This window comes from Limnohabitans sp. (assembly GCF_034680285.1).
GTDB lineage: Bacteria > Pseudomonadota > Gammaproteobacteria > Burkholderiales > Burkholderiaceae_C > Limnohabitans_A.
The window spans coordinates 109,651-161,687 of record NZ_JAXITC010000006.1 but is presented as its reverse complement, the minus strand read 5'-3'; the positions used below and the strand labels follow the sequence as shown (position 1 = coordinate 161,687).

Genomic DNA, 52,037 nt, shown 5'->3' with positions numbered 1-52,037 from the left:
GCACTTGAGCATGACCAGCGAGTCCTTGCCGCCCGAAAACAGCAGGGTGGGGCGCTCGAAAGCGGCGGCGACTTCGCGCAGGATGAAGATGGTTTCTTCTTCCAGCGCGTCCAGGTGGCTGTTGCTCAGGGTGTGCAACTCGGTTTGTGTCATGGCGGTCATTCGGTTCTCTCGTATCTCAATGTGGTCAAGGTGCCTGAAGTCAAGTCCGGGCACGCTTGGTGTGATGTGTGGGGCAAGGCGGGTGACGATTTGTGACGCGAAGCGGCTTATGAGGAGCCCGGCTTGCCCCACGCATCACAGTTCAGCAAGGGTCAAGACTTGACGTGCAAGCCACACTCCTTGGCCGCCTCGTCCTCCCACCACCAGCGCCCGGCGCGGAACTCCTCGCCCAGGCTGATGGCCCGTGTGCAGGGCGCGCAGCCAATGCTCGGGAAAAACTGGTCGTGCAGCGGGTTGTAGTCCACCTGGTTCGTGGCGATGTAGTGCCAGACATCGCCCCAGGTCCAGCTGGCCAGAGGGTTGAACTTGTACAGACCTTTGGTGGCCACTTCGCTCTCGTCAAGCAAAGGCACCTCGGCACGGGCCGCAGATTGCTCTTGGCGCAGACCGGTGATCCAGGCTTTTTGGCCTTTCAAGGCGCGGGCCAGTGGCTCCATCTTGCGCACGCCACAGCAGGCTTTGCGCAGTTCCATCGACTTGTACATCGCATCCTGGCCTTGGTCGCGCACGAACTGGATCACCGACTCTTGCACCGGGCGAAAAATATGGATGGGCGCACGCGAATGCGCTTGGGTGCGCTCCAGCAGGGCTAAAGTTTCGGTGTGCAGCGCGCCGGTTTCCAGAACGAACACCGGGATGTCCAATTGCAGGCTGTTGATGAGGTGGGTGATCACCACATCTTCTGCACCCAAGCTGGAGGCCTGGGTCACGGGGGCTAACTCGGCCGCAGCGCGGCGCAGCATCGCCTGGGTCTCGGTCAGTTTGGTGGCAAAGTCAGGGCTGGCTTTGGCATTTTGCTCGGTGGCTTTGACCGGGGCGCTGCGCGAAGAAATCAGGCTCGAAGTCATCAGGCGGCCTTGGCAAATTGCGGTTGCGTCTCCACGGCCGAGCCTTGGTAGAAACCGGCATAGCGGTCCAGCTGGCGCTGTGCTGCGCTGGCATCCACGCCCTCTTTGAGCACGGCCACGTCAAAGCCGGTGCGTTGCATTTGCACCAGCTGGTCGATCAGTACATCGCCCGTGGCGCGCAGCTCGCCCGCAAAGCGCAGGCGGCGGCGCAGCAAAAAGGCTTGGCTGTAAGCGCGGCCATCGGTGAAGGCCGGGAACTGCAGGTCGATGCGGGTGACGCCGTTCAGGTCGAGCGTGCGTGGGTCCACGTCGTTGGCCAGCTCCAAGACGCCGGTTTTGTTGGCAGCTTGGTGTTCTTGTGAGGTAATGATGTTCATGGTCGTTTTTTTCTGCTGTAGGAGCGGCGCCCTCGCCGCGATTGGCTGTTCATCGCCGCGAGGGCGCGGCTCCTACAAGGGACTTCAGGATGTGGCTTCCTCGACTGGATGGCGCGCGGCATTGGCAGCGGCCTTGAATGGGTCTTGACCCACACGACGCACCGTCTCGATGAAGGCTTCTTGTTTGCCGTCCGAGGTGGCAGCGCGCAACTCTTTGTAGGTGTTCAAAATCGCTTCGATCACATCCGGCACTTCGAACGAAGAGAAGGACGGACCGACCACTTTGCCGGGTGTGGCTGCGCCGGACAGGTCTTTGCCGTCCGAGCCGCCCAGCGTGACCTGGTACCACTCTTTGCCATCTTTATCGACCCCCAAAATGCCGATATGGCCCGAGTGGTGGTGACCGCAGGAGTTGATGCAGCCGCTGATGTGGAAGTCGATGTGACCCAGGTCTTCCAGCTCGTCCAGGTCTTGGTAGCGCTCGGTGATCGCGCTGGCCGTGGGGATGGAGCGGGCATTGGCCAGCGCGCAGTAGTCACCGCCGGGGCAGGCGATCATGTCGGTCAAAAGACCGATGTTGGGTTGGGCCACGCCCAGGGCCTGGGCTTCGCGCCACAGCGCGTGCAGCTGGTCCAAGCGCACCCAAGGCAGCAGCAGGTTTTGGGTGTGCGAGACACGGGCTTCGCCTGCGGAATACTTCTCCACCAAGGCCGCAGCGGCATCGAGCTGATCGGCTGTGGCGTCCCCCGGGGCGTAGCCCGGGCGTTTGAAGGACAGCGACACGGCGCGCAGCTGCGGGTTGCGGTGTGCTCGCACGTTGCGCGAGAGCCAGCGGGCAAAGGCAGGTGTCTTGGCCGCTTCGATGCTGAGCGCTGCTTCGGCTTGGGCCAGCCACTCGCTGGTGTTTTCGGGCAGGTTCAGCGCAGGGTCCACAAACCCTGCTTTCACGCGGTCGAGTTCGGCCTGCGGCAGGGTGTGCGGTGCGCCGTCGCGTTCCAAAATTTCGCGGAACTCGGTCTCGACTTCATCAAAGTAGCGCTGGCCTTCGGCCTTGACCAAAATTTTGATGCGGGCTTTGTACTTGTTGTCGCGGCGGCCCCAGCGGTTGTAGACACGCACCACGGCTTCGAGGTAATTCATGATGTCTTGCCATGGCAAGAACTCGCGGATGACCACGCCGTTGACGGGTGTGCGGCCCATGCCGCCACCCACCAAGACCTTGAAGCCGACTTCGCCTGCGGCGTTTTTGATCACTTGCAGGCCCACGTCGTGCCAGCCAATGGCGGCGCGGTCTTCGGTGGCACCCGTGATGGCGATCTTGAACTTGCGCGGCAAGTGCGCAAACTCAGGGTGCAGCGTGCTCCACTGGCGGATCAGCTCGGCATACGGCCGGGGATCCACCACTTCGTCGACGGCCACACCTGCCAGCTCGTCGGTGGTGGTGTTGCGGATGCAGTTGCCGCTGGTCTGGATGCCGTGCATGTTCACGGTGGCCAGCAGATCCATCACGTCGGCCGATTTGTCCAGTGGAATCCAGTTGAACTGCACGTTCTGGCGCGTGGTGAAGTGGCCGTAATTGGTCGTCAGCTTGGGGGCCAGGCCCGCAATTTTGTCTTGGGTGGCTTGGGCTTCGGCCAGCAAGGCGGCGTCGGGCGTGTCGTAGTCGCGGGCGATTTGGGCCAGTACTTTGATCTGGGCCGCGTTGATCTCGCCATAGGGTACGGCCACACGCAGCATGGGGGCGTAGCGCTGCACATACCAGCCGTTTTGCAGGCGCAAGGGGCGAAACTGGTCTTCGGTCAATTGACCCGTCTGCCAACGACCCAGCTGGTCGCGGAACTCTGCAGCGCGGGCGCGCACAAAGGCTTTGTCGAATTCGGTGTACTGGTACATAGAGGCAAGAAGAGAAAGATCAGATCAAAACGAGCTTGGTGCCTGCCCATGCCAGCAGCACGGACAGCAGTGAGCGGATCACGCGGTCAGGCGTGTGGTGTGTCAGGCGCGCGCCCAGCCAGATGCCGGGCAGCGAGCCCGCCAGCAGCTTGGCCAGCAGTGGCCAGTCCACCGAACCGAGCGACGCATGGCCCAAGCCCGCCACCAAAGTCAGCGGCACGGCATAAGCGATGTCCGCCGCCACGATGCGCGGCAGGGGCAAAAGCGGGTAAAGCAAAAGCAGTAGGGTCACGCCAATGGCCCCCGCGCCGACCGAGGTGAGCGTGACCAAAGTACCGATCAGCGCACCAAACAGCACCGGTAGGCTCCAGTGGCGAGGGGTGCTGGCGCGGGCTTCGTCGGCGGCGTCCAGGTGGCGGGGTAGTTGTTTGCCCCGCACGGCTTTGAAGAGCATGGCGGCAGCGGTGAGCAGCAGCGCCACGCCCAGCGTGGTCGTCATCAGCGACTGCACTTGGGAGGAGGCTGGACCCACCCAGTGCAAAAAGCCCAAAGTCACCAGACAAGCGGGAATGCTGCCCGCACTGAGCAAACCCACCACGCGCCAAGGCACGATGCGCTGGCGTGCAAAGCTGATGGTGCCGCCCAGCTTGGTGAAGGCCGCAAACAGCAGGTCGGTGCCCACCGCCATATAAGGCTTCACGCCAAAGAAAAAGATCAAGAGCGGCGTCATCAGCGAACCGCCGCCCACCCCCGTCAGGCCCACGATGGTGCCCACGAAGAAACCTGCAAAGACATAAGCCAAATCAACCATGGCGGCGACTTTAAGGTGGTCTTATGCCAAAACAAACGATTTTTTAGTTGGGTATATATTCCTATTGCTTATAAGTTGGATGTTTCAAGTCGAATTTCAATCAGTAGCTTGAGTTTGGCCTTTTCTGAGACAAGCTGAAAGTCGGCTGTTAAAGTCGCTTTTTTAGTATTTACCCTAGGACGCCCCGATGAAACGCCTGATTGCCACCGGCCTTTTGAGCGCAGCCGCTGCCAGCACCGTGCTGGCCCAGACCCCCATCAAGATCGGTGAGATCAACAGTTATTCCGCCATTCCTCAGTTCACCCAGCCCTACAAACAAGGCTGGCAACTGGCTGTCGAGGAAATCAATGCCCAGGGCGGCCTTCTTGGCCGCAAGGTCGAAGTCATCGCCCGCGACGATGCAGGCAAGCCCGATGAAGCGCTGCGCCACGCCATTGAATTGACGTTCAAAGAGAAAGTGGACGTTCTGGCGGGTGGCTTTTTGTCGAACATCGGTCTGGCGCTGGCCGACCACGCCCAGAAAAACAAGCGCCTTTTTGTGGCCAGCGAGCCTTTGACCGATGCCATCGTTTGGGAAAAAGGCAACCGCTACACCTTCCGCCTGCGACCCAGCACCTACATGCAAGCGGCCATGCTGGTCGAAGAAGCGGCCAAGCTGCCTGCCAAGCGCTGGGCCACGATCGCACCCAACTACGAATATGGCCAAAGCGCGGTTGCCAGCTTCAAAGAGTTGCTCAAGGGCAAGCGCCCCGATGTGGAGTTCGTGAGCGAGCAGTGGCCTGCACAGGGCAAGATCGACGCTGGCAGCACGCTGACTGCGACCATGGCCAGCAAGCCCGACGCCATCTTCAACGTCACCTTTGGCGCGGACCTGGCCAAGCTGGTGCGCGAAGGCAACCAGCGCAACGTCTTCCCCAAGACCCCTGTGGTGTCGCTGCTGTCGGGCGAGCCCGAGTACCTGGAAGTCCTGAAAGACGAAACGCCCAAGGGCTGGATCGTGACCGGCTACCCCTGGGACCAGCTCGACAACAAAGAGCACGCCAGCTTTGCCGCCAACTACTACAAGAAGTTCAACGAGAACCCCAAGGTGGGCTCGGTCGTGGGTTACGCCACCATGCAGTCGATCTTTGCCGGCATCAAAAAAGCCGGCAGTGTGGACAACGAAAAATTGGTCATCGCCATGCGTGGCCTCAAATTCAACACCCCTTTTGGCCCCGCCGAATACCGCGCCATTGACCAGCAGTCCACCATGGGGGCTTATGTGGGCAAGCTCGACCAAAGGGGCGGCAAGGGAACCATGGTGCAGTGGCGCTATGCCGATGGCAAGAGCTACTTGCCGACCGACGCTTATGTGAAAGCCCGTCGTCCAGCTGAAGCGATGAAATGAAACGAGAGGGTTGGCGTCACCTTCTCTCAGTGGCTGACCAAGCCCCAATGCTCGGCTGAGCTCGCTGTCCAGAACTCCGCAAAAGGACTGGGCAGCACTGGGGCAGCAGGGTCGGTGGCCAACAACTGACCGTGTGTGAGGCTGACCGTGCTGTCGGCCAAGGACTTGGCGTGACCGTGGGCATGCCGCACCATCAGGTGGTGCGGGGTGATGTCACCGGGTTGGTGGAGGCCCGCCGCACCCACCAAGTCGGCCAGCGCATGCAGCGTGTTGGCATGGAAGTAAAACACCCGTTCGGCCTTGTCGGTGACCACGATGGCGCGTTGTCGAACCGGGTCTTGCGTGGCCACGCCAGTGGGGCAATGGTCGGTGTGGCAGCTGCGCGACTGGATGCAGCCCAGCGCAAACATGAACCCCCGGCCCGAATTGCACCAGTCAGCGCCCAAGGCCAAAGAACGCGCGATGTCGAAAGCCGAGATCACCTTACCCGAGGCGCCAATCTTGATGCGGTCGCGCAAACCTGCGCCCACCAAGCTGTTGTGCACCAAGCGAAGCCCGTCGCGCAGCGGCATGCCCACATGGTCGGCAAACTCGATGGGTGCAGCCCCGGTGCCTCCTTCCGCGCCATCCACCACCACAAAGTCGGGTGTCAGGCCAGTGACCAGCATGGCTTTGACCATTGAAAACCATTCGGCCGGTTGGCCCACACACAGTTTGATGCCCACGGGTTTTCCGCTCGACAGTTCGCGCAATCGGGCAACAAAGTTCAGCAATTCGATGGGGCTTGAAAAAGCCGAGTGCCTCGCTGGGGAGACGCAGTCTTGGCCCATGGGCACGCCACGCGCATCGGCGATCTCTTGGCTTACCTTCGCCTTGGGCAGCACCCCGCCATGGCCGGGTTTGGCCCCTTGAGACAGTTTGACCTCGATCATCTTGACCTGGGGCGACAGCGCCTGCAACGCAAAACGCTCCGGGTCAAAGTGCCCGTCCGGCGTGCGGCAGCCAAAGTAGCCGGAAGCGATTTGCCAGATCAGGTCGCCGCCGTGCTCACGGTGGTGCACCGAGATGCTGCCTTCGCCTGTGTCATGGGCAAAGCCGCCCATGGCTGCACCCCGATTGAGCGCTTTGATGGCGTTGGGCGACAGAGCCCCAAAGCTCATGCCCGAGATGTTGAGTAAGGACAAGTCATAGGGCTGGGCACATTGCCCCTCGCCAACCCGAACCCGGAAAGTGGCAGGGTCGGGCTGAACGGGTTGCAAGGAATGTGCGATCCATTCGGTGCCCGTGGCATACATGTCCTTGATGCTGCCAAACCCCCGTTTGTCGTTTTGGACCTTGGAGCGGGCATAGACCATGGCCCGTTGGTTGCGCGAAAACGGCAGCTTTTCTTCGTCGTCTTCCAAAAAGTATTGCCGCAGTTCGGGGCGGATGTATTCCAGCGCGTAGCGCAGACGCCCCGTTAGCGGGTAGTTACGGCGAACGGCTTGTTTGGTTTGCTGGAAGTCGATCCAGCCCAAAACAAACAACAGACCCAATCCGGCGCTGGCCCATCCGGACAGCGGCCAGACCACCAAGGCCGCGGGTGCGGTGACCAGCCAAGGCAGATAGCGGGACAAGGATTGACGGGCCATGAATCAAGCACCTCACAAAACATCCAGCACCGAAGGGCGCTGAAACACACCCATCGTAGTTGGAAATGTTGAATTTGTTGAATTTAAGTGCGGACGTAGCGTTCGGCTGTCAAATGCTTGACCAACTCCGGCGGCAAGGGCAAGTCTTGGTTTTCGAGCCAAGTGGCGACCAGTTCACCGCAAAGCACGGCCAGACTGATGCCGCGGGCGCCCATGCCCGTGCTGATCCAAAGTCCAGGCAGCCTTTGGCTGTCGACGGGGCCGACCGCAGGCAAGCGGTTGGGCAGGGTGCAGCGCAGACCCGCCCAGCCGTGGATCCGATCGGGCTGAAACTGCCTCTTCATCGCTTCGCCCAGATCGGGCAGCAGCGTCGCCAAACGGACTTGGTTGGCGGCGTGGTCTTCGGTGCGCACGGGGGCTTGTTCGCAGTTGCGCTCGAACGTCGAGCCAATGTACCAAGCCATGGGCCCATCGGGCGAGGGCACCCCGCTGATGAAACTGCCGTGACCATTGACAGGAAAAGGGGGCAGCTTGTTGGGATTGGGGCTTGGGGACGCGGCCAAGGCGTCGGCCCGAAGATCTGATTCGAGCTCAGACATGATTCCCCAGCTCACTTGTCCCCGCAAGGGGTTCAGTGGCACCGCAAATCCAGGTTGGTTTTGCAGCAAGGCCAGGCTGTCAAAGGCACTGGCCACCACCAGCAAGGGCGCTTGGCCCAACACTTCCCCTTGCGCATTGAGCGCGGTCCAAGCTTCACCGTTCTTGGCGAGGGCGCTCACTTTCCGACCCCAGTGCACTTGCACGCCGGGCGTGTTGAGTTGCGCAGTCACCAGTTGCTGGGGCCTGATCCAGCCTGCCTGCCCATGCCACAGCGCCGGGGTGTCTGGCGGCAAACCCGCGGCAGCAATTTGAGCCGCACTCGCTGGGGTGCTTGTGTCACTCGGGGTGGCCGTGGGCAAGCGGCGCTTACCGCCGATGTTGTGCTCCAAAACCCCGCTCAAGGCCCAATCGGTCCCGCTTTGCAGAAGCGCTCCAGCCCGCTGCAGTGTCGCTTGCACACCTGCACGGGTGATGCGCGAGAGCACGTTGTCGTCTGGAGAAACATGAGGGGCGGCCAGCCCGGCGGGCAGTCCCGATGCGCCATAGCCCACCCCTTCGCCTTGGTCCAGAACGGTCACAGCCCAACCTCGTGTGGCCAGGCTGTGCGCCACGGCCGAACCCGATAAGCCCGCGCCGATGACCAGCGCTTGGCGAGGGCCAGCCCAGCCGCGGTCGAGGTCAGTGTGCAATGAAAGCGAAATCCAGGGGGAAATCAGTTGCTGGGGGGCACGTAGCCTTGGGCTGCGTCGGCGCCATCGCCAAAGAAGTGGTTTTCCATTTGGCGAGCCAGGTACTGGCGGGCGCGCAGGTCGGCCAAGTTCAGGCGGTTTTCATTGACCAACATGGTCTGGTGCTTGAGCCAATCTGCCCAAGCTTGCTTGCTCACGCCTTCCCAGATGCGTTTGCCCAAATCGCCCGGGTAGGGGGGGAAATCCAGACCTTCTGCTTCTTTACCGAGTTTGATGCATTGAACGGTGCGTGCCATGGTGTTGTCTTGCCTTGATGTATCTTAAGAAGCGCTGGTTATACGGATATAAAATTTCAGTATTTCCAGTTGTGAACGAATCACACGAAAATGTGGGCTGTCTTGAGGTCAGCAACGCGATTTCGTGGTCTTGTAGGCTGCAACTGTATCAAGCTTTCAGCATCCCCCATGGGCTTTGGGTCTCTTGATCCGGCCACAACACCCGTCAAAAACATGAGTGCTTTTCTCGAAGAACGTGTTCTCAGCGTCCACCACTGGACCGATCGCCTGTTCAGCTTCACCACCACCCGCGACCAAGCCCTGCGCTTTTCGAACGGGCACTTCACCATGATCGGCTTGCGTGGCGAGAACGGCAAACCGCTGCTGCGTGCCTATTCGATTGCCAGCGCCAACTACGAAGAGCACCTGGAATTTTTGAGCATCAAGGTGCCCGACGGCCCGCTGACTTCCAAGCTGCAACACATTCAGGTGGGAGACACCATCGTGGTGGGCCGCAAACCCACGGGCACTTTGCTGTGTGACTACCTGTTGCCCGGCAAACACCTGTACCTCATGGCCACGGGCACGGGGTTGGCCCCTTACATGAGCATCATCCGCGACCCCGAAACCTACGAGCGCTTTGAAAAAGTGATCCTGGTGCATGGCGTGCGCCAGGTCAACGAGTTGGCTTACCACGACTACATCACCCAAGAACTGCCCGCCAACGAGTTTCTGGGCGAGATGGTGACAAAGCAGTTGCTTTATTACCCCACCGTGACCCGCGAGCCTTACAAAAACCAAGGGCGCCTGACCGACTTGATCGAAAACGGCAAGCTCTTTGCTGACTTGGGCCTGCCCCCGCTCAATCCCGCGGACGACCGCATCATGATCTGTGGCAGCCCCGCCATGCTCAAAGACCTCAAGCGCATTTGTGAAGAGCACGGCCTGAAAGAGGGCAACACGAGCACACCAGGCGCTTTTGTCATTGAACGGGCCTTTGCCGAGTCCTGATTGGGCTGGGGCTTTGTGACAAGCCTCACCAAAGATCGTTGATCACGGGCGCAAAATGCGCCCGTTGTCTTTTGAAAACCGACCATGAACCTGACTTCCATCACCCCCCATCGCCTCTTGGCCTTGATTGCCGTGTCGGGCATTGGCATGCTGGCTTTTGGCCTGTATTTGCAGCACGTCGTGGGTCTGAACCCTTGCCCCATGTGCATCGTGCAGCGCTACGCATTGATCGGCGTGGTGTTGGTGGCGGCTGTAGGCTGGCGTTTGCGCGGCTGGGGCCTGGCGGCGTCGGGTGTATTGCTGGCGCTGGTGTCGGGTTTTGGCGGCTTTACCGCTGCGCGCCAAAGCTGGCTGCAGTGGTATCCCCCTGAGATCGTGACCTGCGGCCGTGACTTCTACGGCATGGTCGAGAACTTCCCCATCAACCGCGCCATCCCCATGATCTTCAAGGGCAGCGGCGACTGCACCAAGATCGACTGGACCTTTTTGGGCGGCTCCATCGCCAATTGGTCATTTGTGTGCTTTGTGGCGTTTGGCCTTTTGGGCCTGTGGGTGGCCCTGAAGTCGCGTCAGCCAGCGGCGTAATTGAGCGGCACCGCCGTGGTGTATTTCAGCTCCTCCATGGCAAAACTCGAACTCACATCCGACAGCGGCACCTGCTGAATCAGCTGTTTGTACACCTGGTCGTAGGCCGCAATATCGGGCACCACCACCCGCAGCAGGTAGTCCACATCACCGCTCATGCGGTAAACCTCGACGATTTCCGGGATGGCCTGCACCGTGGCCCGAAACTTCTCTAGCCAAGGCAGGTCGTGGTCACGCGTGCGCACCGCCACAAACACCGTTACCCCCAGATTCACCTTTTGCCGGTCCACCAAGGCCACCTGCTGAGAGATCACGCCCAGCTCCTTGAGCCGCTGAATCCGACGCCAGCAAGGCGTGGGCGTCAGGTGCACGGCTGCGGCCAGTTCGTTGATCGGCAAGTCGCTGCTCTTTTGGAGTAACTCCAGCAATTTTCGATCTATTGCATCTAATTTCTGTTTCATGACCTGATTGTAGAAAATTATTCCAAAAATAGGCCGTTTCCTACGCTATTTTGAAACTTCATGCTGACCATTTGGTGGCAAACTTTGATGCTCATTTTGTGCAAGGTTGACATGAAAAAAATCGGTTTGATCGGGGGCATGAGCTGGGAGTCCACGGCGCTTTACTACCAGCACATCAACCGCGAAGTGGCCAAGCGCCATGGCGGACTGCGCTCGGCGCGGGTGCACCTCATCAGCTTGGACTTTCAGGAAATTGCCGATCTGCAAAAGCAGGGCGATTGGCCCCGCATGACCGAGATATTGCAAACGGCAGCGCGCCAACTCGAAAGCAGCGGCGCCGAGGTCTTGCTCATTTGTACCAACACCATGCACCGCATCGCGCAGGAAGTGCAATCGGTGACGGCCTTGCCCTTGCTGCACATTGCCGACGTGACCGCCGACGCGATTTTGGCGGTAGGCCTGAACAAGGTGGGCCTGCTCGGCACCCGTTTCACCATGGAGCAGGCCTTCATGCGCGACCGCTTGGCGGCACGCGGCATCGAGTGCGTGGTGCCCGACGAGCCCGGTCGCGTCGAGGTGCATCGGGTCATTTTTGAAGAACTGTGCCGGGGCGTGGTGCGGGACGATTCACGCCAGAAACTCATCGCCTCGGTGCGTGAGCTGGCGGCCCAAGGCGTGCAGGGCGTGATTTTGGACTGTACCGAGTTGACCATGATCTTGCAGCCCGGCGACCTTGGCTTGCCCCTCTTTGACACCACCGAACTGCACGCCATGGCCGCCGTTGATTTCTCACTGTCCTGAGGTCCACCATGTGCCAGCTGATGGGCATGAGCTGCAACAACCGCGCAGCCACCACGTTTTCATTCACCGGGTTTTCTGCCCGGGGCGGGCGCACCTCGGACCACGTCGATGGCTGGGGCATTGCGTTTTACGACGGCCACGGTTGCCGGGTTTTTCAGGACGACCAACCGGCCAGCGAGTCTCCACTGGCGGAATACGTGCGCAGCCACCCGATCAAATCCCGCGTGGTGGTGGCGCATGTGCGCAAAGCCACCCAAGGCGATGTGCAAGCGGCCAACTGCCATCCTTTTCAGCGCGAATGGCTGGGGCGCACTTGGGTGTTTGCCCACAACGGGGACCTCGGCCGCTTTGAAGCGCCGATGACCTGCCAAGACATGCCCGTGGGCACCACCGACAGCGAGCGTGCGTTTTGCGCCCTCATGAGCCGCTTGCGTTTGCACTTCAAAGATTGGCAACACCCCCCGGAGTGGCCAGAGCTGGCCCCGGTGCTGGCCAGCATCGCGGGCGATCTGGCCCAACACGGCAACTTCAACATGTTGCTGAGCGACGGCCACGCGCTTTATGTGCACTGCTCGACCCACCTGCACCAGCTCACCCGGCACCACCCGTTCCCCAAGGCGCAGCTGGTGGACTGCGACATGAGCTTGGATTTGGGGCCGCTCAACGCCGAAGGCGACGTCATGAGTTTGCTGGCCACCGAACCGTTGACCGTTGATGAACCCTGGCAAGCCCTGCGCACAGGTGAGTTTCGGGTTTATGTGGACGGCCAAGAGGTCTGGCGCCATCTGAACCCGCAAACGCAAGCCTTTGCTGCGGCCGAGCGCTTGGCGCTCACGAGCAGCGTCAGAGCTTCTTGACCAACACCTGGCTCTTGCGGTCCCAGTTGTACTTGCGTTTGCGCGCTTCTGGCAGCCAGTCGGGGTCTTGTTGCACAAAGCCGCGCTTGATGAACCAGTGCATGGTGCGGGTGGTGAGCACGAAGATGCTTTTGAGGCCCATGGCGCGGGCGCGTTGCTCGATGCGCTTGAGCACCTTTTCGCCATCGCCTTGGCCTTGCGACTGGGGCGACACGGTGAGCGCCGCCATCTCGGCCGTTTTGGCTTCGGGGTAGGGGTAAAGCGCCGCGCAGGCAAAGATCACGCCGTCGTGGTCGATGATGGTGTAGTGGTCGATATCGCGTTCGATCTCGGTGCGGTCGCGCTTGACCAATGTGCCGTCTTTCTCAAAGGGCTCGATCAGCTGCAAGATGCCGCCCACATCGTCCGAGGTGGCTTCGCGCAGTTCTTCGAGTTTTTCATCGATCACCATGGTGCCGATGCCGTCGTGCACATACACCTCGAGCAGCAAAGCGCCGTCGACCGCAAAGGGCAGGATGTGCGAGCGTTCCACACCCTCTTCGCAAGCTTTCACGCAGTGCTGCAAATAAAAGCCAATGTCGGTCGGCTCGGTCGGCGTAGGGAGCGATGCCAGCAGTTGTTTGGCAGCGGCCAAGGGCAGCTCGGTGTCGATGGGGTTGTCCTCGCTGGCTGGGGCGTGCGGCTCGATGCGGATGCCCGGCACCTCGGTCACAAAAATTAATTTGTCAGCCTGCAACTCGGTGGCCACGCTGGTGGCCACTTCTTCCATGGCCAAATTAAAGGCTTCGCCAGTGGGCGAAAAACCAAAGGGCGAGAGCAGCACCATCGCACCCATGTCCAGCGTGCGAATGATGCCGTCCACGTCCACCTTGCGCACCAGCCCCGAGTGGATGAAATCCACGCCGTCCACAATGCCCACGGGCCGTGCGGTGATGAAGTTGCCCGAAATCACCCGCACCGTAGAGCCCGCCATCGGGGTGTTGGGCAGCCCCTGGCTGAAGGCGGCTTCGATCTCGTAACGCAGTTGGCCCGCCGCCTCTTGGGCGCAGTCCAAGGCCACGCTGTCGGTGATGCGGATGCCCTGTGAATACTTGGGCGTGTGGCCTTTGGCGGCCAGTTGCTCATTGACCTGCGGGCGAAAGCCGTGCACCAGCACGATCTTGACGCCCATGCTTTGGATCAGCGCCAAATCTTGCGCGAGGTGCTGCAGCTTGCCCGCCGCGATCGCCTCGCCCGCGATGCCGACCACAAAGGTCTTGCCCCGGTGCATGTGGATGTAAGGCGCCACCGACCGGAACCAGGGCACGAAGGTGAAGTTGAAAACTGTGGACATGGGCGGCGAAGGTGCGGTGAAAGGGCTGCGAAAGTGGCAGGGTGCGCGGGACTGGGATAATCCCCCGCTGTTCTTGCCTTGATTTTCACAGAAGTTTCCGCCTTGTCTGACACCCCCCTCCAAATCGAGTTCCCCGAAGGCCTGCCCGTCTCGGCCCGCCGTGACGAAATCATGGCCGCCATGGACCAGCACCAGGTCATCATCGTCTGCGGCGAAACAGGTTCGGGCAAAACCACGCAGCTGCCCAAAATCGCGCTGGCGCTGGGGCGCGGCAAGCTGAACGCCAAGCCGGGCGAACGCGCCCGCATGATCGGCCACACCCAGCCCCGGCGCATTGCCGCCAGCTCGGTGGCCAAGCGCATTGCCGAAGAACTCAAAACACCCCTGGGCGAGGTGGTGGGTTTCAAGGTGCGGTTTCAGGATCGATTGAGCAAAAACGCCTCGGTCAAGCTCATGACCGACGGCATCTTGTTGGCCGAAACCCAGACCGACCCGCTGCTGCAAGCCTACGACACCATCATCATCGACGAGGCGCACGAACGCAGCCTGAACATCGACTTCTTGCTGGGCTACCTGCGCCAGATCTTGCCGCGCAGGCCAGACCTCAAGATCGTGGTCACCTCGGCCACCATCGACGCCGACCGTTTTGCCAAACACTTTGCCTCACGCAACGGCCCGGCCCCGGTCATCATGGTGTCCGGCCGCACCTTTCCGGTGGAGCAGCGCTACCGCCCGTTTGAAGAGTCGCGTGACTACGGCCTCAACGAAGCCATGGCCGATGCGATGGATGAACTCTGGCAGGGCGGGGCAGGGGGCGACATCCTGATCTTTTTGCCCGGCGAGCGCGAAATCCGCGAAGCCGCCGACCACCTGCGCAAGCACCTGGCGCACCAGCCGCTCACACGCAACGCCGAAGTGCTGCCGCTGTTTGCCCGCCTGTCGCAGGCCGAGCAAGACCAGATTTTTGAGGCCTCGAATGGCCGCCGCATCGTGCTGGCCACCAACGTGGCCGAAACGTCCCTGACGGTGCCCGGTATCCGTTATGTCATCGACGCAGGCACGGCAAGGGTCAAGCGTTACAGCCTGCGCAGCAAGGTCGAGCAGCTGATGGTCGAGCCCATCAGCCAGGCGGCGGCCAACCAGCGTGCGGGCCGTTGCGGCCGCGTGGCCAACGGCATTTGCATCCGCCTGTACGACGACAAAGACTTTGCGGGCCGCCCGCGCTTCACCGACCCGGAAATTTTGCGCTCGTCCTTGGCGGGCGTGATCTTGCGCATGAAGTCGCTGCACCTGGGTGTGGTCGAAGACTTCCCGTTCATCGAAGCACCGTCCAAACGGGCCATCACCGATGGCTACCAACTGCTGGCCGAGTTGGGCGCAGTAGACGACGACAACGAACTCACCCCCATCGGCAAAGAGCTGGCCCGACTGCCGCTGGACCCGCGTGTAGGTCGCATGATTTTGGAGGCCCGTGGCCGCGAAGCGCTGGAAGAAGTGCTGGTCATCGCCAGCGCCATGAGCGTGCAGGACGTGCGCGACCGGCCCATGGACGCTCAGGCCCAAGCCGACCAGCAACACGCCAAGTTCGACGACGACAAAAGCGAGTTCACCGGCTACCTGAAGTTGTGGAAATGGATCCACGACGCCCGTGGCGGCTCCTCCAAATCAATTGGGGTCAGATCCCAATTAAACGCGCCTGCGCAAGAAGCGCCGCAGCACAAACTCAGCAACCGCCAATACGAGCAGCTGCTGCGTCAGAACTTCATCAACATCCGGCGCGTGCGCGAGTGGCGTGACACGCACACCCAGCTGCTCACGGTGGTGACCGAGCACAAGTGGCGCATCAACACGCAGCCTGCAAGCTACGAGCAGCTGCACCTGTCCATGCTGGCGGGTCTGCTGGGCAATGTGGGTTACAAGCTCGAAGACGAAGAAGCTTATCTGGGCGCACGCGGCATCAAGTTCCACAAACACCCTGGCGCGCACCTGAGCAAAAAGCCGGGCCGCTGGATCGTGGTGGCCGAACTGGTCGAAACCACGCGCCTGTTTGGCCGGGGCATTGCGGCCATCGAGCCGCAGTGGCTGGAGCAAGTCGGCGCGCACCTGCTGCGCAAACAAGTGCTCGACCCGCATTGGGAAAAGAAATCGGCCGAAGTGGTGGCGCTGGAGCGGGCCACGCTTTACGGCTTGGTGGTTTACAGCGGGCGGCGCACGGCCTACAGCCGGGTGGACCTGCACGGCGCACGCGAGATTTTCATCCGCGAAGCCCTGGTGGGCGACCAGTGGGAGACCAAGCTGCCGTTTTTGGCGGCCAACCACAAGATGATCGCCAAGGTCGAAGAGCTGGAGCACAAGTCGCGCCGCCAAGACGTGCTGGTGGACGACGAACTGATCTATGCCTTTTACGACCAGCAGATTCCGCCCGAGGTGTGCAGCGGCCGCCTGCTCGAAGATTGGTACCGCCACGAGAGCGCCAAGCAACCGCGCCTGTTGCTGCTGACCCGAGAAGAGCTGATGCGGCACGAAGCGGCAGGCATCACGACGCAGGCCTTCCCCAAACACATCCGCTTGGGCGGCACCGACTGCCAGGCCACCTATCTGCACGAGCCCGGCGACGCCCGCGACGGCGTGACGGTAACTGTGCCCTTGTTTGTGCTGAACCAAGTCAGCGAAGACCGGTGCGAATGGCTAGTGCCCGGCCTGCTCAAAGACAAAATCCAGGCCCTGCTCAAAAGCCTGCCGCAGCGCCCGCGCAGCCGCTTTGTGCCGCTGCCCGAATCGGCTACGCGCTTGGCTGCCGAGCTGTCTGCGCCCGAGCTGTTTGGTGCCGGGTCGCTGACTGATGTGCTGCTCAAAAAAGCCCGCGACGAAACCAGTTTGGACATCAAGCGGACCGACTTCAAACACGAGATGCTCAGCCCGCATTTGTTCATGAACCTGCTGGTGGTGGACGAGCACGGGCGCCAGCTGGGCATGGGCCGCAACTTGGGCGCACTCAAAGGCGAGCTGGGTGCCAAAGCGCGTGGCGCGTTTCAGGCGCTGGCGCAGCTCAAAGTGGCGGCAGCGCCAACGCCGATCCCCGATCAGGCATCGGCCCAAGCCCCAACGATCACAGTCAACGCCAGCCGCAACAACGCCGCCCCGGCCAAAGCCGCCGCAGCGCCCAAGCCCCTGGCCCCCCAGCGCTACACCGCCTGGACCTTTGGCGAGCTGCCCGAGCTGATGGAAATCAGCAAAGGCGGCCAGACCCTGATCGGCTTCCCCGCGCTGGTGGACATGCAAGACGCTGTGACCATCGAAGTGTTTGACGAGCCTGACGTGGCCGCCACCAAGAACCGCGCGGGCCTGCGCCGCCTGTTTGCGCTGCAGATCAAAGACGCGCTCAAATACCTTGAGAAAAACATCCCTGACCTGCAAAAAATGGCCGTGGCCTACATGCCGCTGGGCACGGCCGACGAGCTGAAAACCCAGATCATCGACGTGGCGCTGGACCGCGCCTTCTTGCTTGACCCGCTGCCCAATGACGAGCTCACCTTCAAGCGCCGCATCGAAGAAGGCCGGGGCCGCTTGACTCTGATTGCCAACGAAGTGGCCCGGCTGGCGGGCACCATCTTGCTGGAGTTTGGCGCGGCCACCCGCAAGATCAAAGACACCAAAAACGCCCCCGACGCCACTGCAGACTGCACCCAGCAACTCCAACGCCTGATGCCCAAAAACTTCATGGCCGCGACGCCGTGGCCGCAGTTGCAGCACTGCGCCCGTTACCTCAAGGCCGTCACACTGCGCCTGGACAAATACCGCGCCGACCCCGCCCGCGACGCCCAGCGCCTGACCGAGCTGAAACCGCAAGAGCAGCGCTACTGGCGCTTGGTGGCCGAACGCAAAGGCGCACAAGACGCCCGCATGCTGGAGTTCCGCTGGTTACTGGAGGAGCTGCGCGTGAGCTTTTTCGCGCAAGAGCTGCGCACTCCGCAGCCGGTCAGCATCAAGCGGCTGGAGAAGGCTTGGGGGCAGTTGAATCATTGAGGGTTCATTTCACCCCCGGGGCCTAACCACTTTGGCAGAAGGCACCCGAAAGTGCCTTCTGCCATGATTTAAACGGCGCCCTCAGGCGCCGTTGCTAAGTTCGCAATAACTTAATGCTTGCCGAACTTGCCTTTGGCCGCTGTCACGCACCTGGCTTTGGCATCGCCCGCGAGGGCGTCGCATTTTTCATGGGCGACCTTGTAATCGGCTTCTGTCTTTTCTGAGGCGGCGTCTTTTTTGGCATCGCCAATTTCTTGGCCCATCTTGGCATCGGCCAAGGCTTTCGTTTCGGTGGCTTTGGCTTCTTGAACGCACACGTCTTTGCCGTTGCCTGCCAGGTCGTCGCAGCGCTCTTTGGCCACTTCGTACGCGGCCTTGGCTTTCACCACGGCGACTTTGTTGCGATCAGCGGCTTTGCCTGTGTAGCTGAATTCCAGTTCGGCCAGGGCCACTTTTTCTTTGGCTTTGGCTTCTTCCTGGAAAATGTCTTTGGCGTTGCCTTTTTGGACTTTGCAGGCTGCTTTGTCTGTTTTGTAATCCGCGCTGATGCGGGTTTTGCTGGCCTTGAATTCGGCTTTGTTCATGGTTTTTGCAAAGGCCGCCGACAAGGGCAGCAGGCTGGCACACACGATGGCGGCAGCGAGGGTTTTGAGGTTTTGCATGTGGGGTTCTCTGTGTGAATAACGAGAACCCATTGACACACGAACTGCCCGTGGGCGTCAGTGCATCAACGCACCGATGCACTCAAGGCCGAGCGTGGGCCTGGGCCGTCAACACCCGCACTTGTGCGGTGAGCTCCCGCACTGCTTGGGTCAGGCTCAAAAATTCTTGCTCTTTCAAGATGTCGATTTTGTTGTGCAGGAGTTCGATTTCTAATTCTGCTTTCACATTGATTTCGTAATCGATTTGCGCATGCCTGCGGTCCAGCTCTGACTGCCGGTTCTGGCTCATCATGATGGCGGGTGCCGTGTAGGCCGCCTGAAACGACAGCAGCAAGTTGAGCAGGATGAAGGGGTAAGGGTCCCAGGCGTTGTCCCCCACCAGCACGTTGCCCGTGATCCAAATGGCGATGGCCGAGCTTTGCAAAACAATGAAGCGCCAAGACCCAATGGTCGCCGCCACGCTGTCTGCCAATCGCTGGCCCCGCGTCAGAGGCCGAGCAGCCATGTGCTCAGGGATGAGGGTCGGAGCGATGGCCATTTGCTGTCGATGGGCTCTGCGCAGCTGCCGCAGCAGCGCCAACTGTTGCATTTCTTCGACAGATGGCTTGGCGACGGGGTGGGGTGGGTGTTGCATGAGACCTCCAAGGCTTGCACTTCAGGGTAACAGGCGTGTCATCCTCGGCGGCAACCATGCGCTCTGAGGGCAGTGCGGTGCCGCACTGTGGACACGGGTTTTGTCTTTGTCCTTGTACGATGTGCAAAACCTCAAGGCATTTATGACGTTTCCACTTTCCGCATCTTTCAAGCGATTGGCTTGGTCAAATCTGCTGGCCCAATCGGCGGAGCAGCTGAGCTTGGCGGCTGTGCCGATCGTGGCCGTGCTCTTGCTCAAGGCCGGGCCGGGCGAGATCGGCTTGCTCGCGTCCATCCAGTCCTTGCCTTTCTTGTTGCTGGCCATGCCCTTGGGGCTGCTGGCTGACCGCACATCGCGCACGCGCCTCATGGCTTTGGCCGAAACGCTGCGGGCTTTGGCCTTGTTGCTGCTGTTGGGTTTGATCGTCGCGGGTCAGGTCTCGATTCCGGCTTTGGCAGTGCTGGGTTTCATGGCCGCGGTGGGTACCGTGGCGTTCAGTGTGGCTGCGCCTTCTTTGGTGCCTGCCTTGGTGCCGGTCGATGCCTTGGCCCAAGCCAATGGGCGGCTGGAGTTGGCTCGCAGTGCGGCGTTTGCCGCAGGCCCGGCCTTGGCAGGTGCCTTGATTGCATGGACGGGCGCTTCTGCAGCGTTTGTGCTGTCGGGCATGTTGTCTGTGATGGCGGTCTTGTGCTTGCGCGGCATCACCGAACCCACCCGGGCCGCCATGCCCGACAGGCACCCTTTGCTGGAATTGCAAGACGGGGCCAAGTGGGTGTGGCGCAGCGACTATTTACGCCCCATGATGTTTTGCTCCATCGTCTGGAATATTTCTTGGTTCATGCTCCAAGCCGCCTACGTGCCTTACGCCATCAACGATTTAGGCTTGGACGCAAGCGGCGTGGGCGTGACTTTGGCTTGTTATGGCGTGGGCATGATCGTGGGGGCTTTGCTGGCGCCCCGAGTGGTGGGGCTGCTGCCGTTTGGGCAGGCCACTTTGCTGGGGCCTTATTTCTCGGTGCTGGCGGCCCTGACGATGGCGTTGACGCTGTTTTGGCCCCACGGTTGGTTGGCAGCACTCTCGTATTTCTTATTTGGCGCGGGCCCCATCATCTGGACCATCACGTCGACCACTTTGCGACAAACGGTGACGCCTCGCGCCATGATCGGGCGTGTGACGTCCATCAACATTGTGGTGACCACAGGCGCGCGACCTTTGGGTGCAGCCTTGGGTGGCGTGGTGGGGGTGAGCTTTCCGGTCTCCGTCAGTTTTTGGTGTGTGGTGGCCGGATTTTTCCTGCAGGCAGCCCTCATCACCGCCTCAAAACTGCGCACCTTGAAGCGTTTGCCCGATCCTTTGCCCGACTGAGCACAGTTCTCCGAAGACCCATCGCGGCGAGGGCGCCGCTCCTACAGGGAGTTGATCTGCGCTTGCTTGGATTGAGTTTGATGTGGGAGCCCCGCCCTCGGGGCGATCGCCAGTGCTGTGCGCAAGCCCATCGCGGCGAGTGCGCCGCTCTCACAGTCACGCAGTCAGCGTGGCAGGGTCATCAGCGGGATGTCTTTGGCCGTAGCCAGTTTGTCAAGTTGGGCTCGGGTTTGGCTGGCCAAGAAAGCTTCAATGGCCTGGCGTGTGGCGGGCTTGAAGAGGTCTTTGACCGGATGCGCCAGTTGAATGCCTGCAGCTGCGCACAGGCTGATGGCAAAGTGCGGCTCCAGCGCCGCGACGGCCACACGTCCGTTTTTGCAAGCGTACATGCGGTAACCCGCGTGTGCGCCACCCACGGCGCCATCGGGGGTCGTCATGCGCAACTGGCGGGGCAGTGCCAGCCAAGCGGCCGCTTCTGACAAAGCCACCTCGTGGCGGGTGCCTTTGCCGGTCGTCTTGAGGGTGATGACGGCTTTGAGCGTGGCTTCGCTGGCCATCAACGCACCGCCCATGTCGGCGAACAAACTGGGCGGCAGGTCCATGCCGTTGACCAAACCAACCTCGGCTTGGTAAGTGAGGTCATGGCCAGGAATCTCGGCCAAGGGGCCGGGCGCCCCCACCACTTCGATCAGGCTGAGCGCGGGGTATTGCTTGTGCAAAGCTTTCCAGCCCAAGCCCAGTTTGGCGAGGGCTGAAGGCCGAAAAGAGGTGAGCAGCACGTCGGTCTTGGGCAGCAATTTGTGCAAGGCGGCTTGACCGGCTTCGGTTTTGAGGTCCAGCGTTTGGTGTTTCACACCTTGGTGCATCAAGTCGTAACCGCTGGGCGTGTAGTGCTGCATCGGGTCGCCAGAGGGCGGGTTGATCTTGGTGCAGCTCGCGCCCATTTGCGCCAAGCGCATCAGGGCGGCGGGGCCGGGGAGGTTCAGGGCAAGGCTGACAACGCGCGTGCCGCGCAGGGGTTTGGTGGTGCTCATGGATGCACATTGTAGGAGCGGCGCCCTCGCCGCGATGGATGAACCTGAGGCTTTGCAAAAGCCCTATCGCGACGAGGGCATCGCTCCTGTATGAAGGCAGGACGCTGAGTTATTCGCCGAAATTCAGCGGCAAGCCCACATAGTTTTCGGCCATGGTGCGGGAGCCAGCTTCGCTGTGGATCAGGTAGTCGAGTTCTGCATCTTGGAACTTCTGGCCGATGTCGCCGTTTTCTGGGAAGTGGTGCATCAAGCTGGTGAACCACCAGCTGAACCGCTCTGCACGCCAAACGCGGCGCAAACAGCGCTCTGAATAGGCGTCGATGCCCGCGTCAGTCTTGTCGGCATAAAACTCGATGAATGCGGTGGAGAGGTACTTGACATCGGTGGCGGCCAAGTTCAGGCCTTTAGCGCCCGTGGGCGGCACGATGTGCGCAGCGTCGCCTGCCAAGAACATGCGGCCAAAGCGCATGGGCTCGGTCACAAAGCTGCGCAGCGGAGCGATGCTTTTCTCAATGCTGGGGCCCGTCACCAAATGCTCGCGGGCTTCGGGGTCGAGGCGATTGCGTAACTCGGCCCAAAAGGCGTCGTCAGACCATTGCTCGACCTTGTCCGTGGTGGGCACTTGCAGGTAGTAGCGGCTGCGCGTGGCGCTGCGTTGTGAGCACAAGGCAAAGCCGCGTGTGCTGTTGGCGTAAATCAGTTCGTGGTGCACGGGCGGTGTGTCAGACAGCACACCCAGCCAGCCGAAGGGGTAAACCTTTTCGTATTCCTTGATCGCGCTTTTTGGGGCGCTGGCGCGGCACACACCATGAAAACCGTCGCAGCCTGCAATGAAGTCGCACTCGATGGTGTGCAGCTGGCCATTTTTCTCGTAGGTCACGCGGGGTTTTTGGCTGTCAAAGTCGTGCACCTGCACATTTTCTGCCTCGTACACCGTGGGCAAACCTTCCGCCTGGCGGGTGTCCATCAAGTCACGGGTGACTTCGGTTTGGCCGTAAACGATCACTTTTTTACCGCCCGTGAGGTGGTCCATGTCGATGCGGTGGCGTGCGCCTTTGAACAACAGGTCAAAGCCCGTGTGGACCAAACCCTCTTTGTGCATGCGCTGGCCCACGCCCGCTTCATCCAGCAGGTCCATGGTCACTTGCTCCAGCACGCCTGCACGGATGCGCGAAAGCACGTAGTCAGGGCTTTGGCGCTCGACGATGACGGCGTCGATGCCTGCCTTGAACAGCAATTGGCCCAGCAGCAAGCCAGAAGGGCCTGCGCCAACGATGGCGACTTGGGTGCGGGTGGTGCTCATGGGAGACTCCTGAAAACGGTCATTGCAATGCTTTGTAGCTTAGAGTGCATCGCCGTGGACAGACCTGATTGGTGAGTGTGTTTGTGCGATTGTGAATTTATTTGTGCGATGATCGCGCAAATTTGATGGGCCGAGATGGCCCGACCCCTGTTTCTTCAAGGCTCTTATGACGATCGTCAAAGCAGACTACATCGAAGGTTTGGCCAAAGGCTTGGCGGTGCTCGAGGCTTTTGACACCGAGCGGCAGCGCCTCAACGCCACCCTGGCTTCGCAGCGCACGGGCATCACGCGTGCGTCAGCCCGTCGGCATTTGCTCACCTTGGCTGAGTTGGGCTATCTGGAAACGGATGGCTCGCACTATTGGCTGTCGGCGCGGGTGCTGCGTCTGGCGGGCAGTTACATGGCCACTTCGCGTTTACCGCGCACCTTGCAGCCGACCCTCAACCGTTTGGCCGCGCAAACGCAGGCGGCTTTCAGCGCGGTGGTGCTCGATGGCGATGAGTGTGTGATCGTGGCACGCAGCGCAGGCGTGGCCGAGCCTGTCCGGCACTTGGCCTATGGCCTGCACCTGGGTGCTCGCTTGCCCGCCCATGCCACGTCCACGGGGCAGGTGTTGTTGGCCAACTTGCCCAAGGCAGATTTTCTAGCTTGGCTCAAAGGCCGGGAGTTGGCCCGCATCACGCCGCAAACCGAGGTGGGTTTGACCAAGTTCAAAGGGCTGATTGAAAAGGTTCGCCAGGGCGACCATGCCTTGGCCCGTGACGGCCATGAACTTGGTATCCATGCGCTGGCTGTGCCCCTGCGCAATATGCAGGGCCGCACGCTGGCCGCGCTCAATGTGGTGGGCACGGCCGAGCAGCTGAGTGAAGCCTCTGTGCAGCGCAAGTGGCTGCCCTTGCTGCTGGAGGCTGCGCGGGAATTGCGGCCTTTGTTGTGAGCCGATCAAACGCCTAAATGCTGCTCCAGCACGCTCGGGTCATCCAACAGGATTTGTGACGAGCCTTCAAACACCACTTGGCCTTTGACCAAGATGATGTTGCGGTCGGTGATCTGGGTGACGTGTTTCCAGTTCTTGTCGACGATGATGGAGCTGATGCCGCTCTCTTTGATGAGGCTGCAGATGCGCCAGATGTCGCGGGCGATCAGCGGGGCCAGCCCTTCGGTGGCTTCGTCGAGGATGAGCACGTCGGGGTTGGTCATGAGCGCCCGGCCGATGGTGAGCATTTGCTGCTCGCCGCCCGACAGTTGCTGGCCGCCGTGGCCCAGGCGTTCTTTGAGGCGCGGGAAGGTCTCGAGCACGCGCTCGTAGGTCCAGTCGCGTTGGCCCTGGGTGCCGGGGCGCGCTGCCATTTGCAGGTTTTCCACCACGCTCAGGTTGCCGAAAATGCCACGGCCCTCGGGCACGTAGGCGATGCCCAGTTGCGCCACTTCAAACGTGGGGCGGCCATTCATGCGCTGGTCCTTGATGTCCACCGTGCCCGTGCGCGGCGGCACGATGCCCATGAGGGTTTTGAGCAGGGTGCTTTTGCCCATGCCGTTGCGGCCCATGAGGCCAATCGTCTCGCCCCGGCCGACAGAAAAGTTCACGCCACGCAGGATGTGGCTCGCGCCGTAATAGGTGTTCAGGTCTTGGGCCTGGATCAACAAGTCGCTCATCTCAATGTTCCTCGCCCAGGTAAGCAGCCTGCACACCCGCATCGGCCCGCACCGCCACAGGCGTGTCGCTCGCAATCACTTGCCCGTTGACCATGACGGTGAGGTGGTCGGCCAGGGTGAACACAGCGTCCATGTCGTGCTCTACCAGCAAGATGGCGTGATCTTTTTTGAGGCGCAGCAGCAGCTGCACCATGCGCTCGGCCTCCGCTTGGCCCATGCCCGCCAGCGGCTCGTCGAGCAGCAGCACCCGGGGCTCGGTGGCCAGGGTCATGGCGATTTCGAGCTGGCGTTGCTCGCCGTGGCTGGTGGCCCCGGCTTGGGCGTGGCGGCGGTCTTGCAGCCCGGCCAGTTCCATGGCACGTTCGGCCCGAGCATTCACAGCCTGCATGCGGGCCGCTGTCTTTAACCAGCCCAATGGGTTGAAAGGCGAGGGCTGCACACGCGATTGCGCGGCCAGGCGCACGTTGTCCCACACCGTGAAGGTGGTGAAGATGTTGGTTTTTTGGTAGCTGCGCCCCAAGCCGTGGCGCGAGATTTTTTCGGGTGTCCAACCGCTGATGGGGTGCTCGCCCAAGGAGATACTGCCGCTGGTGGGCGGCAGGTCGCCAGAGAGCAGGTTGGTCAGTGTGGACTTGCCCGCACCGTTGGGGCCAATCACCGCGTGGATGTGACCCAGCCAGAAATCCAGCGAGACGTCGTTGACGGCCGCCAAGCCGCCAAAGCGCTTGGTCAAGCCACGGGCGGACAACAAGACTTGACGATCAGTCATGGCCTGCCTCCTTGGCTGTTTTGCTGCCCAAAGCCCGGTTGATCAGACCCAAAATGCCCTTAGGGGCAAAGATGATCAGCGCCACGATGAACAGGCCCATCCACATTTGCCAGTGCTTGCCGGTTTTGAAGCTGCCCACCTCTGGCAAGTCTTTGAACACATGCAGCAAATACTCAAAGCTGAAGGCGCCCACAATGGCCCCCGCAAAATTGCCCATGCCACCCAAAATGACCATCATGATGGCGTGTGCACTCATGTGAAAGCCCATCAGCTCGGGGTTCACAAAGCCGGTTTGCGCGGCCCACAAATAACCCGCCAGTCCCGCCAAGGCCCCGGCCAGTGTGAAGGCCGCCAACTTGTGGCTGAAGGTGTTGAAGCCCAGTGCCCGCATGCGGTGCTCGTTGACGCGGATGCCCGACAGCGCCCGGCCAAAGGGGCTCCAAAGCAGGCGGCGCAAAAACACATACACCGCCAGCAAACAGGCCAGCGTGAAGTAATAAAACACCCGCTTGTTTTCCAGATCGATCACGCCCGCATCGGGGCGGAAGTTCAAGAACAAACCGTCCGATCCGCCCAGCGCCTTGTTGTCAAAGAAGATGTAAAAAATCATCTGGGCAAAGGCCATGGTCACCATGATGAAGTAAATGCCGTGCGTGCGCACCACCAAAAAGCCAATGACCAGCGCGGCGAGTGCGGCCCCGCCCACGGCCAGCGGCAAGCTGGTGTACAGGCTGATGGGCTCGTTTTGGGGCGTGACAAAAGCCAGCACATAACCCGCCAAGCCAAAGTAAGCCGCATGGCCCAGCGAGACCAGGCCCGTGACGCCTTGTAGCAAGTCAAGGCTCATGGCCAAGATGGCCAGGATCATCATGCGGACGACCATGGCCGTGTAGAAGTCGGTTCCGACAAAGGGAAAGGCGGCGAGCGCCAAAAAGCCCAGCACCATCACCAGCTGGATGCTGCGCGGCAGGGTTTCAAGGTGAATTTGGGGCGTGCTCATGTGGATCTCTTTTTCATTGCTTGAACAGGCCTTCGGGCTTGTACAGCAGCACAGCGGCCATCAGCACATACACCAGCATGCCCGAAGCCTGGGGCAGCAGCACCTTGCCAAAGGTGTCGACCAGGCCCACCAGCAAAGCAGCAATCAAAGCGCCGCGTACCGAGCCAATGCCGCCAATGACCACCACCACAAAGCACATGATCAAGACTTGACTGCCCATGTTGGGGTAGACGCTCGACACAGGCGCGGCGATCATGCCCGCGATCGAGGCCAAGCCAATGCCCAAAGCGAACACCACCGAGTGGATGAGCTTGATGTTCACACCCAGCGATTCGGTCATTTCGCGGTTGAAGGCTCCTGCACGGATCTTCATGCCCAAACGGGTTTTGGAAATCAGCAAATACAGGCCCAAAGCCAGCACCAGGCAAACGCCCGACATGAACAGGCGGTACACCGGGTAGGACAGGTTTTCGGTCAGGGGAATGGACGCGGCCAGCAACTCGGGCACGGGCAGGCCGTGCACGTCGTCGCCCCAAATCATGGAGCGCAGCTCTTCAAACACGTAAATCAGGCCAAACGTCAGCAGCACCTGGTCCAAGTGGTCACGGTGGTAGAAGTGGCGGAACAGCAAACGCTCGATCAGCAAGCCAAAGGCCACGGACAAGGCCGTGCCCGCGATGATCGCCAGCGTGAAGCTGCCCAACTGCGCGGCCAAAGACCAAGCCAGGTAAGCCCCCAGCATGTAAAAGCTGCCGTGCGCCAAATTCACCACGCCCATGATGCCGAAGATCAGGGTCAGGCCCGCTGCCAGCATGAACAGCAGCAGCCCGTACTGGACGCTGTTGAGCAGCTGGATCAAAAAATTCACAAAGTCCATCGGGGATCACCTGTTGAATGGAGGAGGGGAGCGAAGCCCCAAGCCCTGAAGCCAAGCGCCATTAAAAACGGCGGACCGAGATCCGCCGTGGCACGGCTGGCAAACGGATGGCCGTGGGGCGTACCCCAACAGCCAGCGCCTGCAGTTTACATGCGGCAACCTGCGCCGGAATCGGCCAACGCCTTGGCAGCGATGCCAATGACTTTGTTCTCTTTGTTCGAGACTTCGCGCAGGTAGATGTCTTGCACCGGGTTGTGCGACTTGCTCATGGTCCACTTGCCGCGTGGGCTGTCGATCACGGCCACTTCCATGGCCTTGATCATGTTGGCCTTTTGGCTTACATCGCCTTTGACGGCGTTGGCGCCTTGCACCAGCAGCAAGCCCGAGTCGTAGCCTTGCACGGCATACACGTCTGGCTGCATCTTGAAGGTCTTGGCGTAATTCAAGCGGAATGTGTTGTTGCGCTTGGTCTCGATGCCGTCACCGTAGTGCAGAGCTGTCAAAACGCCGTCGGCCGCTGGGCCTGCAGCGTCCAGCACGCCTTCGGTCAGGAAGCCCGAACCGTACAAAGGGATCTTGCCCTTGAGGCCTGCCGCAGCGTAGTCACGCAAGAACTTGGCCGCGCCACCACCCGCAAAGAAGCAAGCCACAGCGTCGGGCTTGAGCGCAGCAATTTCGGTCAACAAGGCCTGAAACTCGACGTTGGGGAAGGGCAGGCCCAGCTCCTTGACGATGGTGCCACCGGCCTTGGTGTAGCTCTCTTTGAAGCCTTCAAAAGCTTCGTCGCCTGCGGCGTACTTCCAGGTGATCCAAACCGCCTTTTTGTGGCCGCGCTTGACCATGGCCTCGCCCAGCGCCATGGTGGGCTGGCTGTTGGAGAAGCTGGTGCGGAAGACGTTGGGGGCGCACTGGGCGCGGGTGGCGATGTGCACGCCCGCGTTGGGGATCAGGTTGATCACGCCGCTTTCGCGGGCCACGCGGTGGATGCCCATTTGCACACCCGAGTGCACAGTGCCGATCAGCACATCGACCTTGTCGCGTTGGACCAACTTGTTGGCGTTTTCAATCGCTTTGGAGGGCTCGGATTCGTCGTCCACTTTGAACCATTCGATCTCACGGCCACCCAGCTTGCCGCCTTGCTCGTTGATGGCCATGCGCACGCCGTTCTCAATGGCCACGCCCAGTTGTGCAAAGGTGCCGGTGTAGGGCAGCATGAAGCCCACGCGGATCTTGCCGCTTTGAGCTTGGGCGCTTTGTGGCACCAACAAACCGGTGGAAGTAGCGCCAAGCAGTGCAGCGCCTTGGGTCAATACGGAACGTCGTGAAGTCATACAGGTCTCCAATGGAAATGAGGCGGGTGCTCAGAAAAGCACTCGCCTCATTATGAGACAGTCAGACCCCCATTTTCCTAGGGGAATTCATGGGGGTTGTCACGCAAGGGTATAAAAAAACCCGCCAGTTAGGCGGGTTTTGTTCAGGGTGTCTGCGTTCAAAAAGAGTACTTGAAACCCAGTGAAAACACATTGGCTTTGTTTTGACGGTCGCGGCCCACGGTGCCGTCCAGTTGCAAGCCTTTGGCGATCTCGGTTTTGGCTCCGAATTGAACGGTGGGTTTGCCACCGTCGTCACCAAAAATTTCCACGTGAGGGATTACGCCGCCCATTTCGCGTTCAAAAGCCACGCCCCAGCTGTTGTAACTTTTCTCGCCCTTGGGATTGTGGCGAGTCAAATTCACGTGCACGGAGCCCAACTCTGAATTGCAGGTCAGGATACCGACCAAAAACGGGCTGCTGCCCACCGATTTTTCGTGAACCGAACCCAAGGTGCTGGCCACGTTACAACCATTTTCTTGACTGGGTGTGATGCGCCACTTGGCCTGAATGGCTTGTTCGGCATTGCCATTTTTGCGGGCCTTGGCGTAGCTCACGCCAATTTCAACGCCTTCAACAGGCGCAAAAGCAGGGGCCACGTTCCAGGTGTCGACCTTGCTGCTGTCGCGGGCTACCCAAACTTCCACGTGTCCTGCGCCTTTTTCGTTCACGTTGGCGTCGTCCACCGCCAATGGGCGGCCTGCATGCGCTTGGCTGGCCAACAAGCAAAGGGTCAAGGGAATCAGGGCAGCGAGAGGGCGTAGGATGAATTTTTTCATGATTTTTATTGATCAGTTGACATCAAATTTGTTGACTTCGTGACGCGTCGCGTCGGCGATTTTGGAAAGTTCCATCACCGTGGCCGTGATCTCTTCCGAGGCTGCGGCGTTGCTTCGAGCGATGGCATCCAAGCTGGTGATGTTGGAGTTGATTTGCTCAACCGCCATGCTTTGCTGCTCCAAGGCCGATGAGATGCGTTGCAGCATGTTGTCTGTCTCGACCGAGCCTTGCTCGATCTGGTGCATGCCTTGATTGACCTGCTTGACGGTGGCCACAGCCCGTTGGGTTTCTGCCACCGCTTCTTGCACCAGGCGTGCGATTTCTTGGGAGCTCTCGGCGCTGTTGGCGGCCAGTTTGCCCACTTCTTCGGCCACAACCGAGAAGCCCTTGCCATGTTCGCCCGCACGGGCCGCTTCGATGGCGGCATTGAGCGACAGCAGGTTGGTTTTGTTGGCGATTTTTTCAATCACTTCGGTGATCTTGTTGATCTTTTCCGAGTTCGAGGCAATGGAGCTGACCACTTCCACCATCTGCTCCATCTGCACCATGCCTTCACGCATGATGCTCATGGACTCTTGTGACTTCTGGCTGGCAATCGTGGTGTTGCGCGACACATCGCTGACCGCATCGGTGGTTTGACGCACGGCAGAGGCCAGTTGCGAGATGGCGTGTGTTTGGTTTTGTGCGCCATCAGAAATTTGGCCAATCGCTTGGCTGGTTTCATTGGCCGCAGCAGCCACTTGCTGGCTGTTGGTGTTGATGACGCGCATGGCCATCGACAGGGCATCCAGCGAGCGGTTGATGTTGTCTTTGAGGGTGGCCAACTCGCCCTGGCCTTGCGCATGCACGCGCTGGGTCAGGTTGCCATTGGCCACTTGCTGAAGCACGCCAGAGACATTGCCCAGCATGTTGTCCAAAGCCTGCATGGCGTTGGTGGCTTGCGTCATGGCCGCCTTGTATTCGCCCTGTGCATCGGCTTGAACGCGGGTCGAAAAGTGGCCGTTTTCCAGTGCCGTCATGACCTGGATCAGGCTGCGGGTGGTGCTTTGGATCGCATCGGCCGAGGTGTTGACGGCTTTTTTCATATCGCCCAGGTCACCCTTAAGGTCGGCGTGAATGCGGGGTGTGAAATTACCCACCGCCAAGGCGGTGACGACTTGGTTGACCTCGCCCACAGCAGATTGCTGCGACGCGATCATGCGGTTGATGGCGTCCGCTGTGCGACCGACTTCGTCGTCTTGTGTCACATCGATGCGCACAGAAAAATTGCCGGTTTTTTCAATCGTGCCAACAGCCTCTTGCACCTTGGCCAAAGGCTGTGTGATGGAGCGGATGATGGACAGGGCCAGCCACAAACCACCCAGCAAGCCGGCAATGATCAAGCCGATGGTGAGGTTGCGGTTGAATTCGTAGGCTTCTTCGGCGAGCAAATACTCATTGTTGGCTTCGGTCAGTTGGGCCTCAATGAATTCCGACAAATGTTCAATCAACTCTTCCACTGCAGGGAAAAGCTGTTTGTCGGAGAAAGAAGCCAAATCCGAGCGTTCTTGGTCTTGGTAAATCGTGTTCAGTTGGTCCAGCAGCGTGTTGACTTTGTCAAAAGACGCTTCAATTTTGGTGACCAGTTTTTTCTCTTCACCTACAAAGTCGTCCGTGGGGTGCGCAGCCCATTTGTCTTTGACCGTTTGACGGGATTTGGCCAGGTCTTTTTTGGCATCTTCCCAAGACATCTGGCGCGACCGGACTTTCATCGCACCGTCAAGAACGTGCAGCGTGTATTGGTCAGAGATGATTTTCAGGTCACGCAAATGGACCAAATGGTCAGTGTTGACAAAGTTGAAGCTGGCGATGGCCTGGGTCATGCCACGCAGCCCCACCACGCCAACGACCACAGAAACCAAGCTGATGCAAATGACCAACAAGAAGAGCCGAAGAGAGACGGATAAATTTTTAAGCATGAGCACTGATCCCGCAAATAATTTATTACATTCTAACCAACTATTATTGGTATTGTTAGTTTTATCAAATGCTTACGACTGAATTAATTTATTAGTAAATAGGTTCTTAATAATGCGGTTTTTGCTTGTGTACAAGCTTGATCGAGCAGAAACCTTGCAGTGGTCTTAAATCTGGGGACTCAAGTTGAATTGGCGCACACCCAACTCGTCCATTTGCCTTTGCTCGTAGCGCAAAACATCCTTGGCCACCGCTTTGGCGTCCTGCTCTTCCAACGATTGCATTTTGTGCAACTCAACTTCAGCCAGCACTCTTTTTTTGCGCATTTGACTCAAAGTGGCTTGGGCTTTGCTCAAGTCCAGCACCACACGTTGCTGCAAAGTGAGCAGTTGTGCCATGAACTGTCGGTGGTTCATGCTCGCTTGCATGCCCATGACCGGAGCCGTGCTCTGGTTTTCCTGCAGGCGATATTCGTCATAAAGCGTGCACAAGCGGGCGTGACTGGCTTGCAGTTGTTCTACGCGGGCGAGGGCTTGGGCAATCTCTGCCTGGGCTTCGTTGACCGCATCTTGGGCTTTACGGACCAAGACGGGCCAGCAGTTTCGAGCTTGTCTCATGGGGAGGGCCTTCGTGGGGTCAGACCGACATCAGGGTTTGGACATCGTGGCGCGTGGCCGCGACGTCCTGGCCTGTGTGCATGTCTTGTTGCAAAAAATGTTCCATCGACGTGCGCAAACGGATGGCTTGGTCCAGGTCGGGGTTGCTGCCCGCTTCATAGGCACCCACCTGGATCAGGTCTTGGTTTTGTTGGTACAGCGACCACAGGCGCCGGAACCGGTTGGCCAGCTTTTGGTCTTCGGGCGAAAGCAGGTTTTGCATCACCCGAGAGATGGAACCGTTCAAATCAATGGCGGGGTAGTGCGCGGCATCGGCCAGTTTGCGCGAGAGCATGACTTGGCCGTCGAGCGAGGCGCGGGCGATGTCCACAATCGGGTCGTTGGCGTCGTCGCCCTCGGCCAGCACGGTGTAAATGGCGGTAATCGAGCCCACGCCGTGCCGGCCCACGCCTGCGCGTTCGATCAAGTTGGGCAGCAGCGCAAACACCGAAGGCGGGTAGCCCTTGGCGGTGGGTGGCTCGCCGACGGCCAGACCAATCTCGCGTTGCGCATGCGCTACGCGGGTCAGGCTGTCCACCAGCATCAAGACGTTCTTGCCCTGATCGCGGAAATACTCGGCAATGACGTGCGTCATGTGCGTGGCTTTTAGGCGCAACACGGGCGACTCGTTGGCCGGGGCGGCAATCAAGACCGACTTGGCCAGACCCACAGGCCCCAATGATTCTTCAATGAACGCTTGCACCTCGCGGCCACGTTCGCCAATCAGGCCAATGACCACCACGTCGGCTTCGGTGAAGCGGGTCATCATGCCCAGCAACACGCTTTTGCCAACACCCGAGCCCGCCACCAGGCCCAAGCGCTGACCGCGGCCGATGGTCAACATGCCGTTGATGGCTTTGACGCCCACGTCCAAAATTTCACGGATCGGGCCACGCTCCATCGGGTTGATGGGGCGGCCTTGCAGGCTGAGCACATCGGTGCAGACCGGGGCAGGGCGGCCGTCCAGGGGCTGACCTCGGCCGTCCAAAACGCGTCCGAGCAGTTCAGGGCCCAAAGCCACTTGTGAGGTGTGGCTGATCACCGACACTTTGGCCCCCGGTCCAATGCCTTGGGGTTCGGTGAAGGGCAATAGGTACAGCGTGTCGTCGTTGAAACCGACGACTTCGGCCTCGACCCGGTGACCAAACTGGCCCACGACTTCGCAGCAAGCGCCCAGTGGCGCCATGAGGCCACGCGTTTCCAAACGCATGCCCACCAGGCGGACCAAGGTGCCATTCCGTTGGGGTTCGGGGGCGTGCAGATCGCCAATCAGTTGGCTGACTTCTGCGTCAAAGTTCATCATGGGTGTCGTCTAACGTTGGGGGCGCAGGGTCTGAAGGTGAGTTTGAAGGCGGGTTTGACGGCGATGCCGTTTTGATCTCGGAGTCCTCGACGTCTTCGACGTCAACAACCTGACGGCTCCAGTCGCGGCTGGGGGTGTCGGCGGGCATGGCCTCGGCACGGTCTTTGACCAGTGAGGATTGCTGCATCCAAGCTTCTGGCTGGGCCAGCAATCGCCTGGCCAAGGGCTCCAGGCGGTTTTCAATCAGGTCTTGCACCACGGTGTCTTGCACCCGCACCCGCACACTGCCGGGGCGCAGCATCGTGTCGGCTTCGAGCTGCATGTGGTCGGTGACCGACTTGCCCATGTCTTTCAAGCGCTGCAAGTCTTCTGGGTTCACGCTCACATGAACAGGTTCCACAGCATGGTCCAGCTGCTGGATGCAGGCTTGGACCAGGTTGTGAATGGCTTGCCCTGAGAGCTGCAACTCCGCCCGCACCAGTTGCTCTGCCAGATGCAAAGACAAGCGTTTGAGGGGCTCAAAAAACCGCTGTGGGTCTTGGCTGATGCTGCGCAACTCGATGCCCAGGTGCCTCACCAGTTCGCGCACTTTGCTGCGCTCGGCCTCGAATTCTTCGCGCACCTTGGCTTCACCTTCAAGCAGGCCGCGTTGGTAGGACTCTTCACGCAAGGCGTCCAGGGCGGTTTCACTCCACTGAGATTCTGTTTCAGCTGTGCCCGCGTCGGCCTCGATCCCTGACGCCTCTGCGTCGGCGGGTTGGTCTGAGGTCTCAGCCTCCGTGCTGATCATCTCCTGTGTCAAACCCTCGGTGGGCTCGATTTTTTCGGCCACACGCCAAGGACCAAATGAGCGGGCAGAGGCCTCGTCCCATTGGGTGCGCAAGAACCTTGGCGCTTGGACCTTGCTGTTGAGCAAGGGGTTGATGCTCCAGACCGCAGGTTCTTCGTGCAGGTCAGACAAAGCCATCGCCGCCTCCAGCCAACACCAGCTCGCCCGCATCGGACAGCTTGCGTGCCAAACGCATGACGTTCTTCTGTGCTTCTTCCACTTCGGTGATGCGCAACGGACCCTTGCTCTCCATGTCGTCCACAAACATGACGCGGGCACGGGCCGACATGTTGTCGAGGAACTTGTCCTTGACGAAGTCGGGTGCACCTTTCAGAGCCACCATCAAGAGGTCTGGCTCGGCCGTGCGCATGATGGCCTGGATGCCTCGGTTGTCGACGCTCACCAGGTTTTCGAAGGTGAACATATTGTCCTGAATGCGTTGCATCAGGTCGCCGTCGATCTGCGACAAGCCCGCCATGATGGACGACTCCAACTCGACTTTCACCGAGTTCATGATTTGCGCTGCCGCCTTGATGCCGCCGAAGCTCGACGATTTGGAGGAAGAGTTCGAGGCGAACTGCTTCATCATGATCTGTTCCAACTCCTCCATGGCCGACGGTTGCACCGTCTCCAGGCTGGCAATCCGCTGGATGATTTCTGGGCGCGAATCGGCTGGCAAAAAGTTCAACACGTCAGCCGCCACGGTGTAATCCAAAACCGACAAAATGATGGCCACCACCTGGGGGTGTTCGCCGCGGATCATCTCGGCAATCGAGCGTGCGTCCATCCACTTCAAAATCTCCAAGCCCTTGCTGCCTTGGCCCGGCATGATGCGGCTGAGCACCGATGCCGCCTTGTCGTCGCCCAGCGCACGTTTGAGGACTTTTTCGACATAGTCGCCCGTACCCAAGCCCAAGCTGGTTTGCTTTTTCAGCAGGGTGACGAATTCGTCCAAAACGATGTTCACCGCTTCTTGTGACAAATCCGACACCGACACCATCGCCGCGCCCAAAGATTGGACTTCTTTCGGGTTCATGAAGCGGATGATCTCGGAGGCTTGCTGTTCGCCCAACAAGAGCATCAGAACGGCCGCACGTTGCGTCCCGGTGAGTTCGGCCAATTCCTTGGCCAGCTCATCGGTCATCGGTATCGGGGCATTGGCCGCCGGGGCTGCAGGAGCGCCTGCTGCTTTGTCATCTGGTTTCTGGGTCGCCATGATCTTTGTTCCTGTTTTAAGCTCAATTGACCTTGATCATGCCCTTGAGCACGTTGGCCACACGGCCTGAGTCTTCGGCCACCAGCATGCGGATGAGCGCCACTTTGTCGTCGTAGGTGTTGGCAGTGTCCAGCATGTCCATGGAAATGCTCGACTTCTTGGGCTTGAGCTTGGCTTTGATCTCTTGCAAGCTGTCGCCTTCGCCAATCTGGATCATGCGCATGTCGTCTTCGCTCAACTCGCCATCGCTGAGAGCTGCCTTGGCTTGTTCGGCCTCTGCCACACGGTCTGCATAGATGTTGCGCATGATGGGGCGAATCACGATGAACATGAACACAATGAAGCTGACGGCAAGCAAAGAGCTCTTGATGCCGGTTTGCACAATGTCTTCCAGGTACCAAGGAATGGTTTCCAGGCTGGCTGGCGCTTCGAACTTGGCAGGCACCACAGACACGTTGTCGCCGCGCTGTTGGTCAAAACCCACCACACCACGCACCACTTGCAGCATTTGCTCCAACTCTTGTGGGGTGTAAGCCACTGTTGTGGGGGCGTTGGGCACCACGGGGGCGTCTTTGGCGGGAGGTGGCGCTGGGCGCTCATTCACCACCACGGCCACGCTGATCTTCATCACACCACCTGTGGCGTTGCGCACATGGCGCACCGTGCGGTCCAGCTCAAAGTTGCGGGTGGATCGGCTGCTGAGTTTGCTGCCCGATTCGCCTTGGCCTTTGTTGGCATCTGCTCCTGTGGCGTCTGTCGTGGTAGGGGCTACTGGGGCTGTGTTCGACAATGAGCCTGGCACACCTTCGGCCGATTTGGAGGCGGCGCGGTCTTCGGCCAATACTTCCGAACGAGTACGGGGACCTTTGTCGCGGTTATCAAAATCTTCTGTTGTGCTTTCAATCTGTGTGAAATCCAGCGACAAGTTCACCTGCGAACGCACGTTGGCTTCTCCCACCATGGGCGCCAAAATTTGCATGATGCGGTTGCGGTACACCTCTTCGAGCTGCTGCTTGTGCTGCTCTTGTGCTGAAGTCAAACCCAGCTTTTGCTCGGTGGCCGACTCGGTCATGAGTTTGCCCACGTTGTCGACCACCGTGACATGGTCAGGCGACAAGTAAGGCACGCTGGACGACACCAGGTGAACAATGGCTTGCACTTGCGAGGCAGACACGGCGCGGCCAGGGTAGGGCGCCAACACCACAGAAGCTTTGGGCGGCGTGCGGTCACGTACAAACACGCTTTGCTTGGGTGTGGCCAGGTGCACACGGGCGCTTTGTACGCTGCCAATTTGCATGATGCTTCGGGCCAGCTCTTGTTCCATCGCCGCATTGACCTTGACCTGCTCCATGAACTGGCTGGTGGTCATGGACGACTGTTCTTTCAGGCCATCCAAGCCCGTGGCGCCCGCTTTGGGCAAACCTTGCGAAGCCAAAAAGATGCGCGCTTCGTGAAAGCGGGTGCTGGGCACGGTCAGCTGGCCAGTGGCCGGGTCAATCTTGGGGCTGAAGTCGGCGGTCTTGAGCGACTCAAAAGCTTTTTGTTGGTCAGCTTCTTGCAGACCGGGCATGACGGGGCGGTAAGGCACCACGTTCATCCATGAATAAATCAAGCCAAAAACCACCACAACGACCAGCATGATGATCAAAGGCAACACTTTGCGAACCGACGGCTCGTTGACAACTTTGGAGAACGAATCTGCCATGCCCTTGGTGCTCCAAGGGCTCAGACCCGTGCTGGCGGTTTTCCCGTCCTTGTCGGGCGCACCAGGGACGGTGGCCAAACTGCTGCCGCCAGCGGTGGTGGCGGGTAAGTTGTCAGACCCTTGGGGGGTTGTCATCACCCCGGTGTTCATTGTTGCGATTGCTGCAGCCATGTTGTTTCTTCTTCAGTTTTTTAGGGTCAGACTGGCATGTTCAGGATGTCTTCGTAAGCCTTGAGCACCTTGTTGCGAACTTGCAAGGTGGCTTCAAAGGCCAATGAAGATTTCTGCATGCCCAGCACCACGTCGGTCAGCGCCATGTTTTCGCCACGGTCAAAAGCTGCACGCATGTCAGACGACTGGACTTGCAGATCGTTCACTTGCCCGAGGGCGCCCGAGACCAGGTCAGAAAAACCTGTTTTCTGCACGCCGCCTGTGGCGCCGTTTTGGGCGCCGCCCAACTCGGTGGCACCGGGCATGCCCATGGATTTTCCAGCCGCTTCGCTTTGGTGGCTGCGCAGGGTTTGCAGCATCGACTGAATGCTGGCAGGGGAAATGGCTTTGTCGATCATGCGTGTCTCCTTCAGCAGGCCGCGCTGGCCATGCCCAAGCCGTGCTCACGCAGCTGCGCGAGTTTGTAGCGCAAGGTCCGTGGGCTGATGCCCAGAACCTTGGCGGCTTCTGTTTTGCTGGGGGTGTTGGCCAAGGTGGCCATGATCACTTGGTGTTCGTTCATGCGGGCCGCGCTGTTCAAGTCGGTCGCCTGGGGCATTTCTTCAGGCATGGCACGGGGCATGGGGCTGGTCATCTCTGACATCTCCGGCTGCGTGCTCACGATGTTGGAGACCGGCAGGGCGGGTGCTGCGGCCATGGCCGATGCTGTCAACCAATCGTCAAACATCAGGTGTGCGGGGGTGACCACATGGTCAGCGCACAGCACCATGGCGCGGCGCATCACGTTTTCGAGTTCGCGCACGTTGCCAGGCCATGGGTATTGCAGCAACTGCGCTTGGGCCTGTGGCAACAACTGCCAAGGCTTTTTGTCATGTTGCAACAAGCATTGCATGGCCAAGGGAATGATGTCACCAGGGCGCTCGGCCAGGGGCAGCAAACGCATGCGGAAAGTGGCAATGCGGTAGTACAGGTCTTCGCGGAATTCGCGCTCGACAATGGCTTTTTTCAGGTCTTTGTTGGTGGCCGCCACAATGCGCACGTTCAACTGGATGATGGTCTGGCCACCCAGGCGGGTGAGCTGGCGCTCTTGCAACACGCGCAGCAGCTTGCTTTGCAGGTGCATGGGCATCTCGCCAATCTCGTCCAAGAACAAGGTGCCGCCTTGGGCTTGCTCGAACAAACCTTTTTGCTCACGGTGTGCGCCTGTGAAAGCGCCCTTTTCGTGACCAAACAACATGTCTTCGATCAGGTTTTCTGGCATGGCCGCGCAGTTCAGGGCCACAAACGGGCCTTGTGCGCGGCCTGAAGACTCATGCAGCACACGGGCCAACACTTCTTTACCCGAGCCCGTGGGGCCGACCAGCAGGGCCGTCACATCGGCTTGGGCCACTTTTTGGGCCAAAGCCAAAAGGTGTTGGCTGGCCGGGTCGACAAACACCACGTTGCGCACAGGCTGGGGTGACAAGCGGGTGGCCGTTGGGTTGAGCTGGTTGTGCAAGCGCAGCCAAGAGGCTTGGCGAACATCTTGAGCGGCCAGCACCGTGAGTGCGCCAGCTTGCGTGGCTTCCACAGCCAGGTCCAATTCTTGGCGATCGACTCGGCACACCACGGGGGTGCTCAGGCCAGCGTCTTGCAAAAGTTGTTGAACCGCTTTGAGCCGGGTGACGTCGGCCGTGAGGTGCAACACCACCATGGCGGCTTCGGCAGCATGGGCGAGCAAGTTGTCGAGGGTGTTGACGGGCATCACCGCCCAGCCACTGACCTGCAGCGCTTGGCTGTGCTCGGGGCTCAGGGCGGCTTCGGGGTCCAGCCAAAGGGCCAGGGGGTTGGTCGAGTGTTGTGACTTCACGGTGTTGGTCTCATGTTCAGATGAGACTAACTAAGCAACCCTTGTGCCAGCTTAAATTTGTATTTCTAGAAACCCAAAAAACATCAAAATGAATACTTTGATATTTTTATTGGTATGGGGAAATTGACAGGGGCTTGACGAAAGATTGACAGCCCAAAATCAAGCTTTGGCGACGATTTCTTTGGGCGAAAACAGGCGGCAAAATTGCCCGTCGACTCGCAGCACTTCCAGGGACGGAATCAGGCGTGACTGAAAGCCCATGCTGCGGCAAGCATAAGGCGAAGAGGGGATGTGGGTGATCGCAAAATGCCGGCATTGCCAGCAATTGGGGCCACGGGTGGCCGGCTCCTGTCCCTTGCCCAGATCAGACATGGCTGATGGGGCAAGGTGTGACAGTTTTCATCGAGGAAGTCTCAATGCGGCTCATCAGCCCAGAAGCTTCAAAACAGATTGCTGGCTTTGGTTGGCCTGGGCCAGGATCGCCGTTGCCGCCTGCTGGATGATCTGCGTGCGTGCCAACTCGGCCGAAGCTTTGGCGTAATCGGTGTCGAGAATACGGCTGCGCGATGCGCTGGCGTTTTGCGACACGTTGGTCAGGTTGTCCACGGCATACGTTAAACGGTTGATGGTGGCACCAAACTTCGCGCGATCATTGTCGATCATGCTGATGGCTGCATCCAATGACTCCAAGGCAGATGAAGCAGATGCCGCGGTAGCCAAGGAAATAGCGCTCACACCCAAAGTGGTGGTGGTGATCTCATTGAGCTGAACGGCGATGCGGTCTGTCTCTGTGCCATCCACACCCAATTGCAAACGAACGTTGCCACCGCTTCCGATGCCGCCAGAAGTGCCAGCGCTTTTTGCGATGAACAGCTTCATGCCGTTCCATTCGGTGTTGTTGCCAATTCGCGAAATCTCGTTTTGCAGTTCGGTTACTTCTGCATACAAAGCAGAACGGTCACCGGCTGTGTAAGTGTCGTTGGCGGCCTGGACGGCCAGCTCGCGCATGCGCTGAAGCATGTTGGTGATCTCAGTGGTGGCACCTTCGGCCGTTTGCAAGAGCGAAATGCCATCGTTTGCGTTTCGAACCGCTTGGTTCAGACCGCGGATTTGTGCGGTCATTTTGTTGCTGATCGCCAAGCCGGCTGCGTCATCGGCCGCGCTGTTGATGCGCTTGCCAGTCGACAGCTGCTCCATGCTGCTCGACAAGGCACGGTTGTTCCGTGTCAAAGCGTTTTGGCTGATGAGTGAATTGATGTTGGTGTTGATAACGGTCATGATTTGTACTCTTTAAGAAATGGGTTTGAAAAGTTTTTGGACAGGACAGACTCTGGTAGGCGTCAATGCAAAAGCGTGGTCGCCAAATCGGGTGTCTCGGCAGAGACGAGTTTTTGAAGGGATAAAAATTCGTCTTGCAAAGCGCGTTCGTTGGGGTAGGTGGCCACGGCTTGTTTCGCTTTGAGCAGGGCCCTGCTGAATTCACTTTGGCATCGGATCACGCGGATCAGGTGCAACCAAGTCAAGGGTTTGACCGCATCGGCTTGAACTGTCATCAAATGCGACAACAGTTCTTCGGCCGATTTCCAGTCCAGTTTGATTTCTGACAACAAAGCACTGATGGCCAAGATGTCTTCACTGTCTGGGTAGAGGCTGAGCCCCGCTGCAGACAATGCATCGGCCAAATCCATGTGGCCACCACTGACCAGGCTGGAAATGGTCTGACGAATCTCTGCAGCTGTGAACTTAGAGACTTGCCGCTGAGTCAAATATTGACCCGTATCGGATTGCGACAACATGTCGCTTAACAGCATGGACATCATGGACTCCCAATGGATGTGTCAAAAATTTTCGGGTTTGACAGTTCAAAACCGATGTAGCAACCTCTTAAGCAAAGGCTGTGCCAGCTTTTTTGTGGCGTAAATCGTGGGTTTTGCCATATGCTTGACGGGAAATCCCTCGATTTAAAACCGCTCAATGGCTGCTATGGCCCTAAATTTGACGGAAATTCGCCTGCTTGTTGTGTGGCCGATTGCCGCTTGGCAAAGTTTTGCCGCTTGGGCCCACCAAACAAAACGGCCCCACCTGTCGAGGTGGGGCCGTTTGTATATGGCCGCTGCAGTGTTTCAGTGGTCAGTTCGAATCGTTTCTTGGGTTCTTAACTCAAGCGACTTTGAGTGCAGGTTGAACACCCACTTGCTGCAGCGCCAAAAAGGCTTCCTGTAAAGCTGGATCATTGGGGTGGTTGGCCAAGCCTTGGGCAGCTGCCGTCATGGCGCGATCGTTCTCTCCGTTGCATCGTAAAACGCGCACCCATTGCGCCCAAGTGTTGGCAGGTGTCGCATGACTTTGCAAATCGATCAATTTTTCTAAAGCGTGGCTTGCGGCCGGCCAATCTTGACGGATCTGGCAGACCAATGCCCGGATGACCAAGATGTCTTCGCTTTTGGGAAAGCGTTTGAGGGCTTCGGAAGACAAGGTTTCCGCCTCTTCCATGTGGTTTTGTCCCACCAGGTCGGCAATCGATTGCCGGATTTTTGTCGGGCTTAGCTCCTGTGTAGCCAAGCTGAGCAAAGCCGAATGCGAGGGCTGAGCGAAAAAAGAGGGGGCGGCAAGCAGCATGAGAAGACTCCTGAAAGCTGATCGGCAAGGGTTTGCCGATGAAATGCTTCAAAAGTACAAAGCAATAGGTGTGCCCACACCTTGCTCTTGACGTTGGTTTTTTACCGGAGCAGTGCCAGCACGTACATGGGCCGTTGGTTGGCTTGAGTCAGCATGGCTGCTCCTGCTTGGTCCAAGATCATGGCCCGGGCCAAATCTGCCGTCGTCTGGGCATAGTCAGCATCCATGATCCGGCTTCGGCTTGCACTGGTGTTCATCGAGACATTGGTCGCGTTGTCAGCGGCATAAACCAGCCGGTTGGCTGTGGCGCCCCACAAGCTTCTAGCTTGGTCAATTTCAGTCAGCGCATCTTCAATGGTGGAGAGCGCATTCGTGGCACCCGAACGGGTGCCAAGGTTGATCGATGCCAAAGTTTGCGCATCGGCCAAAGAACCAGTGTCAATGCTTGTCATATCCAACGTGAAAGAGTCAGCCGATGATGCGCCAACATGAAAAGACACCGTTCCTGAATCGCCCGCCTCACCCTTGAGGGCTTTCATGCCGTTCCATTCGGTGTTGTCGAGAATATTCGTAATCTGACCTTGCAAGGCTGTAATCTCTGTTTGGAGCGCGCTGCGGTCTGAACTGGAGTTCGTGTCGTTGCTGGATTGGATGGCCAACTCCTTCATTCGGAACAACATGTCGCTGAGCGTGCCAGCTGCACCGTCGGCAGTTTGCAACATAGAAATACCCTCATTCGCATTGCGGACCGCCATGTTAAGGCTGGAAATCCGGGCACCCATCTTGTTGCCAATGGCTATACCTGCCGCATCGTCTGAGGAACCGTTGACGCGTTTTCCTGTGGAAAGTCGGGTCATGGCCGTGGTGAGGTCGCGTTGGTTCATTGCCATGGCGCGCTGCGCCACCACGGCTGAGATATTGGAATTGACGACGGTCATAGGGCCTCCTGTCCGCTAGCTGGAATCTGTCATTCTTTGATTCGTCACCAAATCCAAGAACTTGAGAGAAATTTTCAAAAAATAATGAGAGCAGGAATTTCTTATTTGGCACAGACATTGCTTGATCTGTCAAAAATCCTACAACGGCCACTAAATTCCGGACGGAGTGTCAGATGAAATTAACTTTGGACATGCATCGAGCGCTGGCATCGATCAATGCCGCCCTGATGAAGGGTGATCAGTCGGCACTGGAGGATGCCTTTGGTGGCGTTAATCTGGAACAGCTCTTGTCGCAAGACACCATCGCCATCACAAGGGCGTTGGGTAAAAAGCCGATCACGCTGCTTTTGTGCACTTTGGCAGAACAAAATGGTGTTGACGTTGTTCGTGCAAAGCACTGGTTGGCTTGTTACCAATCTATTTTGCGCGAACAACTTGAGGCGCCGCTGGACAGTTTGTCACGTCAAAATGTTATTCGGATTGCCTTGGAGTCATTGGTTCAACATCAACCGCTGACTGCTGCTGTTCTATCTGGCAAAAAGATCAAGGGTAACCCACAGGCTTGGCAAGACGCTCTAGAGTTGCTGCTGGACCACAAAGACTGGACTTCAGCACTCGAGTTGCTGCGGCATTTGGGCAAACAGCCCGCAGAAACCCAAATTTGGCTGCAATTGGCCAAAAGCCTTTCGCGCCGTCACCCTCTGTATGTGGAAGAGTCTGGGCAAGCTCAGGTGGATGTGGACTACCAAATTCTGGCCCGACTCTATTTGCTGTGCGCGGATGCGGCTCGCCGTGCCAAAGTGCCCAATGTCTACAAAGCCTTGGTACAACTCGCTTCCAGTGCGCTCGAAACCGATGGCGACTATGGAAAGGCCATCGATCAACTGACGGCCCTGGATCCTCAAAACAATACTCTGGCCTTTCAAATAGATTTGGCCCGCTGCTTGTGCAAACAAGGCGAATCACTGGCATCCATTGCTCGGCTTGACCGCGCCATTGAACTGCTGATCGCGAGCCAAAATCCGTCGGAAGCGTTTTCCGCTGATGCATTGCAAGGCGCTGGCGTTCGCCATGATGGCGCTAAGGCAGAAAAGAGTTTTGATGTGAATAAGGCCGCCCGAGCCTTGAGCGATTTAACCCGTATGGCCAACGAGAAGGGCACGCCCGTGTTTTTGGTATCGGGCACCTTGTTGGGTTATGTGCGCGAAGGGCAGCTCTTGGCACATGACAAAGACATTGATGTCGGCATTGTGGGCTGGGAGAACCAATACGAGCTTTGCATGGCCTTGCAAGAAACCGGGCTGTTCACTGTATCTACACAATACCTGAAGGGCAAAGACACTTATTACATTGCCATCAAACACAACGATACGGGCATGTGGATCGATGTGTTTGTGTACCACCCGCAGGGCAGCCACTGGGTCACGGGTGTTGATTTCTTCTTTGGCTACCGGCAGACCTTTGCCTTCACCCCTTTTGAGCTGCAAGAAATTGAGTTTTTGGGCGTCAAGATGCAAGCGCCAGCCAATGCCGAGCTGAATTTGACAGAAAACTATGGCAACTGGCGCGTGCCGGATGCGTCGTATTTGTCGCACCTCGAGTCTCCATCCACCATGGACAAAGGCAACTTGTCTTACATGATCACAGCCCGCATGTCGATGTTGTCGGCCTGCCTGACCAAGAAGAATTTGAAAATTGAAAAAATCTTGTCTTTGATGCGTGTGTACCAACAAATGCCTGGCGCTATGCCAGAGGAATTGATGACCAAAATCGAAGCTGCGCATTTGAAGCCCGTGGCGGCCACCCAGGATGTTTGCCATGCGTAAAGATGTAGCTTGCATTTTGCTGGCGGGCGGCTCAGGCAGCCGCATGGCGGGAGACCAACCCAAACAGTTTGTACGCATCGCGGGCAAAACCATTTTGGAACACAGTTTGGGCGCGTTGCGACAGCACCTCCCGCTGGTTCGGATTGTGGTCACTGCGCCATTTGCCGATGTGGACAAAGTGGCGCGCATGTTCCAGCACGACCCTTTGGTGCAGGTGATCGCAGGCGGTGTCAGCCGCCAAGCTTCAACCCTCAAAGGTCTTAAAGCCTTGGCCGATGACGCGCCTCACAACATCGTGATCCACGATGGCGCCAGACCGTTTTTGGATGGCCGAACATTGTCGGACGTGATGGAAGCGCTGGAAGAATACGAGGCGGTGGATGTGGCCATCCCCACGGCTGACACCATCATTGCTGAGCGGGATGGGTTCATTGAAAGCATTCCTAAACGCAAACACCTGTTGCGCGGCCAAACGCCACAAGCCTTCCGCTACAAAGACTTGGTCTCTTGCTACCGAACATTGGGCGAGCAAAAGCTCGAGCAATTCACCGACGACTGCGGCATCTTTTTGGCCTGCAACCCCGATGCGCGCGTGCGCATCGTCAAAGGCAGCGAAGAAAACATCAAAGTCACATACCCCATTGATTTGATTTTGGCCGACGAAATGTTCCGCCTGCGGTCTCAAACCTCGAATGTGGACAAACCCGGCGTGAACCTGCGCGGCAAGCGTGTGGTCATTTTTGGGGGCACCCGCGGCATTGGTAAAGCCATGGCTGACATCCTTTTGGGCGGTGGCGCACAGGTCTCGGTTTGTTCACGCGAAAGTGGTTGCGACATCACCCGTGAGATAGACGTTCAACGCGCTTTGCGAAGTGCTGCCGATGAATTTGGCGGCATCGACGTGGTGGTGAATGCCGCAGGTCTTCTCAAAAACGGCAAGTTGCACGAACAAACCGCCGCCGACGCGGCAGAGCAGATCAACATCAATTTGATTGGTGCCCTGAATGTGGCCCGTCAAGCCCATGTTTGGCTGGAACAAACCCAAGGCTCATTGCTGTTCTTTGCTTCCTCGTCATACACAAGAGGACGTGCAGGATCTGCCGTTTACTCGGCCACCAAAGCGGCCATTGTCAATTTGACACAAGGCTTGAGTGAGGAGTGGGCCGAAGACGGCATTCGCGTGAACTGCATTGTCCCTGGACGAACGGACACGGACATGCGCACCTCGAATTTCAAAGCAGAGTCTCAGGAAAGCCTTTTTAACCCGTACCAAATTGCATTGTCCGCCTCTCGGGTGATTTGTGGAGACAACAGTGGACAGTTGGAACGAGTCAATTAATTACAGCGTAAAAGTAAAACAATGATAAGACCCATTATTTTTAACTACAACATGCCGGAGAGTTCGGCCGTATTGTTTGAAAAACTTGTACGCGATGGATTTGCAAAAGAAGATGTATTGCTGGTCGATAATGGATCAGATAAGTTCCCCATGCCGGATCAGACAAACTTTAAATTGCCATATAACATTCGATTCACGGGTCAAGCATATATGGCGTTGACCTATCTTTTAGATTTTTTCGATGATCAAAACTATTTATTAATTACAACAAGTGGTCGCCTGCTTGATGAAATTAATTATAAAGAAAAATTTGAAAAACACTTAATCACTCATGCTGAAAATTATGGGTTTATCAGTGCCGGACTGTTCGGGGGGCTGACGCCATCCAATGCACCAGATCAAATGTTTGCTCCTCAAGGGGGCGGATTGGCCAAAGTCTACAGGTACCAACCCATCGTCATGATGGTCAGCAGAAAACTACTCGAAGTGTGTAGAAGATATTCTGCCGCATATTTTAATTTGAAATTAAAAAGAGGCTGGGGAATTGATCGGGAATTGCAATTCATGGCCAATTTAACTGAAATTAATTGTTATGTTGATAGGTCGTTACCAGTGGAGTGGTTGACAAATTCGACACATGCATCTGGACGAGCAGATGAGTCAACTAAATCGTATTGGCAGGCGGCTGGTTCCGAAATGGAAAAATGCTTTGAATTAAAATATGGCTCAGATTGGGAGAAATTATTTTTAAAAGCATTTGCGGGTGATTTGATATTAAACTCAAGTGGTGATATTTTAAATAAAGAGTGTGAGATATGAATGATTTTCAAGCAATAGGTAAAAGCGTTTTTGAAGTTGAAATTCGTGCGCTTGAAAAAATAAGTGCAGCTCTAGATGGTAATTTTCAAAGGGCCGTAGAAGCCATTTTGAAATGCACTGGAACAGTCATCGTTTGTGGACTGGGTAAGTCAGGACATATCGGGCATAAGATTTCTGCAACTCTCGCCAGCACAGGTACAAAAAGCATTTCACTGCACCCCAGTGAAGCTTTGCATGGTGACCTGGGAAGAATTGGGAAAGATGATTTAATAATCGGAATTTCGTATTCTGGAGAAACAGATGAACTTCTACAAGTTGTTGCTTATGCAAAAATAATGAAAGTACCGGTTATTGCAATCACGGGTGTTGAGAGCTCCACCTTGGCGGTGAATTCAAACATAAAATTAATTACCTATGTTTCAGAAGAAGCCTGTGCGGAATCTCGGGTTCCGACATCATCAACTACAGCTGCATTGGTCATGGGCGATGCGCTTTCAATTGCACTCATGAAAGCGCGAAATTTTAAAATAGAAGATTTTGCGCGATTGCACCCCGGTGGAGCATTAGGGAAATTGCTTCTCACCAAAGTCAAAGATTACTTGAAAAAAGCAATCTTTATCAATGAAACTGCTGGATTTAGAGAGGTCATCATTGAAATCGCAAAAGGAAATGGCCTGCTTGTTGTTAAACGTGAAAATGGAGAAGTGGGTGTGATCACAGACGGAGATGTGCGACGACACATGCAGCAATTTAAATTTACCGATATGGAGTCACTCATCGCAGAGAACATCATGTCAATAAATCCCAAAATGATCGATGCAGATGATTCATGTGTCAATGCAGACCGGGTAATGAAAGAGATGGGTGTAAATTCTCTTGTTGTTAAAGATGGTAATGATTATTTTGTATATAATAGATTAAATGGTAAATAATATGAAAATAGTTGCTTTTTTACCTGCAAAAGGTGCCAGCGATAGAATCCACTCTAAAAATATGAAGTTGCTCGATGGTAAACCGCTTTTCCTTCATACTTTAGAAAAACTTATGAAATGCGATTTCATAGATGAGGTTTTTTTGGATACGGACAGTGAAGAGATGATTGAGATGGCTTCCGAGTTGGGCTGTTCTTTTTTGCGTAGAGATCCATCTTTGGCCAAAAATTCAGCAGATGGCAATAAAATATTTTTAAATGAAGTTAATTATGTAGAGGCGGATATCTACATACAGATATTATGTACAAGCCCTTTTATTGAGCTTGAAACGATTCGAGCGGGCATTAACATGCTCGAGGAACATAACGAGCAAAAAATACCCTATGACTCTGTTGTTATGGTGCGTAAAGAAAAAACATATTTATGGAAGAACGGAAAACCTATTTATGATATGAAAAATATTCCAAATAGTATTGATTTGGAAGATACAATTTTTGAGACAATGGGGCTTTACATGATGCGACGAGAGGCCGCATTATTGCATGGTCGTCGAATTGGGGAAAACCCAGGACTGCTCTATGCTTCAGCCTTGGAATCTGTTGATGTCAACTATCCCGAAGATTTTGACTTGGCAAATTTGATAGCAGCAGGTCGACGAGAATCAGAGCGTAAATTATTTAATAACATCAGAAATATTTTCAGTAGTCCATTGCTCTCGGATATTATGGATGATCTGGGTATGCCTAATCAAGTGATAAAGAATTTAACCCCTAACATCAATGGTGCTAAATTTCTGGGTCGAGCTAAAACATTGAAACTGAGGCCCTTGGCGAAGGGGGAGGATATGTCCGGAATTTACAGTGCGCTCAAAACATATGAAACAATTATTCCAAACGATGTCATCGTTATAAAAAATGACGTGCCAGACTATGCTTACTTCGGTGAGTTAAATGCAAATCTTGCGATTAGGTCAGGTGCATCTGCGGTCGTTATTGATGGAAAGACAAGAGATTCTCCGGAAGTGAGCAGGTTAGGGATGGCTGTTTTTTCGAAGGGGTATACGTGCCAAGATGTTCGAGGTCGAGCCACCGTAGACCATTACAACAAAGCCATTGAGGTAGAGGGTGTGAGGGTTCAACCAGGTGATCTCATCTATGGTGATGCCGAAGGCGTCATCGTTATACCAAGAATGCTCGAGGAAAAAATCATTAAGGAAGCAAGAAGTCGACTTTCTAATGAAAAATCTATTTTAATTGGAATTTCTAAAGGTGATAGTGCTTCTGGACTTGTGAATGAACATGGTTTCTTTTAAATAATGATTTAATTGTATAAAAAGCATGAACAACACTGTCATTCTGTCATGTATTTTGTGCGCTTTCAATGCGGAAAAAACTGTATTGAGAACGTTGGGATCATTGATTACATCATCTAAAATTAATTATGAAATAATTATTATTGATGACGGTAGTACTGATTCAACAAAGAGGCTAATTGAGATTTACAAAAATTTTGCGAATATTAAAATAATTTCTCAAGAAAATTCAGGCCTTGGTGCTGCACGAAATAAAGGTTTAAAAGCAGCGGTGGGTGAGTATGTTATCTTTTGCGACTCTGACGATGTTTTTTTTATTGATAACTTGCTGAACTTGGCATCAGAGGCAGAATCTGGTGGTTACGATATTGCGTGCTCTGAAAGTTATGCTTTGGTTGATTCAACCGAGATCAGTGATTTTTGGGATACACACATCATCAAAATGATGTCAAAGTCATCCCCCGAAGTGTTTAGTTTCGCAAAGTATCTGTTGCAACCCTCTGTTTGCAATAAATTATTCAATCGTAAATTTATTATCGCTGCAGATATTAAATTTGGTGAAGGGGTTCTATTTGAGGATGTGCAATTCACTACACATGCACTACTTTCTACGCGAAAAATAATGTTATCGAAAAAGCCTGTTTTTCTATATGATTTTCATGGAAATGGATCAATAACATCGAATAAATCACTCAAGCGGTTTGATATTTTTAAAAATATGTATGCTGTCATGCCTATTGTGTGTGGTTGTAAATTAAATAAATTGGAATTTTCGGCTATATGTATTTCCTTTATGCGTATAAGTTTGTGGTGTCTCGATAATATCCCTGTGACACATGTTGAAATCTTTAAGAAATATATAATGGAATTTTTTACGTTGATTAAATCCGAGGTGGAGGCGCAGCATTTGGATATTATTAATAAAATTTTGTCGGACCGATGGGACAGGCGCGCAAATTTCATGCTCGGTGCCATCTGGCATTCGGGATTGAGTGATCAGGAGATTTCTGGAAAATTTGAAGAGGCTAATTTAATTATTTAATTTACTGTATCATTGTCTTAACATATATCTATTTGTGAATTTTCATGTTTTATTTTCAAGATGATTGGCTCATTAAATTTTTATTTTAAAATCATCTTTTATGGATATTATTTTTTATTTGGATGCGGATAAAATTTAATTATTTTTCATGTTTTTAATCGGATAATTAATCATGGCTGATAAAATACTTGTGACGGGTGGTGCGGGGTATATTGGATCTCATACCATTGTTGAACTTATGAATTCCGGAGTAGATGTCATTGTTATTGATAATTTCATCAACAGTGATGTTCGAGTTTTTGATCGAATTGAAAAGATATGCGGTAAGAAACCGACTTTCGTAAAAGCCGATGTGCGTGATGAAAGTGTTCTTGATGAGATTTTCTTAAGCCACATAATTGACGGAGTGATTCATTTTGCTGGTCTCAAAGCGGTAGGTGAATCAGTTTCTCGACCAGTCACATATTATCAAAACAACATTGGAACTACACTGTCACTGCTCCAGGCGATGGACCGTGCGAATGTGAGACGTATTGTGTTCAGCTCTTCAGCGACTGTATACGGTGACCCAAGTACCGTTCCAATCAAAGAATGCAGCTCTCTTCAGGTGACCAATCCTTATGGCAGCACTAAATTAATGTGTGAAACAATCCTTCGTGATTTGCAGATGGCAGATCCGAGATGGCATTTTGCTATTCTGCGCTATTTTAATCCAGTCGGTGCACATGCGAGCGGTTTGATCGGTGAGAACCCATCCGGTATACCTAATAATTTGATGCCCTTTATTGCCCAAGTTGCGACAGGCCAACGTGATATTTTGAATATTTTCGGGAATGATTACCCCACGCCCGATGGTACAGGGGTTCGTGACTACATTCACGTGGTTGATTTGGCCAAAGGTCACGTGGCAGCACTTAAATATCTTGAAGAAAAGCAGAAAAGCTTGACTGTTAATCTGGGTACTGGTCACGGTGTCAGTGTTAAGGAGTTGGTCGAAACATTTGAGCGTGTGAATGGCCAACCGATTCCCCGCAGGTTTGTAGCGCGAAGGGCTGGAGATGTTGCGAATTGTTATGCAGATACCAGTTTAGCCAAAGATTTACTCAATTGGAGTGCTCAATATGGTGTTGAAAAAATGTGTTTGGATACTTGGAATTGGCAATCAAAAAATCCCGATGGATACTGTTAATTTGAATTAAATAATATTAATGTGAATTCAACATAATTTATAAAGCCCCTGGGACATGAAATCCCAGGGGCTTGTTTCATGCCGGTTTGGCAATTTGCCTCATTTTTTGGAACATGTTTTGCTGTTGCATGATGTAGTTGACCTGAGTTGCTGTATTGACTTGGCCCGACATTAAAATAATATCTTTGATTAGTAGCATCTCAAAATCTATATTTTTATCTGCTGGCACAATATACTTTTCATAATGACGCGGCTTTCCTCCTAAATTCGTAAGGGGCATTGGTGTGAACGAAAATTTTTCACTGAAGAGTTTTAATTCGTCGCGTGGAGAAAGTCCCCCACCGCTAGTGCCATTGTTAGCAGAACCCACCGGCCGTGTATGTGTGACCGTGATGTCATCAATAATGACTGGAATTGAAAATCCATTTTTCTGAATAATTTCCCACCAGTAATTGTCCATTCCCCATCCAGATTCAGTTACAGTGAAGAGGTCTAAAGTCGCTTCCAACATGCGGCGTGATAGACAGGGGATCATCAATTCAACAAAATTGGTGTACCTGTAATTAAAGCTTGCATGCTTCAAGGTGATGGCATGAGAAAAGTAACTGTTTCTATCGAGTGCTGGTTGGCACAGGTCTGTGTTCATCAATCTGGCTGTATTGAAAACAGCATTCAATTCTTGAGCACTGCATAGCAAGTCGTCATCTGGTAGTAAGATGTAATCATATTCTTTCCAGGCGCCAGTGCTGGTTAAATACTGATGCAAGCCTTTCCATTTTGATCCTTTGATTGGAATGATCTCGTAAAATTTTTCGGTTTCTCCCCAACTCTGAGGGATCTCATTGCCGTAAAAGGTCACGATCAAGTCGAAATCAGGTTCGGCTCCTTTAAGCCAATTCATGTGCAATGATTTTTCACCACTTCTGGCAACAACAAGATTACGCGATTTCATATATTTCTTTCGATAAATTTTAGTTGGGTTTACTTTTTTGAATGAATTCTTGTGCAGTTGCAAGTGAAGAACTGATTACCTGATGCATATCTAGATAAAGATAATTGCCGCATCTTCCTATGAATG

General features: G+C 56.5%; 49 protein-coding genes and 1 pseudogene (1 of these 50 running past the window's edge). 15 read left to right on the top strand and 35 right to left on the bottom strand.

What is annotated here, in order from left to right; genetic code table 11:
* From SWE17_RS07270 to SWE17_RS07250, 5 genes and pseudogenes are all read right to left on the bottom strand, one after another.
* Positions 1 to 162 (bottom strand): annotated as a pseudogene (locus tag SWE17_RS07270) (sulfate adenylyltransferase small subunit); the annotation flags it as partial.
* Between the two features lie 152 nt (positions 163 to 314).
* A complete protein-coding gene (locus tag SWE17_RS07265) occupies positions 315 to 1,070 on the bottom strand; it encodes a phosphoadenylyl-sulfate reductase (protein ID WP_322992441.1) in 756 nt (251 codons plus the stop codon).
* Positions 1,070 to 1,447, bottom strand: a complete 378-nt coding sequence (locus SWE17_RS07260; RefSeq protein ID WP_322992440.1) for a DUF934 domain-containing protein — start codon at positions 1,445 to 1,447, stop codon at positions 1,070 to 1,072. Before SWE17_RS07260 ends, SWE17_RS07265 begins: the two co-directional genes overlap by 1 nt.
* Before the next feature lie 84 nt (positions 1,448 to 1,531).
* A complete protein-coding gene (locus SWE17_RS07255) occupies positions 1,532 to 3,340 on the bottom strand; it encodes a nitrite/sulfite reductase (RefSeq protein ID WP_322992439.1) in 1,809 nt (602 codons plus the stop codon).
* A 19-nt stretch (positions 3,341 to 3,359) separates the two neighbouring features.
* Complete coding sequence (locus tag SWE17_RS07250; RefSeq protein WP_322992438.1) at positions 3,360 to 4,151, bottom strand: sulfite exporter TauE/SafE family protein; 792 nt, start codon at positions 4,149 to 4,151, stop codon at positions 3,360 to 3,362.
* A 187-nt stretch (positions 4,152 to 4,338) separates the two neighbouring features.
* Here SWE17_RS07250 and SWE17_RS07245 point away from each other — a divergent pair, with 187 nt between their 5' ends.
* Positions 4,339 to 5,538, top strand: a complete 1,200-nt coding sequence (locus tag SWE17_RS07245; protein WP_322992437.1) for an ABC transporter substrate-binding protein — start codon at positions 4,339 to 4,341, stop codon at positions 5,536 to 5,538.
* Positions 5,539 to 5,564: 26 nt separating this feature from the next.
* On the opposite strand, the gene SWE17_RS07240 is transcribed toward SWE17_RS07245, so the two are convergent.
* From SWE17_RS07240 to SWE17_RS07230, 3 genes are all read right to left on the bottom strand, one after another.
* A complete protein-coding gene (locus SWE17_RS07240; RefSeq protein ID WP_322992436.1) occupies positions 5,565 to 7,169 on the bottom strand; it encodes an FMN-binding glutamate synthase family protein in 1,605 nt (534 codons plus the stop codon).
* Between the two features lie 83 nt (positions 7,170 to 7,252).
* On the bottom strand, positions 7,253 to 8,458 hold the full coding sequence (locus SWE17_RS07235) for an FAD-dependent oxidoreductase (protein ID WP_322992435.1): 1,206 nt from the start codon (positions 8,456 to 8,458) through the stop codon (positions 7,253 to 7,255).
* A 23-nt stretch (positions 8,459 to 8,481) separates the two neighbouring features.
* On the bottom strand, positions 8,482 to 8,754 hold the full coding sequence (locus SWE17_RS07230; RefSeq protein WP_322992434.1) for an oxidative damage protection protein: 273 nt from the start codon (positions 8,752 to 8,754) through the stop codon (positions 8,482 to 8,484).
* Positions 8,755 to 8,967: 213 nt separating this feature from the next.
* On the opposite strand from SWE17_RS07230, the gene SWE17_RS07225 reads away from it, so the two are divergent.
* Both SWE17_RS07225 and SWE17_RS07220 read left to right on the top strand, forming a co-directional pair.
* On the top strand, positions 8,968 to 9,744 hold the full coding sequence (locus SWE17_RS07225; protein ID WP_322992433.1) for a ferredoxin--NADP reductase: 777 nt from the start codon (positions 8,968 to 8,970) through the stop codon (positions 9,742 to 9,744).
* A gap of 84 nt (positions 9,745 to 9,828) precedes the next feature.
* A complete protein-coding gene (locus tag SWE17_RS07220; RefSeq protein WP_322992432.1) occupies positions 9,829 to 10,329 on the top strand; it encodes a disulfide bond formation protein B in 501 nt (166 codons plus the stop codon).
* Here SWE17_RS07220 and SWE17_RS07215 read toward each other — a convergent pair.
* Entirely contained in the window at positions 10,314 to 10,790 is a 477-nt protein-coding gene (locus SWE17_RS07215) for an Lrp/AsnC family transcriptional regulator (protein ID WP_322992431.1), read from the bottom strand. The two genes, SWE17_RS07220 and SWE17_RS07215, sit on opposite strands and share 16 nt — an antisense overlap.
* A 60-nt stretch (positions 10,791 to 10,850) precedes the next feature.
* Here SWE17_RS07215 and SWE17_RS07210 point away from each other — a divergent pair, with 60 nt between their 5' ends.
* Both SWE17_RS07210 and SWE17_RS07205 read left to right on the top strand, forming a co-directional pair.
* Positions 10,851 to 11,591 carry an aspartate/glutamate racemase family protein gene (locus SWE17_RS07210; RefSeq protein ID WP_322992430.1) on the top strand — a complete coding sequence of 247 codons (741 nt, stop codon included), beginning with the start codon at positions 10,851 to 10,853 and terminating at the stop codon, positions 11,589 to 11,591.
* Between the two features lie 8 nt (positions 11,592 to 11,599).
* The gene (locus SWE17_RS07205; protein WP_322992429.1) at positions 11,600 to 12,448 is read left to right on the top strand and encodes a class II glutamine amidotransferase; all 849 of its coding nucleotides are present in this window, start codon (positions 11,600 to 11,602) and stop codon (positions 12,446 to 12,448) included.
* On the opposite strand, the gene argA is transcribed toward SWE17_RS07205, so the two are convergent.
* Positions 12,435 to 13,781: an amino-acid N-acetyltransferase gene (gene argA / locus SWE17_RS07200; protein ID WP_322992428.1), complete on the bottom strand. Its 1,347-nt coding sequence runs from the start codon at positions 13,779 to 13,781 to the stop codon at positions 12,435 to 12,437. The genes SWE17_RS07205 and argA overlap by 14 nt on opposite strands.
* A gap of 102 nt (positions 13,782 to 13,883) precedes the next feature.
* Between argA and hrpA the strand changes: the two genes are divergently transcribed.
* Positions 13,884 to 17,807, top strand: coding sequence for an ATP-dependent RNA helicase HrpA (hrpA, locus tag SWE17_RS07195; protein ID WP_322992427.1), 3,924 nt, complete (start codon positions 13,884 to 13,886; stop codon positions 17,805 to 17,807).
* Between the two features lie 110 nt (positions 17,808 to 17,917).
* Here the strand turns inward: hrpA and SWE17_RS07190 are convergent, their stop codons facing one another.
* The gene (locus tag SWE17_RS07190) at positions 17,918 to 18,469 is read right to left on the bottom strand and encodes a hypothetical protein (protein WP_322992426.1); all 552 of its coding nucleotides are present in this window, start codon (positions 18,467 to 18,469) and stop codon (positions 17,918 to 17,920) included.
* Positions 18,470 to 18,551: 82 nt separating this feature from the next.
* Positions 18,552 to 19,103 (bottom strand): DUF1003 domain-containing protein, encoded by a 552-nt coding sequence (locus SWE17_RS07185; protein WP_322992425.1) that lies wholly within the window; start codon positions 19,101 to 19,103, stop codon positions 18,552 to 18,554.
* A gap of 142 nt (positions 19,104 to 19,245) precedes the next feature.
* Here SWE17_RS07185 and SWE17_RS07180 point away from each other — a divergent pair, with 142 nt between their 5' ends.
* On the top strand, positions 19,246 to 20,469 hold the full coding sequence (locus SWE17_RS07180) for an MFS transporter (RefSeq protein ID WP_322992424.1): 1,224 nt from the start codon (positions 19,246 to 19,248) through the stop codon (positions 20,467 to 20,469).
* 164 nt (positions 20,470 to 20,633) lie between these two features.
* On the opposite strand, the gene SWE17_RS07175 is transcribed toward SWE17_RS07180, so the two are convergent.
* Together SWE17_RS07175 and pobA are read right to left on the bottom strand one after the other, a co-directional pair.
* Entirely contained in the window at positions 20,634 to 21,503 is an 870-nt protein-coding gene (locus tag SWE17_RS07175; protein WP_322992423.1) for a CoA transferase, read from the bottom strand.
* A gap of 109 nt (positions 21,504 to 21,612) precedes the next feature.
* Entirely contained in the window at positions 21,613 to 22,806 is a 1,194-nt protein-coding gene (gene pobA, locus SWE17_RS07170) for a 4-hydroxybenzoate 3-monooxygenase (protein ID WP_322992422.1), read from the bottom strand.
* A gap of 166 nt (positions 22,807 to 22,972) precedes the next feature.
* On the opposite strand from pobA, the gene SWE17_RS07165 reads away from it, so the two are divergent.
* Complete coding sequence (locus SWE17_RS07165) at positions 22,973 to 23,743, top strand: IclR family transcriptional regulator domain-containing protein (RefSeq protein ID WP_322992421.1); 771 nt, start codon at positions 22,973 to 22,975, stop codon at positions 23,741 to 23,743.
* A gap of 5 nt (positions 23,744 to 23,748) precedes the next feature.
* Here SWE17_RS07165 and SWE17_RS07160 read toward each other — a convergent pair whose 3' ends face one another.
* From SWE17_RS07160 to SWE17_RS07070, 19 genes are all read right to left on the bottom strand, one after another.
* Positions 23,749 to 24,462, bottom strand: coding sequence for an ABC transporter ATP-binding protein (locus SWE17_RS07160; protein ID WP_322992420.1), 714 nt, complete (start codon positions 24,460 to 24,462; stop codon positions 23,749 to 23,751).
* A gap of 1 nt (position 24,463) precedes the next feature.
* Positions 24,464 to 25,231, bottom strand: coding sequence for an ABC transporter ATP-binding protein (locus SWE17_RS07155; protein ID WP_322992419.1), 768 nt, complete (start codon positions 25,229 to 25,231; stop codon positions 24,464 to 24,466).
* Positions 25,224 to 26,231 carry a branched-chain amino acid ABC transporter permease gene (locus SWE17_RS07150; RefSeq protein ID WP_322992418.1) on the bottom strand — a complete coding sequence of 336 codons (1,008 nt, stop codon included), beginning with the start codon at positions 26,229 to 26,231 and terminating at the stop codon, positions 25,224 to 25,226. Before SWE17_RS07150 ends, SWE17_RS07155 begins: the two co-directional genes overlap by 8 nt.
* A 13-nt stretch (positions 26,232 to 26,244) precedes the next feature.
* Positions 26,245 to 27,108: a branched-chain amino acid ABC transporter permease gene (locus tag SWE17_RS07145; RefSeq protein ID WP_322992417.1), complete on the bottom strand. Its 864-nt coding sequence runs from the start codon at positions 27,106 to 27,108 to the stop codon at positions 26,245 to 26,247.
* Positions 27,109 to 27,254: 146 nt separating this feature from the next.
* Positions 27,255 to 28,439 (bottom strand): ABC transporter substrate-binding protein, encoded by a 1,185-nt coding sequence (locus tag SWE17_RS07140; protein WP_322992416.1) that lies wholly within the window; start codon positions 28,437 to 28,439, stop codon positions 27,255 to 27,257.
* Positions 28,440 to 28,597: 158 nt separating this feature from the next.
* Positions 28,598 to 29,257 carry a hypothetical protein gene (locus SWE17_RS07135; RefSeq protein WP_322992415.1) on the bottom strand — a complete coding sequence of 220 codons (660 nt, stop codon included), beginning with the start codon at positions 29,255 to 29,257 and terminating at the stop codon, positions 28,598 to 28,600.
* Positions 29,258 to 29,269: 12 nt separating this feature from the next.
* On the bottom strand, positions 29,270 to 31,216 hold the full coding sequence (locus SWE17_RS07130; RefSeq protein ID WP_322992414.1) for a methyl-accepting chemotaxis protein: 1,947 nt from the start codon (positions 31,214 to 31,216) through the stop codon (positions 29,270 to 29,272).
* A 165-nt stretch (positions 31,217 to 31,381) separates the two neighbouring features.
* A complete protein-coding gene (locus SWE17_RS07125; protein WP_322992413.1) occupies positions 31,382 to 31,831 on the bottom strand; it encodes a flagellar FliJ family protein in 450 nt (149 codons plus the stop codon).
* 19 nt (positions 31,832 to 31,850) lie between these two features.
* Positions 31,851 to 33,173 (bottom strand): FliI/YscN family ATPase, encoded by a 1,323-nt coding sequence (locus SWE17_RS07120; RefSeq protein WP_322992412.1) that lies wholly within the window; start codon positions 33,171 to 33,173, stop codon positions 31,851 to 31,853.
* A complete protein-coding gene (locus SWE17_RS07115) occupies positions 33,160 to 34,140 on the bottom strand; it encodes a FliH/SctL family protein (protein ID WP_322992411.1) in 981 nt (326 codons plus the stop codon). Before SWE17_RS07115 ends, SWE17_RS07120 begins: the two co-directional genes overlap by 14 nt.
* Entirely contained in the window at positions 34,127 to 35,218 is a 1,092-nt protein-coding gene (gene fliG, locus SWE17_RS07110) for a flagellar motor switch protein FliG (RefSeq protein ID WP_322992410.1), read from the bottom strand. Before fliG ends, SWE17_RS07115 begins: the two co-directional genes overlap by 14 nt.
* Before the next feature lie 22 nt (positions 35,219 to 35,240).
* Positions 35,241 to 37,058: a flagellar basal-body MS-ring/collar protein FliF gene (gene fliF, locus SWE17_RS07105; RefSeq protein ID WP_322992409.1), complete on the bottom strand. Its 1,818-nt coding sequence runs from the start codon at positions 37,056 to 37,058 to the stop codon at positions 35,241 to 35,243.
* Positions 37,059 to 37,120: 62 nt separating this feature from the next.
* Positions 37,121 to 37,492 carry a flagellar hook-basal body complex protein FliE gene (gene fliE / locus SWE17_RS07100; RefSeq protein WP_322992408.1) on the bottom strand — a complete coding sequence of 124 codons (372 nt, stop codon included), beginning with the start codon at positions 37,490 to 37,492 and terminating at the stop codon, positions 37,121 to 37,123.
* A gap of 11 nt (positions 37,493 to 37,503) precedes the next feature.
* Entirely contained in the window at positions 37,504 to 38,943 is a 1,440-nt protein-coding gene (locus SWE17_RS07095; RefSeq protein ID WP_322992407.1) for a sigma-54 dependent transcriptional regulator, read from the bottom strand.
* A gap of 159 nt (positions 38,944 to 39,102) precedes the next feature.
* Entirely contained in the window at positions 39,103 to 39,315 is a 213-nt protein-coding gene (locus SWE17_RS07090) for a hypothetical protein (RefSeq protein WP_322992406.1), read from the bottom strand.
* A 54-nt stretch (positions 39,316 to 39,369) separates the two neighbouring features.
* The gene (locus tag SWE17_RS07085; protein WP_322992405.1) at positions 39,370 to 40,221 is read right to left on the bottom strand and encodes a flagellin; all 852 of its coding nucleotides are present in this window, start codon (positions 40,219 to 40,221) and stop codon (positions 39,370 to 39,372) included.
* 62 nt (positions 40,222 to 40,283) lie between these two features.
* Positions 40,284 to 40,760 carry a hypothetical protein gene (locus tag SWE17_RS07080; protein WP_322992404.1) on the bottom strand — a complete coding sequence of 159 codons (477 nt, stop codon included), beginning with the start codon at positions 40,758 to 40,760 and terminating at the stop codon, positions 40,284 to 40,286.
* Between the two features lie 343 nt (positions 40,761 to 41,103).
* The gene (locus tag SWE17_RS07075) at positions 41,104 to 41,562 is read right to left on the bottom strand and encodes a tetratricopeptide repeat protein (protein WP_322992403.1); all 459 of its coding nucleotides are present in this window, start codon (positions 41,560 to 41,562) and stop codon (positions 41,104 to 41,106) included.
* A gap of 101 nt (positions 41,563 to 41,663) precedes the next feature.
* Positions 41,664 to 42,500, bottom strand: a complete 837-nt coding sequence (locus tag SWE17_RS07070) for a flagellin (protein ID WP_322992402.1) — start codon at positions 42,498 to 42,500, stop codon at positions 41,664 to 41,666.
* Positions 42,501 to 42,673: 173 nt separating this feature from the next.
* Here SWE17_RS07070 and SWE17_RS07065 point away from each other — a divergent pair, with 173 nt between their 5' ends.
* From SWE17_RS07065 to galE, 7 genes are all read left to right on the top strand, one after another.
* The gene (locus tag SWE17_RS07065; protein ID WP_322992401.1) at positions 42,674 to 44,326 is read left to right on the top strand and encodes a tetratricopeptide repeat protein; all 1,653 of its coding nucleotides are present in this window, start codon (positions 42,674 to 42,676) and stop codon (positions 44,324 to 44,326) included.
* Positions 44,319 to 45,665, top strand: a complete 1,347-nt coding sequence (ispD, locus tag SWE17_RS07060) for a 2-C-methyl-D-erythritol 4-phosphate cytidylyltransferase (RefSeq protein WP_322992400.1) — start codon at positions 44,319 to 44,321, stop codon at positions 45,663 to 45,665. Before SWE17_RS07065 ends, ispD begins: the two co-directional genes overlap by 8 nt.
* A gap of 51 nt (positions 45,666 to 45,716) precedes the next feature.
* Positions 45,717 to 46,484 carry a hypothetical protein gene (locus SWE17_RS07055; RefSeq protein ID WP_322992399.1) on the top strand — a complete coding sequence of 256 codons (768 nt, stop codon included), beginning with the start codon at positions 45,717 to 45,719 and terminating at the stop codon, positions 46,482 to 46,484.
* Positions 46,481 to 47,416: a KpsF/GutQ family sugar-phosphate isomerase gene (locus SWE17_RS07050; RefSeq protein ID WP_322992398.1), complete on the top strand. Its 936-nt coding sequence runs from the start codon at positions 46,481 to 46,483 to the stop codon at positions 47,414 to 47,416. Before SWE17_RS07055 ends, SWE17_RS07050 begins: the two co-directional genes overlap by 4 nt.
* A 1-nt stretch (position 47,417) precedes the next feature.
* Positions 47,418 to 48,728, top strand: a complete 1,311-nt coding sequence (locus SWE17_RS07045; protein ID WP_322992397.1) for a cytidylyltransferase domain-containing protein — start codon at positions 47,418 to 47,420, stop codon at positions 48,726 to 48,728.
* Positions 48,729 to 48,753: 25 nt separating this feature from the next.
* Positions 48,754 to 49,770: a glycosyltransferase family 2 protein gene (locus SWE17_RS07040; RefSeq protein WP_322992396.1), complete on the top strand. Its 1,017-nt coding sequence runs from the start codon at positions 48,754 to 48,756 to the stop codon at positions 49,768 to 49,770.
* Positions 49,771 to 49,942: 172 nt separating this feature from the next.
* Positions 49,943 to 50,959 (top strand): UDP-glucose 4-epimerase GalE, encoded by a 1,017-nt coding sequence (galE, locus tag SWE17_RS07035; protein WP_322992395.1) that lies wholly within the window; start codon positions 49,943 to 49,945, stop codon positions 50,957 to 50,959.
* A 76-nt stretch (positions 50,960 to 51,035) separates the two neighbouring features.
* Here galE and SWE17_RS07030 read toward each other — a convergent pair whose 3' ends face one another.
* Together SWE17_RS07030 and SWE17_RS07025 are read right to left on the bottom strand one after the other, a co-directional pair.
* Positions 51,036 to 51,911 carry a hypothetical protein gene (locus SWE17_RS07030; protein ID WP_322992394.1) on the bottom strand — a complete coding sequence of 292 codons (876 nt, stop codon included), beginning with the start codon at positions 51,909 to 51,911 and terminating at the stop codon, positions 51,036 to 51,038.
* Between the two features lie 19 nt (positions 51,912 to 51,930).
* Positions 51,931 to 52,037, bottom strand: partial view of a UDP-galactopyranose mutase gene (locus SWE17_RS07025; RefSeq protein WP_322992393.1) — the end only. It continues 907 nt past the right edge of the window; the window shows 107 of its 1,014 coding nt (coding positions 908-1,014); the start codon falls outside the window, past its right edge; its stop codon occupies positions 51,931 to 51,933.

Coding starts and splice junctions, on each gene's coding strand:
- SWE17_RS07265 (WP_322992441.1), bottom strand. CDS start 1,070: ATGACTTCGAGCCTGATTTCTTCGCGCAGCGCCCCGGTCAAAGCCACC.
- SWE17_RS07260 (WP_322992440.1), bottom strand. CDS start 1,447: ATGAACATCATTACCTCACAAGAACACCAAGCTGCCAACAAAACCGGC.
- SWE17_RS07255 (WP_322992439.1), bottom strand. CDS start 3,340: ATGTACCAGTACACCGAATTCGACAAAGCCTTTGTGCGCGCCCGCGCT.
- SWE17_RS07250 (WP_322992438.1), bottom strand. CDS start 4,151: ATGGTTGATTTGGCTTATGTCTTTGCAGGTTTCTTCGTGGGCACCATC.
- SWE17_RS07245 (WP_322992437.1), top strand. CDS start 4,339: ATGAAACGCCTGATTGCCACCGGCCTTTTGAGCGCAGCCGCTGCCAGC.
- SWE17_RS07240 (WP_322992436.1), bottom strand. CDS start 7,169: ATGGCCCGTCAATCCTTGTCCCGCTATCTGCCTTGGCTGGTCACCGCA.
- SWE17_RS07230 (WP_322992434.1), bottom strand. CDS start 8,754: ATGGCACGCACCGTTCAATGCATCAAACTCGGTAAAGAAGCAGAAGGT.
- SWE17_RS07225 (WP_322992433.1), top strand. CDS start 8,968: ATGAGTGCTTTTCTCGAAGAACGTGTTCTCAGCGTCCACCACTGGACC.
- SWE17_RS07220 (WP_322992432.1), top strand. CDS start 9,829: ATGAACCTGACTTCCATCACCCCCCATCGCCTCTTGGCCTTGATTGCC.
- SWE17_RS07215 (WP_322992431.1), bottom strand. CDS start 10,790: ATGAAACAGAAATTAGATGCAATAGATCGAAAATTGCTGGAGTTACTC.
- SWE17_RS07210 (WP_322992430.1), top strand. CDS start 10,851: ATGCTGACCATTTGGTGGCAAACTTTGATGCTCATTTTGTGCAAGGTT.
- SWE17_RS07205 (WP_322992429.1), top strand. CDS start 11,600: ATGTGCCAGCTGATGGGCATGAGCTGCAACAACCGCGCAGCCACCACG.
- argA (WP_322992428.1), bottom strand. CDS start 13,781: ATGTCCACAGTTTTCAACTTCACCTTCGTGCCCTGGTTCCGGTCGGTG.
- SWE17_RS07190 (WP_322992426.1), bottom strand. CDS start 18,469: ATGCAAAACCTCAAAACCCTCGCTGCCGCCATCGTGTGTGCCAGCCTG.
- SWE17_RS07185 (WP_322992425.1), bottom strand. CDS start 19,103: ATGCAACACCCACCCCACCCCGTCGCCAAGCCATCTGTCGAAGAAATG.
- SWE17_RS07180 (WP_322992424.1), top strand. CDS start 19,246: ATGACGTTTCCACTTTCCGCATCTTTCAAGCGATTGGCTTGGTCAAAT.
- SWE17_RS07175 (WP_322992423.1), bottom strand. CDS start 21,503: ATGAGCACCACCAAACCCCTGCGCGGCACGCGCGTTGTCAGCCTTGCC.
- pobA (WP_322992422.1), bottom strand. CDS start 22,806: ATGAGCACCACCCGCACCCAAGTCGCCATCGTTGGCGCAGGCCCTTCT.
- SWE17_RS07165 (WP_322992421.1), top strand. CDS start 22,973: ATGACGATCGTCAAAGCAGACTACATCGAAGGTTTGGCCAAAGGCTTG.
- SWE17_RS07160 (WP_322992420.1), bottom strand. CDS start 24,462: ATGAGCGACTTGTTGATCCAGGCCCAAGACCTGAACACCTATTACGGC.
- SWE17_RS07155 (WP_322992419.1), bottom strand. CDS start 25,231: ATGACTGATCGTCAAGTCTTGTTGTCCGCCCGTGGCTTGACCAAGCGC.
- SWE17_RS07150 (WP_322992418.1), bottom strand. CDS start 26,231: ATGAGCACGCCCCAAATTCACCTTGAAACCCTGCCGCGCAGCATCCAG.
- SWE17_RS07145 (WP_322992417.1), bottom strand. CDS start 27,108: ATGGACTTTGTGAATTTTTTGATCCAGCTGCTCAACAGCGTCCAGTAC.
- SWE17_RS07140 (WP_322992416.1), bottom strand. CDS start 28,439: ATGACTTCACGACGTTCCGTATTGACCCAAGGCGCTGCACTGCTTGGC.
- SWE17_RS07135 (WP_322992415.1), bottom strand. CDS start 29,257: ATGAAAAAATTCATCCTACGCCCTCTCGCTGCCCTGATTCCCTTGACC.
- SWE17_RS07130 (WP_322992414.1), bottom strand. CDS start 31,216: ATGCTTAAAAATTTATCCGTCTCTCTTCGGCTCTTCTTGTTGGTCATT.
- SWE17_RS07125 (WP_322992413.1), bottom strand. CDS start 31,831: ATGAGACAAGCTCGAAACTGCTGGCCCGTCTTGGTCCGTAAAGCCCAA.
- SWE17_RS07120 (WP_322992412.1), bottom strand. CDS start 33,173: ATGATGAACTTTGACGCAGAAGTCAGCCAACTGATTGGCGATCTGCAC.
- SWE17_RS07115 (WP_322992411.1), bottom strand. CDS start 34,140: ATGGCTTTGTCTGACCTGCACGAAGAACCTGCGGTCTGGAGCATCAAC.
- fliG (WP_322992410.1), bottom strand. CDS start 35,218: ATGGCGACCCAGAAACCAGATGACAAAGCAGCAGGCGCTCCTGCAGCC.
- fliF (WP_322992409.1), bottom strand. CDS start 37,058: ATGACAACCCCCCAAGGGTCTGACAACTTACCCGCCACCACCGCTGGC.
- fliE (WP_322992408.1), bottom strand. CDS start 37,492: ATGATCGACAAAGCCATTTCCCCTGCCAGCATTCAGTCGATGCTGCAA.
- SWE17_RS07090 (WP_322992406.1), bottom strand. CDS start 39,315: ATGTCTGATCTGGGCAAGGGACAGGAGCCGGCCACCCGTGGCCCCAAT.
- SWE17_RS07085 (WP_322992405.1), bottom strand. CDS start 40,221: ATGACCGTTATCAACACCAACATCAATTCACTCATCAGCCAAAACGCT.
- SWE17_RS07080 (WP_322992404.1), bottom strand. CDS start 40,760: ATGTCCATGCTGTTAAGCGACATGTTGTCGCAATCCGATACGGGTCAA.
- SWE17_RS07075 (WP_322992403.1), bottom strand. CDS start 41,562: ATGCTGCTTGCCGCCCCCTCTTTTTTCGCTCAGCCCTCGCATTCGGCT.
- SWE17_RS07070 (WP_322992402.1), bottom strand. CDS start 42,500: ATGACCGTCGTCAATTCCAATATCTCAGCCGTGGTGGCGCAGCGCGCC.
- SWE17_RS07065 (WP_322992401.1), top strand. CDS start 42,674: ATGAAATTAACTTTGGACATGCATCGAGCGCTGGCATCGATCAATGCC.
- ispD (WP_322992400.1), top strand. CDS start 44,319: ATGCGTAAAGATGTAGCTTGCATTTTGCTGGCGGGCGGCTCAGGCAGC.
- SWE17_RS07055 (WP_322992399.1), top strand. CDS start 45,717: ATGCCGGAGAGTTCGGCCGTATTGTTTGAAAAACTTGTACGCGATGGA.
- SWE17_RS07050 (WP_322992398.1), top strand. CDS start 46,481: ATGAATGATTTTCAAGCAATAGGTAAAAGCGTTTTTGAAGTTGAAATT.
- SWE17_RS07045 (WP_322992397.1), top strand. CDS start 47,418: ATGAAAATAGTTGCTTTTTTACCTGCAAAAGGTGCCAGCGATAGAATC.
- SWE17_RS07040 (WP_322992396.1), top strand. CDS start 48,754: ATGAACAACACTGTCATTCTGTCATGTATTTTGTGCGCTTTCAATGCG.
- galE (WP_322992395.1), top strand. CDS start 49,943: ATGGCTGATAAAATACTTGTGACGGGTGGTGCGGGGTATATTGGATCT.
- SWE17_RS07030 (WP_322992394.1), bottom strand. CDS start 51,911: ATGAAATCGCGTAATCTTGTTGTTGCCAGAAGTGGTGAAAAATCATTG.